We start from the raw sequence: 57,506 nt of genomic DNA, 5'->3' as shown, positions 1-57,506 counted from the left end.
ACCAACGACGCACAGAAGACGATGGGCGTCATCACCCTCGCGCTGATCTCCACCGGTTTCCTCCGGCACGGCTCGCAGCCGCCGTGGTGGGTGGTGCTCACCGCCGGGCTGGCCATCTCCCTGGGCACCTACGTCGGCGGCTGGCGGATCATCCGGACCATGGGCAAGGGCCTGACCGACATCCAGGCCCCGCAGGGCTTCGCCGCCGAGACGACGGCGACGGCGGTCATCCTGTCCTCCTCGCACCTCGGGTTCGCGCTGTCCACCACGCAGGTCTGCACCGGCGGCATCCTCGGTTCGGGGCTCGGCCGCAGGCTGGCCAGGGTGCGGTGGGGCATCGCCGGACGGATCGCGGTGTCCTGGGTGCTGACGCTGCCGGCCGCGGCGGCGGTCGGCGGGGTCTCGGCCTGGGTGGCCGACCAGGGCGACCTGGGGGTGGCCGTCGTGGCGGGCGTGACCGTGGCCGCGGCCACCGGCTTCTACGTGCTGTCCCGGCGCCGGCCGGTCAACCCGGACAACGTCAACGAGGTACCGCGGGAACGCGAACTCACCGGCTCGTCCGCCGTGTGATCAGCACCGTCCCCGTGGTTTTCGCGGTCGTGGAAGGAGCGCGCGATGGACATCAAGTGGGACAACCTCGCGGAGGTGTCCCTGGCCAGCTTCGGCGTCACGATCGCGGTGGTCGTGCTGTTCTCGCTCGCCATCGCGGCCTGGAACCGGGCCGGTGGCCTGCGCGCCGGCGCGGCGGGCGGCGGACCGGCGCGGGCCGCGGCGGGCGCCGCGGTGCTGTGCTTCGCCGCGTGCCTGGCGGTGGCCGCGTACGGCATCGACCTCATCGTGCCCGGGTGAGCAGGCCGCGGGCCGCGCCAAGCCGTCGCCGCGCCGATCCGCCCTCGGCGGGCGCCCCCGTGACCGCAGAAGTCCGCTGCGGTCAGACAGCGCCCCGAAGGGGCGCGGGGAACTGCGCGACCAGCCACATCGGCGCCGCAGACGACCGACGGCATATCGCGGCATGACCGGCGGCTACACCGCTCACTGCGCGGTGTAGCCGCCGTCGATGAACAGGTCCGGGCCGGTGATGTAGCTGGCCTCGTCGCTGGCGAGGAAGAGCACGCCGTAGCTGACCTCCTGCGGGCGGGCGCCGCGCCGCATGGGTGTCGCGGCGGCGAACGCCTCGTTCGACTCCTCGCCCTCCTCCTCGGCCATCGGCGTCATCACCAGCCCCGGTGACACGGCGTTGACCCGGATGCCGTCGGCGACGTACTCCAGTGCCGCGGCGCGCGTCATCATGCGCACCGCGCCCTTGGACGCCTGGTACGAGAAGGAGCCGGCCGCTCCGACGGAGCCGTTGATCGAACAGGTGTTGACGATCGACCCGCCGCCGGACCGGCGCATCGCCGGCACGACGTGCTTGATGCCCAGATAGACACCCTGCTGGTTGATCGCGGTGACCTTCGTCCAGGCGCCCAGGTCCTCCGTGTCGGCGGGCCTCATCGATCCGACGATGCCGGCGTTGTTCAGGAGGATGTCGACGCGGCCCCAGCGCCGTTCCGCCTCGGCGACCACGGCGAGCCAGTCGGCTTCGGAGGTGACGTCCATGTGCAGGAAGTGCACGTCATGTCCTGCGTCGCGCAGTTCACCGGCCACGGCCTCGCCGGCGTCGTCGAGGACGTCGGTCATGAGAACCGCCGCACCCTCGGCGGCGAACAGCCTGCTGTGTGCCTCGCCCTGGCCACGTGCCGCGCCGGTGATGATCGTCACCTTGCCCTGGACTCGCCCCATCGTTTCCTCGCATTTCCCGGCAGCCGCCTGAGCCGCGTCGTCGAAATCCCACCCAGGTTAGGTGGCCGCCGGCCCGGCGTCTGTCCCACTTCGGGACACCGCGCCGTGGCCCCTGTCGCTGTACCAGTTCAGGACAGTAGCCGGGGCCCCGGCCTGCATAGCTTGACGGCGGCAGGGTGAGCCGCCCGCGAACAACCGGTCCGCCGTGCGGCGGAACCGGTGTGGCGGCGCCACCGACGACCGCTTGCGCACGGTGCGCGACGAAGGATGCGTTCATGGCTATGCAGCAGAAGGCCGGTTCGCCGGCTCCGCCGAACGACGACCCACATGTGCGACGGGGACGCCGCGGGTTCCCGCTGCTCCCCGGCGGTTACGGACGCTCGGCCTACCACACCGGCTCCGCCCCCGCATACGCGCTGCGCGGCGAGGGGTACCGGCTGTGGGACGACCGCGGACGCGAACTCATCGACGCCAACAACAACTTCACCACGCTCGTGCACGGCAACGCCCACCCCGAACTCGTCGAGGCGGCCCGGCGTGCGATGAGCGACGGATCGTGCTGGGGCATCCCCAACGTGGACGAGTGGGAACTGGCCGATCTCCTCCTGGACCGGCTGCCGGGACTGGACCAGGTCCGGTTCACCAACTCGGGTACCGAGGCGGTGATGTCCGCGATCCGTGTCGCGCGGGTGGTGACCGGCCGGGACGGGATCGTGCTGACCCGGGGCGGCTACCACGGATCCAGCGATGTCGCGCTGTGTGCCGGTGCGGAGTCCGCACGCGGTGTGCCCCAGTCCGTCGCCCGTGATGTGTCGCTGGTGCCGCTGAACGACCTCGACGCCCTGCGGCAGGCCGTCGAGGAACGTCCGCGGGGCCTCGCGGCGATCGTCATCGACCTGCTGCCGAACCGCGCCGGGCTCATCCCGGTGAGCCGGCCGTTCCTGCGCGGCGCCCGCGAACTCGCCGACACGTACGGAATCCTGCTCGTCATCGACGAGGTGATCAGCCTCCGGCTCGGTGCGCACGGACTCAGCGGAGAGCACGGGATCGTCCCCGATCTGCTCACCGCGGGCAAACTCATCGGCGGCGGCTTCCCCGTCGGCGCGGTCGCCGGGCGCGAGGAGGTCATGCGGGTCCTGGACCCCAGGCGGCCGGGGAGCATCCCGCACTCGGGCACCTTCTCGGGCAACCCGGTGAGCATGGCCGCCGGAGCCCGGGCGCTGCGGCTGCTGACCCCGGCGGAGATCGCCCGGCTGAACCGGCTGGGGGACGACGCGCGACGCGCGGTCGCCGCTCGGGTCGCCCCGCTGGGCTGGGAGGTGCGCGGGCTCGGCTCGCTGCTGAGGGTGTTCCCCGAGGGCGCGGTCCGCGTGGACGAAGACACCCGGCACCGGATGTGGTGGGCCGCCTACGACCGTGGCCTGCTGCTGTCGTCGGCGAACCTCGCGGCGCTGTCGACACCGATGACGGCGCAGGTGGTCGCGGACCTCGCCGACCGCCTGGCCGATGCCGTCGTCTCCCTTGGCCCGGCTCCCCGCTGACGCGGTGGTCACGGTCGTGGACATGTCCCAGATCGGCACGATCCACGCCGTCCGTCACACAGGAACGTAGAGGACATGAAGACAAACACAACACCGCTCGTCGCGGCCGGCGACGTCACGGCACCGCTCGACCTGGTGCAGCAGGTCAAGCAGGCGCATCGGGCCTTCCCTTCGGGTGTGACGGTGGTGACCGCCCAGTTCGACGGGCGCCCCGTCGGGCTCGCGGTCAACGCCTTCAGCAGCGTGTCGATGAATCCGCCGACGGTCCTGGTCTGCGTCAACTCCTCGTCGCGGTCGCACGCCTCGCTCTGCGACTCACGGCACCTGGGCATCAGCATCCTCAGCAACGCCCAGTCGGCCGTCGCGGCGACCTTCGCCACCTCGGGCGGGGACAAGTTCAGCGATATCGCCTGGCACGAGGGAGCGCACGGGGCACCCCTGCTCGACGACGCGTCTGCGGCCTTCGAGGTCGAAGTGGTCTCGCGGGTGGAGGCCGCGACGCACTCGGTGTTCTTCGGACGCGTCGTCACCGTGGAGACGAGTGAACTGCCCCCGCTGGTGTACGCCGCGGGCGGCTTCTTCGACGGCGGGCGTCTCCTTGCCGTCTGACCCGCGCACCAACATCCGGTGCCCCAGCGGTGGTTGCCGGGCAGCCCTCGAAGGAGAGACGACATGAGGCTGGTTTCCTACCGATCGGACGACGCGTGGCGCGTGGGCGCGGTGCTGGGGGAGGCCGTGTACGACGTCGATGCCGCGCTCATCGGGAGCGGACGGCCCGGTCTGGGCCCGCAGGCGACGACACGTCGGCTGCTGCGCGCGTACGGGCACGCGCTCGACGACGTCGCGGCCGCCGTACGGCACGCGGCCGCCGAACTGCCCGCAGCCCGGGCGGGCACCGTGCGGGACCTGCCTCTGGGCCCACCGGTCACCGATCCCGAGAAGGTGCTCTGCATCGGCCTGAACTACCACGACCATGTGGCGGAGACCGGCCGCGCCCTGCCCGCCCATCCGGATGTCTTCGCGAAGTTCGCCAGCACGCTGATCGGCCCGCACGACGAGATCCGGTGCACCGAGGTCACCGACAACCTCGACTTCGAGGGGGAACTCGCGGTCGTCATCGGCCGCACGGGACGCGATGTCCCACCGCAGGCCGCGCTTGACCTGGTCGCCGGGGTGATGGTGCTCAACGACATCACCGCGAGGGACCTGCAGTACCACGGCACTCAATGGCTGGCGGGCAAGGCCGTCGACGGATCCACCCCCTGCGGGCCCGCGCTCGTGACCCTCGACGAGGTCGGCGATCCGCAGAACCTGGAACTGGCGACCCGGGTCAACGGCGTACGGGTGCAGGGATCCAACACGAAACACATGATCTTCTCGATCGCCGACCTCATCTCGTACGTCTCCCGCTTTCTGGCGCTGTCGCCCGGGGACATCATCTCCACCGGCACACCGGAGGGCATCGGCAGCAAGCGGAATCCGCCGGTGTGGCTCGGGCCGGGGGACACCGTCGAGGTGGAGATCGAGCGCGTCGGCACGCTGCGCAACGTAGTGCGCTGAGCCCGCGGACCGCCGCGGCCGCGCACCGTTTCGTGCGTCAAGTTGACACAGTCGCGCGTGTGTACCGCGCGTGACACTGCGAGCAGAGCGATCACGGCAGAGAACTGCCCGTCAGATGGAGGACACCTATGGACATCGGTCTTTTTCTCGTGCCGTTCCGCGACCCTGGGACCGGCCTTCACGAGGGCTTCGAATGGGACATGCAGGTCATCCGGTGGGCTGACGAGTTCGGCCTCTCGGAGGTGTGGGTCGCCGAACACAGCACGATGCGGTGGGAGCCCGTCTGCAGCCCCGAGCTGTACATAGCCGCGGCGCTGCAGCAGACCCGGCAGATCAGGTTCGGTACCGGGGCGAATGTGCCGGGCAACCACAACCCGATGGCGCTGGCGCATCGCCTGATGCAGCTCGACCACATGTCGAACGGCCGGCTGATGGTCGGCCTCGGCGCCGGCGCCTATCCCACGGACCACCTCATCCACGGCAACACCAACCCGGGCGAGAAGATGGCGGAAGCCGTCGAGATCATGCGGACGATCTGGGAGAAGAAGGGGCCGCTGCGCTATGAAGGGAAATTCTGGTCGTTCGAGATCCCCGCGTACGACGAGATCCAGCAGGGGCCGTTCCTCGAACCGCTGCAGAAGCCCCACCCGCCTCTGCTCATGGCAGGGCTCAGCCCCGCGTCCCGGACGATGACCCGGGCCGGCAAGCTGGGATACCTGCCGATGAGCTTCAACGTGGGACGCGAATACCTCGCCGGCCACTGGTACCGCTATATGCAGGGCGCGCACAGCTCGGGCTTCGCGGCGGACCGCAACGAATGGCGCGTCGCGCACAACATCCTCGTCGCCGACACGGACGAGGAGGCGATGGACCTCGCGGTGAACGGCGCCATGGGCAAGACATACCGGGAGTGGATGCTGCCCGGCTACGCCCGCGGGGGCATGCTGCCCGCCATGGTTCCCGAACTCGGCGTGACGGACCCCGACGACGTGCCGATCGAGTACCTGGCCGAGGAGAAGTGGCTGGTCGGTTCCCCCGACACCGTGATCAAGAAGATCCAGCGCGACCTGGACGCGTCGGGCGGATTCGGCAAGATCATCAGCTTCACCTTCGACTACCTGGATCAGCCGGAGCGCTACCGCCGCCACTTCGAGCTGCTGGGAACCGAGGTCATCCCGCGGATCAAGGAGATCACCCACCGCACGGAGCCGCTGGCCGAACTGGAGCGGCCCGCCGGCATCGAGGACTGACGGGCCGGAGAAGACGGATCGCGGAGCGCCACCCCCCGCGGGGTGGCGCTCTTTGCGGCTTTAGCGGCTTTCGCCTGTCTCAGGTTGGCACAGTCGGCATACGTCCCGATTCCTAGGCTCGAACGCAGCGGCGTCGCCGCCGTACCCGCTGAACCGCCAAAGAGGGAGCACCCATGACGGCTGTTGATCACCAAGCGTTCGCGACCGGACTTGCCTCGCGCCGAACCGGCGAGCCCGTCGTCGTACCGCATGTCGTCGGTGGCAAGGAGCGCTTCGACGGCGACCTGATCACGCGCGAGGACCCCAGCAAGCCGTCCGTGACGGTCAGCGGCTGCCATGACGCGCCCGCGGACCTCGTACGGCTCGCGGTCGACACTAGCCGGGCCGCTCAGCGCGAGTGGGCGCGGGTTCCCCTGGCCCAGCGCATCGAGCATGTGCGCCGGGCCGTCGACCATGTCGCGGCAGCGGTCGACGACTGGGCCCTGCGGGTCGCCCTGGAGATCGGCAAGCCGCACGGCGCGGCACGCGGCGAGGGGCTCGAAGTGCTCGACATCCTGCGCTGCGCCACGGAGTACGCGGCGCGGCCGGGCGCCTTCGAGGACGAGCGGACACCGGATCCCGCCGGGTTCGCCAACGATTCGGTGCTGCGGCCGTACGGCGTCTTCGGGGTCATCACCCCCTTCAACTACCCGGTCGTGCAGGCGGCGGGACCCACCATCGCCGCGCTTCTCGCGGGCAACGGTGTCGTCGTCAAGACCTCGCACCAGGGCCCCTGGTCGGGGCACGGCGTGTATGAGATGTGCGCGGCGATGGATCTGCCCGCCGGGCTGGTGAACGTCGTCCACGGCGCCGACGAGCCCGGGAGGGCGCTGGCCGCCTCCGATGTCGACGGCATCTCCTTCACCGGCTCGGTGGCGGTCGGCCGGAGCATCATGCGCACCTTCACCAACGGCCCGTACGCCCGCCCCGTGATCGCCGAGATGGGCGGCAAGAACCCCGTCATCGTGACCGACACGGCCGACCTGGAGGCGGCGGCCGACGGCATCGTCTTCTCGGCGTTCGACCTGGCGGGCCAGAAGTGCAGCGCGCTCTCGCGTGTCCTCGTCACTCCCGGCGCGCACGACCGGCTCGTGGACCTGGTCGTCGAACGGGCGCGGCGCGTGGTCGTCGCGGATCCCGCCGCGTCCGACGCCTTCGCGGGCCCCGTCGCGACGACCGAGGCGCTGGCCCGGTTCGACCGGATCGTCGCCGCCTCCCGGGCCGGCGGTTTCACCGTGCACGGCGGTGAGCGCCTGGACGGCGACGGCTACTTCGTCCGCCCCGCGATCGTCTCCTCGGTGCCGGCGGACCACGATCTGTCGACCACCGAGCACTTCCTGCCGTTCCTCACGATCAGCCGTGTGCCCTCGTTCGCCGATGCGCTGCGCGCGGCGAACGCGACCACGATGGGCCTGACCGCCGGCATCTACACCGGTGACCTGGAAGAAGCACGCACCTTCCTGTACGGCATCGAAGCCGGCTGCGTCGATGTGAACGTGCCGGGCCACGCGACCACCGGCTGGTGGCCAGGACCGCAGACCTTCGGCGGCTGGAAGGCGAGCGGTTCGACCGGCAAGCACACCCTGGGCAAGTGGTACGGGCAACAGTTCGCACGCCAGCAGGCACGTAAGCTTCCCGCAGAGCTGGAGCACCTGCTGTCGTACTGACCTGTGCGACAGCGCACCACCGCGGCCGATCGAGGAGGTCCCATGGTCGCAGTACCCGAAGGGCCGTCCCTCGTTCGGCCGCCGTGGGCGAGCGCGAGCGCGAACGCCGAGGTGCTGTCGCTGCGTGAACGTTTCATCACCGATCCGGCAGGCACCGATCTGAGCCCCCTGCGCCCGGTGATCGCCCGCTCCTGGCGGCGCAGCCTCGCCTGCAACGTCCGTCCCGGGGCCACCGCCCTTGAGGCGGTCACCGAGCCGCAGGTCGACGAGCAGCTGCTCATCTGCGCGGAGCCGGTGCTGACCGATCTGGAACGCCTGTGCGCCGACACCCAGGGCGCGGTGTGTCTGACCGACGCCCAGGGGACACTCGCGGTCTTCCGCGGCGACACATCGGCCGTGCGCCTGGCGGAACGCACCTTCCCGACCATTGGCGGGCGCATGGCCGAGGATCTGATCGGCACCAACTCGGACGGCACCGCCCTGGAAGAGGGCACCGCGGTGCAGGTGTGGGGCGGCGAACACTTCGCCGAGGCGCTGCAGGGCAGCTGCTGCACCTCCGTGCCGATCCGGGATCCGCTGCGCCGCTCGATACGCGGGGTGCTCAGCCTGATGCTGCCGCAGAGCGTCGCGCGCAGGGTCGATCCGCGTTCGGTCCTGCTGACCGTGCAGGGCGCCGCCGCCGAGGTGACGAGAGCGCTGGCCGCACGCCTGGCCGCCCGAGAGCAGGCGCTGCTGGCCGAGTACCTTCGCGAGGTGCGCAAGCGAGGCGCCGACGCGGTCGTCGCCATGGACGACCGCACGACGATCGCCAGCCGCGGCGCCCTGAACCTGCTGGAACAGAGCGACTACGCCGTCCTCGCGGCGTACGGCCGCGAGACGGAACGCCTCGACCAGGTGGTGGAGCGCGAGCTGACCATCGGCCCCGACCGGGTGATCAGGCTTCACGCGCGTCCCGTCGCGCTCGGCGACGACTGCGCGGGCGGCACGGTGATGCGGCTGCGGCGCGCCCGTCCCCGCGACGTCCGCTCACCGGGCGCGGGCGCCACGGTGCGCAGGAGCGCCTTCGCGCACATGGTCGGCGAGAGCCTTGCGCTGCGCCGTGCCCTGGAAGCGGCCGGCACGGCGTGCGCGCGCCGGAACCCCGCGTATGTCGTCGGCGAGCCGGGCACCGGGAAGACCCGCCTGGCCGAGGCGATCGCGTCCGCACTCGCCGACCGGACGGTCGTCCTCGACTGCCGGGCGGGCACCCCGTCGGGCATCGACCGGATCGACAGGGAACTCGCCGACGGCGCGGCGGTCGTGCTGCGCCGCGTGGACGCGTGCGACGACAGCCTCCGCGAGGAACTGACCGACCTGCTCCAGGTCCTTGAGCAGCCCGGTGTCGTCCTGACCATGCGCAAACTCAGCGACGAGCTGCTGCCCCTCATCGGTGCGCTGCGCGGGGTCGAGGTGTCCATGCCCGCCCTGCGCATGCGCCGCGAGGACATACCCTCCCTCGTGACGCACTTCCTCGCCCGGTCCGAGGGCAGGGCGACACGGGTGTCACCGCGGCTGCTGGATGCGCTGGTGTCGGCCGACTGGCCGGGAAACGTCCGGCAGCTCCAGGATGTGGTGGTCACCGCGGCGTCCCGGTCCGCCACATCCGAACTGCGCGTCGACGACCTGGCGGAAGCGCACCGCCGCAGGCTCGCCCGGAGCAGGCTGACCCGTCTGGAAGAGGCCGAGCTGCAGCAGATCCGTGAGGCGCTGATCGAGGCCGGCGGCAACCGGCTGCGCGCCGCGGCGATCCTCGGCATCGGCCGGTCCACCCTGTACCGCAAGATCGACATGTACACGGGGCGCGGATTCGAGCTGGAGCTGCACCCCGAGGACTGACCCGGCCGGTTGGCGCCGCGCCCTGACGGACACCCTCGTCGGACGCCGCCGCCCGGGACGGGGCTCGCACGCCACTGCCCCAGAGTGGGACAGTACCGCCCTGCCGGACTCAGCATGCTAGGTCGCCAACAGCAAAAGCGTCGGTCTCCCCCAGGGCCTCGTCACGCTGCCCGCCCGTCCCGGGCGGGGGCTCTGCTCGCTGACCGCTGGGCCGGCCCGGGTGCCTTGCCCAGACGACAAGGAAGACCTCACATGAAATCCACCCCACCCGTGCTTCAGTGTTCTTCCGAGCGCTCCGCCGTCGACCCGGACGCGTCCACGGCGTACACCCTCAAGGGCAACATGGGCACGTTCGGCCTTCTGTTCACCGTCCTCGCGTTCACCGCGCCCCTCGGCGTGGTCTTCGGGTTCATATCGGTCAACATCAGTTTCGGCATCGCCGTGCCGGTCGCCTTCGTCGGCGTCCTGCTGCTGATGACCCTCTTCGCCCTCGGCTTCACCAGCATGAGCCGGCACATCCCGCGCCCAGGCGCCTTCTACACCTACATCGGGGAGGGGCTTGGCCGCCCCCTCGGCCTTGGCGGGTCCTTCCTGGCCCTGACCACCTACGGATTCAACATCATCGCGGCGATCGTGTTCTCCGGCATCGCCGTCAAGAACCTCATCGTCAGCTTCGCCGGCGCGTCCTCGCTGCCCTGGTGGCTCTGGTCGCTCGTCATGCTGGGCACCGTGTGGGGCCTGAGCTACTTCAACGTGGAACTCTCGGCGAAGGTCCTGTCCACGGTTCTGGTGATCGAGGTCCTCGCCATCGCGATCTTCGACACCGTCGTCATCGTCAACGGCGGCCCCGAAGGCCATTCCTTCGAACCCTGGAACCCGGCGAATCTGCTCACGCCCTCCATCGGGGTCCTGCTGCTGTTCAGCGTCGGCGTCTTCAACGGATTCGAGGCCACGGCGATCTACCGCGACGAAGTCCGCGATCCGGCCCGGACCATCCCCCGCGCCACCTACCTCACCATCGTCTTCCTCGGCGTCTTCTACGCGATCTCGTCCTACGCGCTGATCCTGTCCTCCGGGGTCTCACGGGCGGTGCCGGACGCACGGGCCAATCCCGCCGCGATGATGCCGCACGCCCTGCTGACCTACTTCGGAGCGTTCGCGAACCAGGTGATCGCGGTGCTGCTGGTGTCGAGCATGCTGGCCTCCACCCTGTCGCTCCAGAACATCCTGTCCCGCTACACCCACTCGCTCAGCGTGGACGGAGTCCTCCCGCGTCGCCTCGCCGCCGTTCACACCAAGCACGGCTCGCCCCATGTCGCCGCCGTCACCGTCGGAGCCGTCCTGCTCGTGACCGTGACCGGACTGATCGTCTCAGGCGTGTCGGAGACCGACCTCTACGGCGCCGCTTCGGGAGTGGCCTTCTACGGGATGCTGCTGCTCCTGTTCCTCACCTCCGTCGCCGTGATCGTCTACTTCCGGCGCAACCGCACCGGCGCCTCCGCGTGGAAGACGATCGCCGCACCGGCCGTCGCCGCCCTGGGCATCGGCTTCGCCCTGCTGAAGGCGACGCTGAACATGGAACTCCTCATCGTCGCCCCATCCCCGGTGGTGGTGGTCCTGCTCGCCGTCGGTTACGCGGCGCTGGTCGCCGGCGTGGTCGTCGCACTGGTGCTCAAGCGACGCGGATCGCCCGTCTACGAGCGCATCGGCCGCCGCGCGCAGTAACCCCGCGGACGGGGCGGACGCGCGCCGGACGTGCCGCCCCGTGCCGCTCCGTGTCCCTCTTTGGCACATTCGCGCGAAGCGGCGGTCAATAGGCTCGCCGACGATCAAGTGCAGCTTAGCCGCACCCGAAGACGGCGAAGGAAACGTCCGATGACCAACAGCCCTGACGCAGGAAGCATTCTGGTCGCGCCCCATCAGTTCCCGCACCTCGACCGCGAGCGGGCACTGGCACAGGAATTCCGGCTCGAACTCGTCGCCGCCCGCGATCAGGAATCGTTCAGCGAGGCGATGACGACGGCCGAAGTCGTCATGGTCACGCCTTATGCGAAGGTCACAGCCGCCGATATCGCGACCATGCGCAGGTGCAAGGCCGTGGTGCGCTACGGCATGGGCTACGACAACATCGACGTCGTCGCCGCCGCGGCGGCCGGCATCCCCGTCTCGATCGTCCCGGACGCGTCCACGGAGGAGGTCGCCTTCCACGCCCTCGCCATGGGACTCGCCCTGAGCAGGCGTCTGCCCCAGGGGCAGACGGCCGTCCGGGACGGCCGATGGGCGGGGGAGGTCGCCTACGACGCGCCGAAGCCGACCGAACTCAGGGCGGGCATCGTCGGCATGGGACGCATCGGCCGGATCGTCGCCGCCTCGTGGGCCGCGCTCGGTGCCCAGGTCCACGCGTACGACCCCTTCGCGCGGTTCTCCCAGGTGCCCGCCGTACCGCTGGCACAGGTCCTCGAAGAGTCCGACGTCGTCTCCCTGCATCTGCCGCTCACCGAGCAGACGCGTCATCTGGTGTCCGCCGAGGTGCTTGGACGCATGCGCCGCGGAGCCGTCGTCGTCAACGTCTCGCGCGGCGGTCTCGTCGACGAGCAGGCGCTCGCCGAGGCGCTGCGCTCGGGACACATCGCGGGCGCCGCGCTCGACGTCTTCGCCGAGGAGCCGCTGCCCGCGGACCACGCCCTGCGGGACGCGCCCAACGCGATCCTCACGCCGCACATCGCCTGGCGGTCGACCCGGTCGCTCGGGGCCCTCCAGGACGGCGCCGTCGCCCGGGCGCGCCGGGCCCTCACGGGCGAACCGCTCATCGACCTCGTCTGACAGCGAGCCGCCCGCAGCCGCGGACCGTGCGGGATCACGTGGGGGTGGGCCTGTCCTCCACGGCCTGCCGGCCCGGGCGGTGGCCCTCGCGGTGAGCGGTGGCGTCACGGGCAGGTCTGGCGGAAGGCGATACCCGGCGCGTAGTCGTTCCACTGTTCGTGGGTCAGTCCGCCGCTCGCCACGTCACAGGCCGTCCGGATCGGGTCGGCGCTGATCGCGGGCAGGTCGCCGAGGTCCCAGACCAGCGCGGTACCGTCGCCGCTCACGGTGATCAGGCGGCGGCCGTCGGGGCTGAAGGTCAGGTCGCCGATGGCGTCGTGGTGCCCGGTGAGGACCACGGCGAGGTGCGGCCGGGTGCGGTCGCCGACGTCCCAGAGGACGGTGCGTCCTGCGTCGCCCCCGGCGGCGAGCAGATTCCCGCCGGGGTGGAACGCCAGCCGGCGGACGTCGCTCCGGCCGTCGTCGGCGGGCACCGTCCCGACCCGGCGGGGACGGGCGGCGTCGGAGACGTCCCACAACAGGACGGCCTCGTCGTAACCGTTGCCGGTGGCGAGGGTCTTTCCGTCCGGGGCGAACGCCGACGTGGAGTCCCCGTCCGGCAGTGCGACCGGCTTGGGGGGCCCGTGCCGGTCCCACAGCCCCGTCCGAATCCCGCCCGGCAGGGCCAGCAGCCGTCCGTCCGGACTGAAGTGGGCCTTGCCCAGCGTGCCCAGGCCCGAGAAGCCGCCGAGGTCGCGGGGACGGCCGGGCCGGGCGATGTCCCACAGCCGTGCCTGGGCCGGTGAGAACAGGGTGTCCGCGCCGGTGGCCACCAGCGTGGCACCGTCGGGGGAGAAACCCACGGAGAAGATCATTTTGCCGGGGCCGGCGAGATCCGCCACGCGGCGCGGGCTGGACCGGTCCGTGATGTCCCACACCAGGACCCGGCCGTCGTCGCCTCCGCCGGCCAGGTGTTTTCCGTCCCGGCTGATCGCAAGGGCGCTGACGGCCTTGGTGTGTCCGGTGAGCGTCGCCGTCCGCCGGCGGCGCGTGGGATCGGTGAGGTCCCACAGGTCGATGGTTTCCTGCGCGCCGCCCGTCGCCAGGGTGCGGCTGTCCGGGGTGACGGCGGTCGCGTCGAGCCCGCCGCCGGGTGCCAGTGTCGCGGTGACGGTCGGCCGGCCCCGGGGGGTGACATACCAGCGCAGCACCGACTTGTCGGTCGCCGACACCACCGCACGGCCGTCCGGGGTGAAGGCCAGCGCCCCCACCGAACCGGTGTTGCCGGAGAACGTCCGTATCCGCTGCGGGCGGCTGGGGCGGTCGAGGTTCCAGAGGTTCACATCGTCGTCGAGGCCGCCGGTGACCAGCCGCCGGCCGTCGGGACTGAACGCGAGCGCGGCGACCATGTCCGCGTGGGCGGCCCAGGAGGCCAGCAGCCTGGGCCGGGCCGGAACGGACAGATCCCACAGCAGGACGGTGCGGTCGCTCTGCGCGGCGAACAGCCTGCCGTCCGGGCTGAAGGCCATGGTTTCGTGCAGCAGGTCCTTGCGGGTCAGCCGCCGCGGCCGGGCCGGATCGGCGACATCCCAGAACGTCGCGCCGGAGCGGTGCACGATCGAGTCCTTGTCGACCGGCTCCTGACGGGCGGTGACCCGGCTCGTGGAGCTGACCAGGGTGCGGCCGTCCGGGCTGAACACCAGCGCGCTGTCGTCGTACACGCCGGCGCGGAGCGCGAGCCGCCGCGGACGGGCCGGATCGCGCAGGCTCCACAGCGCGAGCGATCCGCCGAGGGCCTTGTCGTTCCACCACCCCGCCGCCGCCAGGGTGCGGCCGTCCGGGCTGAAGGCCACGGTGCCCGGAGAGCCGGGCAGCGACGGCAGACGCAGCGTGGCGAGCCGGCGCGGGTGGTCCCGGTCGGCCAGGCTCCACAGGTTCACCGAGCCGTCCCGGCACGCCGCGGCGAGCAGCCGCGCGTCCCGGCTGAAGGCGAGCCCTTCGACGTAGTCGTGGCAGCGGGGAAGTGCCGTCCGTGCCGGGCGCGCGGTGTCCCGGACGTCCCACACGGTGATCCCGTGCTCATAGTCGGTGGTGGCCACCAGCCGGCCGTCCGGGCTGATCCCGGCCACCTCGTGCCGGCCTTCCTTCGCCCGCCAGTCGGGCAGCGGCGCGCTGCCGCCGAACGGCGTCTGCGCCAGCGTGTCGAACACCGCCTTGCGCGCCTCGGCCGTCGGACGGAGCCGGTAGGCGGCGAGCCCCAGCCGCAGCGCTGTCTGCGGGTCGGCCTGCCGCAGGTTGCCGGCCTCCGCGGTCAGTGCCCGGTACGTCGCGAGCCGCCGCTGGTCCTGCGCCGTACGCCGCTGCTGGAACGCCACTCCCGCGGCGATCAGCGCCAGGCACAGGGCCACCGCCACCCCGCCCAGGGCCTGTTTCAGCCGCCGGGTGCGGCGCGCGTCACGCTGCCGTTCCGCGCGTGCCGCCGTGCCGCTCGCCACCAGGAACACCAGGTCCCCACGGCGCAGCGGCTGCCGCCTCAGCCGCGCCCGGCGGTCCAGGTCCTGCGCGGCGTCGAGCCGGGTGCCGCGCAGCAGGAACGACGGGTCGCGGCCGGCCGTCTGCCAGGCGTCGGCGGCCTCCGCCAGTTGCTGGCGCAGCAGCAGGTCGGTCCGGTCCTCGTCGATCCAGCGGCGCAACTGGGGCCAGGCGCGCAGCAGCGCCTCGTGGGAGATCTGGGCCGTCGACCGGTCCATGGTGATCAGCCGGGCGTTCGCCAGCCGGTCGCAGACCTCGGTGACCAGCCGTCGCTGCCGCGGTGACCGGCCGTCCAGCAGCTCCGCGGGCCGCACCCGGCGGCGCACCACCGTGTCGGTGCCGTCGGCCGTGATGTGGATCATGCGCAGCAGCACGTCGCGCAGTACCCGGCGGCCGGGCTCGTCGAGGGACTGGTACAGCTCCACGGTGGTCTTGGTGACGGACTGCCAGATGCCGCCGGTGCGCTGGTAGCCGGCCAGGGTGAGGACCGCGCCGCTGCGGGTGCGCCAGGTCTCGCGCAGCGCGTGCGCGAGGAACGGCAGGGCGGCGGTGTCGTCCGGCCCGGCCACAGCGGAGGGCCCGAGGACGCCGCCGTGCCGCAGGTCGTGCAGCAGCCGGTCGGCCAGGCCGGGCTCCAAGGTCAGACCGGCCGCCTGCGCGGGCCCCTCGACGGCGGCGCGCAGGGCGTCCTCGTCCATCGGTGGCACGGTGAACTGCCCCTGGGCGAGGGCCCGGACCAGCGGCGGGTGGGCGAGGCAACTGCCGTAGTGGTCGGCGCGCAGGCCCAGTACGACGCGCGGGGCCCGGCCTTCGGCCGTGCCGGTGAGCAGGCCGATGAACCGGGCGCGCTGCTCGGTGTCCCGGCAGCGGGTGAAGATCTCCTCGAACTGGTCGACCACCAGCAGCCGGCAGGGTCCGCGGCCGGGCAGCGGCCCGGGGAAGCCGTCGCCGTCGGTGAAGGCGGTCAGTACCTCGTCCGTGTCCCGTCCGGTGGCCTGCGCCCACAGCTCGGCCAGCGACCGCAGCGGCCGCGGTCCTGGCGCGGGCAGCAGCAGCGCCGGCCAGGGCACGTCGTCGGGGCCGCCGCTGCCGGCCGTCTCGCGCAGCCGTTCAAGCCCGGCCAGCAGCCCGGCCCGCAGCAGCGAGGACTTGCCCACCCCGGACGCGCCGACCAGGATCACCGGGTGCCGGTCCGGCGGGCGGGTGACGCCGCCGCCGACGGCGTCCAGCAGCCGCGCGGTGATCTCCTTGCGCCCGAAGAAGTGCGGGCTGTCCTCCGCCCGGAACGGCTCAAGACCCGGGTAGGGGCACGGTACGTCGGCGGGCGGTACGGCCGCGGGCCCCGGTGCCGGGCGGTAGCCGCGGTTGCGGGCGACGCGCAGCTCGCCCAGCCGGCCCTCGCTCTGCCGGTGCGGACGCACGGGGGAGCCCTCGAACTCGCGCTCCAGCAGCGCGTGCATCCGATCGATGGTCAGCCACGGCGGCCCGGCCGGGTCGCCCTGCTCCAGCAGCCGCAGCAGCCGGCCGCTGAACAGGGTGTGGCGCTCGCCCTGTGGCGCGAAGGACAGCGCGAAGTGCGAGGCCGAGCTGAGCAGTACGCTTCCGCGGGGCCTGGCCGCGGCGAACGGCTCGCCGGGCCGCCCGCCCGCCGGCACGGCGGCCCGCCCGGAGAAACAGCAGTCGAGGACGACGACGCCGTCTCCGGGTGCGTCGCTCAGCAGGTCCCTGACGGTGCGGTACGGCACCGCGTGGGAGACCCGGTCCGCGGCCTCGGTGGCATGCGTGGCCAGGTACAACTCGTCGCCGGGGCCGAGCAGTCCGTGGCCGACGTAGTACAGCAGCAGTACACCGGGTGAGTCGGCGACCGCCCGTTCCACCGCCGCGACCACGGCCGGCGGGTCGGCGTCCGCCGGCACCCGATGGATCGCCTCGTCCGGCATGCCGCACACCTCGCGCAGCACACGGTGCAGGTCGTCCAGGGTGGTGTCGACCGACGGCAGGTCCGGCAGCCGCGACCCGGGAACGTGCCGGCCGGTGCCCACCAGGATCGCCCGCGCGCCAGGGGCGGCCAGTCCCGCCTCGGCGGCGGTGTCGCCGTTCACGGTCCGGGCGGTGCGGCGCCGTCCGGTGCGCGGCGGTGCTCGGGCCGTGGCGGGTCGCCGACCGCGGCGGCCAGCCGCTCGACCAGGTCGGCGGCCTGCGCCGCGTCCGCCCTGACCTGGGTGGACTCGATGCTGATCTGCGTGCCGTCGGGCTTGGTCACGGTGATGGTCTGGCTGCTGCGGCGGCTGGCCGCCCAGGCGACCACGGCCCCGGCGAACACCGTCGCCACCCCGCCGGGCTCCAGGATCGCGATGAGCGCGTCCATCGCCCCGCCGCCCATCGCCCCCGGCGGCGGAGGCTGCGTGTCCAGCCGGATCCGGCCCCGCAACTGCGGCTCCGCGGTCAGCCAACGGCGCAACTCCGCGCCGCCGTCGCGGCCGCCGTCGACGGTGATGACGATGCGCATGATCCCCCAACACCCCGATGCGCCATGGCTTCTCGCCTTTGACGGCAGGTAGCGTACCCGTCACCGCATGCCGTCAGGTAGACCGGACGCCGACGACCGAAGACCGCCACGAAGGAACGGTCCGAGGGCCCCGGCCGCCCCGACCGACGGCACCGCACCACGTCTTCGTACGGCACGGCTTCGGCCAGGGCGCACGCCTCCCGGGTGACTCCGCCGGGCCCCGCCGCGTACACCGAGCACCCGCCGTCCCGCCGCGTACAACGTGCACCGGGGCGCCCCGCCGAGTACACCGCGCATCACGTCACCCCGCCTCGCACACCGAGCACCATGTCGGCCCGTTCCCTACCAGGGCGGGCGTGCCAGTGGCGGGCGTGCCCGTGGCGGTCGTGAGCGGGGCGGCAACGGTCGGGCGGCGGTGGCTCGGACGGGTTGCCGCGAGAGCTGTTTACATCGATGTAAGAGCTGTGGTGCCATAGGTCCGCCATCTCGAAATCGCCCGGTACTCCGGGCACTTGGTGAGGAGCCGCTGATGCCGCGTCGGTCCACGAGTGCACGGTTGGCCGTTCTGCTGGCCCTGCTCATCGGCCTGGTCTGCGTGCCGCAGGCCCACGCCGGGCAGCCCGCGCCCGCGGTCAAGGCCGCGGGCACCTTCCGGAATCCGCTGAACACCGGACCGGACCCCTTCCTGACCTATGCGAACGGGGCCTACCGCCTCACCACCACGCAGGGCAACAGCATCAGGATGTGGAGTTCGCCGTCGCTCGGCACGCTGCTCGACGCGGACCCGGTGACCGTGTGGACCGACACCAACCCCGAGCGCAACCAGCACATCTGGGCGGCCGAGTTCTACCGCTTCGGCAACCGCTGGTACATGTACTACACGGCCGACGACGGCGTGGACGACCATCACCGGCTGTACGTCCTGGAGTCGGAGGGCGGCGATCCGACCGGGCCCTACCACTTCAAGGCGAAGCTGGCCCCGCCCAACCACGCGAACGACTTCGCCATCGACCCCGGCGTCTTCCAGCACAACGGCAAGCTGTATCTGGCGTATGCGGGCATCAACGCCTACCAGCACAACGGTCTGAACATCGCCCCCATGGCGAACCCCTACACGGTCTCCGGGGACGCGGTGGCCCTCGATGCCGCCGGGGGCTGCCCGGAGGTGCGCGAGGGCCCCGAGTTCCTGAACCGCAACGGCCGTACGTGGCTGACGTACTCGACGTGCGACACCGGCAAGCCCGACTACCAGCTGTGGATGCTGTCCCTGCCGGACAACGCCGATCCGCTGAAGCCCGGCAACTGGCGCCAGCACTCCGGCCCGGTGTTCGCACGCGATGACGCCAAGGGGGTCTACGGCCCCGGCCACCACGCCTTCTTCCGGTCGCCCGACGGCACTCAGGACTGGATCGTCTACCACGCCAAGACGACCGCGAGCTACACCTACGGCAACCGTACGACCCGCGCCCAGAAGATCGGCTGGCACGCGGACGGCAGCCCTGACCTCGGTAGCCCGCTCGCCCTCGGCGCGACACAGGACCTGCCGTCCGGCGACCCCGGCAACGGCAACTACTGGATCAACGACGACGGCCGCTCCAGCGGCGCAGGTCAGGTCGCCTACCAGGGCGCGTGGAACTCGGGCACGGGCTGCGCGGCGCAGTGCTTCTGGAGCGACGACCACTGGAGCGACCAGGCGGGCAACACCGCGACCTTCACCTTCACGGGCACTCGGATCGCGCTGCTGTCCGTGCGGGACACCGGCAACGGCATCGCGGCCATCAGTGTCGACGGCGGCGCCGAACAGCGCGTCGACTTCTACGGGTCCCCGCGGACCGGGGAGACGCTCCAGTACCTCAGCCCGCGTCTGCCCGCCGGCAAGCACACCCTGCGCATCCGGGTGACCGGGGAACACAACGCGTCGTCCGGCGCGTCCTTCGTGAGCGTGGACAGGGCAGAGGTCTACACCGACTGAGCCCGGTCACGGGCCGGGGCCCGTCCGCCGTGTGGCGGGCCCCGGTTGACCACCCCTCACTCGGCTCTCTTGCTCAATCTTGGCGTGTCCACAACCATGTCAGGGTCGGTCGGCACAGCCAGCCCGGGAGGACACATGCGCCCCAGTCTCAGCAGGCGAACCATCCTGACCGCGACAGCGGCGAGCAGCGCCGTGGCCCTGGGCACGACGGGAACGGCCGAGGCCGCGGGGCCGCGGGGCGAAGCCCGCCGTCCGCCCGCGACGGCCCAGCCTCCGAGCCGTGAACTGCGCGCGCTGCTCCGGGAGATCGATCCGGCCCGCATCGAGGCGACGGTGCGCACACTCGTCTCCTTCGGCACCCGGCACACCCTGTCCGCCCAGGACGACCCGGCACGCGGCATCGGCGCCGCACGCGACTGGCTGCTCGCCGAGTTCCGCTCGTACGCCGCCGCCTCCGGGGGCCGGATGACCGCGCGACTCCAGTCGTACGTCCAGGAACCGGCGTCCCGCATCCCGACCGCCACCCGCATCACGAACGTGATCGCCACCCTGCGCGGCTCGGTGACCCCGGAGCGCGTGTACGTCGTCTCCGGCCACTACGACTCCCGCGCCACCGACGTCATGGACGCCACCTCCGACGCGCCGGGCGCGGACGACGACGCGTCCGGCGTGGCCGTGGTCCTGGAACTGGCCCGGGTGATGGCCGCGCGGCGGCCGGCCTCGACCATCGTGTTCGCGGCGGTGGCCGGCGAGGAGCAGGGGCTGTACGGGGCGGCGCACATGGCCCAGCAGTTCAAGACGGCGGGCGCCGATCTGCAGGGCATGTTCACCAACGACATCGTCGGCAGCTCCACCGCGGACGACGGCACACAGGACCCGTACACCATCCGGCTCTTCGCGGAGGGCGTGCCGTCCTCCGAGACGCCCGAACAGGCCGCGACCCGGCGCTCGGTGGGCGGCGAGAACGACTCCGCGACCCGCCAACTGGCCCGTTTCGTACGCGATGTGGCCGACAACGCCGCCACCGGCATGCACGTCCGCGTGATCTACCGCAGGGACCGCTACCGCCGGGGCGGTGACCACATCCCGTTCCTCGAACGGGGCTACCCGGCCGCGCGTTTCACGGAACCGGCCGAGGACTTCGCCCACCAGCACCAGGACGTACGCGTCGACGAGAGCGGCCGGCAGTACGGGGACCTGCCCGAGTTCTGCGACTTCCGGTACATCGCCCGGGTGGCCCGGGTGAACGCGGCGGCCCTGTGGTCCCTGGCCCAGGCCCCCGGCACACCGCGCGACGCGAGGATCGTCACCTCGACGCTGACCAACTCCACGGAACTGGTGTGGACCCGGGGCGGCGAAGGGGACCTCGCCGGCTACGAGATCGTCTGGCGCGAGACGACGGACCCCGAGTGGACCCATGTCATCCCGGTCGGGGACGTGACGCGACGGGAAGTGGACCTGTCCAAGGACAATGTGTTCTTCGGGATACGCGCCGTGAACAAGGCGGGGCTCAGGAGCCCGGTCGCCTTCCCGGAACCGGCCTGACCCTCTCACTCGTCACCGCTTCCGGGGCCTCACCGGGTGAGAGCGCCGTCCGTCGACCGCTGCCGGCGGTGACGGACGCCGGTCCGCCGGAACACGCTTTCGGCGAGGGAAATACAGTGCCCCCTGGAACACGCGAACGGGACGCGGTGAGATGGAGGAACGGGTGTCAGGGGCGGCAGAGGCGGGGGAGACGGAGGAGTTCGCGACGCTGCTGCGGGGGCTCAAGGAGCGTTCGGGACTGAGTTACGGGGCGCTGGCCAAGCGGCTGCACATGAGCACGTCGACGCTGCACCGCTACTGCAACGGCACCGCGGTCCCGAACGAGTACGCGCCTGTCGAACGCCTCGCACGGGTGTGCCGGGCGACGCCTCGGGAACTCGTCGAACTGCACCGGCACTGGATCCTGGCGGACGCGGCACGGAGGCGCAGGGCGGAGCAGGCCGGGGCGGCGCGGGCCGGGTCGGGCGGCGCCACCGGCGCGGCCCCGGCGAAGAGTTCGCCCCAGGAGGCCGGTTCGCCCCAAGACGCCGGTTCGGCCGAGCCGGCTGCCGCGGCGGGCGTGCCGGGCGTGCCGGGTACGGGGGACACCGGTTCGGCGGCGGATCCCGCGGCGCGTGCCGGCGCTGCACTCCCGGCCCAGCCGGGCTCACCACCGCCCGGCCCCGCCGCACCCCCGTCCTCCGGAACGGCTCCGGCCTCCGGGGCGGCTCTGGCTCCTGGGGAGGCTCCTGCTTCCGGGGCGGTTCCGGGCCCCGGGTCGGGCTCGGCTCCCGGGACGGCTCTGGCCCCTGGGGCGGTTGCGGCCTCCGGGGCGGCTGCGGCTTCCGGGGCGGGTCCGGCCTCCAGGACAAACTCGGCTCCCGGGGCGGGCTCGGGCCGCGCCGCGGTCCCGCAGGGAGGGGATCAGGACGCCGGGCCCGGTGAGCCCGGGGAGCCGGTCGTCGTCGGCGTGGCGGGGGAGCCCGCGCGGCCACGGCGCCGGCGCACCGCGCTGATCGCCTGTGCCGCGGTGGCCGCCGTACTGGGAGCCGTGGCGATCGTCGTGCAGCCGCTGTCGGGTAAAGACGGGGACGACCCGCGCGACGAGCACGTCGCCGGTGCCACCGCGGTCAGCGGCACGGCCGACGCCGAGTCACCGACCCCCGCCCCGTCCCCGAGCGGGCGGAGCCGCACACCGTCCGCATCGGCCTCCGCCACCGCCACCGGGTCCGGTGCCCCCTCGGTCGGCGGCAAGCAGGGCGCGGCGGCCGGACCCAGCGGCGGCACCGGCACCGGCGCCGTCCCGCTGACCGTCGGCACCCGCCCCTACGTCTACGAAGACCCGTGCAGCCAGCACTTCCTCGTCGACAGCGAACCCGAGCAGGTCGGCCCGCCCGCCAACGAGCAGAACGCCCCGCGCTGGGCCGCCGCCTACGGTGCCGTCTCCTCGGGCGAACAGCGGGTCGCCCTCACCGTCCAGGGCACCGGCGCGGACACTGTGGTCCTGGAGGCGCTGCACGTGCGCGTCATCGCCAAGGGCGCACCGCTCGCCTGGAACGACTACTCGATGGGCGTCGGCTGCGGCGGCGGCGTCGGCACCAAGTCGTTCGACATCGACCTGGACAACGGCAGCCCCACGGTCACCGTCAAGAACGGCCAGCGCGACTTCCCCTACAAGGTCAGCGAGTCCGACCCGGAGGTCTTCTACGTCACCGCCCGCACCGAGGCGCACGACGTCCGCTGGGACCTCACCCTGGACTGGTCCAGCGGCAGCCGCCGCGGGACCCTCCACATCGACAACGCCGGCATTCCGTTCCGGACCAGCGCCGACGTCGGCCGTCCCGGCTACGACTACCCGCTGGGCAGCAACGACTGGATCGAACGGGTCGGCTGACAGGCCCCCGGCCGTGGAGCCACGGCGCCGCCGCACGCCCGGTCGGTCAGGGACGCTCTCAGTGGTGCGAGCCCGGTACGATCCGGACGGTCTTCGAGGCCGTGACCGGCGCGAGCGAACCGTCGGTGCTGGACCAAGGCCGTCGGCAACCACGGGAGATGATGTCGGCGTAGGCCCGGGCACCGGCCGACGCGAGCATCCATCACGAGCCGGACCCGGGGCACCTCCACCGGCACGTCACCGAGGAAGGGCATGCAAGGAGTTCTCACCGGCTTCATGGTGATCGCCGTCGTGGTCGGCGTCGGCTATGTGATCGGGCGCCGCAGATATCTGGGCGACGACGGCCGCCACGTCCTGACCAGGCTCGCCTTCCATGTCGCCACGCCCTGCCTGCTCTTCACCACGCTCGCGGGCGCCGATCTGTCCGTCCTCCTGTCCGAGCGGCTGCTCATCACCGCGATCAGCACGGCCGCGGCCGCCGCCCTCTTCCTCGCCGTCGGCTTCCTGAAGGGCTGGAGCACGGGCCAGTTGACCATCGGCGCCCTGTGCTCCAGTTACGTCAACGCCGGCAACCTCGGCATCCCCATCGCCGTCTACGTCCTCGGCGACGCCTCACTCGTCGCTCCCGTCCTGCTCTTCCAGCAGATCATCGTCACCCCGCTCGCCCTGACGGTCCTCGACCTGAGCCGTCCCGGTGAACCGGAACCCCTGCTGCGACGCCTGACCACGCCGTTGCGCAACCCGATGGCCATAGGCTCGCTGACGGGTGTCACCGTTGCCGCCACCGGCTGGGCCGTCCCCGGGCCCGCCCTCGAACCCCTCACCCTCATAGGCAACATGTCCGTCCCGGCCGTACTGCTGGCCTTCGGTATCTCCCTGCGTGGCAGCGGGCTGCCCGCCCGCGGGGACAACCGGCCCGCCATAGTGCTGTCCGCCGCCCTCAAGACCATGGCCCAGCCCCTCATGGCCTGGAGCCTCGGCACGATGGTCTTCGACCTGCACGGCGCCGCCCTGCTCGACGTCGTGGTGATCGCGGCGCTGCCCGCCGCCCAGAACCTCTACACCTACGCCTCCCAGTACCGGGTCGCCGAACAACTCGCCCGTGAGTCCATCCTGTTGTCCACCCTCTTCTCCGTCCCCGGTCTCATCGCCGTCGCCGCGCTCCTCGGCCCGGCATCCGTGTCGGGGTGAGCGCGGCCGGGTCCGACGGTGCCCGCGGCATGCCGTGGGTACGGGCGGACCGGGCTTTGCCTTGTCAGCCGGCCGCGGAAGCGGGGGCCGTTGCCCGCGCCCGGTCCAGCTTCTCCAGGACACGGTCGCGCAGGAGTTCGTACTCCTCGCGGAGCCTGCGCCACTCGGTGACCGGAGGGCGCGGTATGACGGTGCCCGCGGTGACGATCTCCTCCGGGCCGAACTGCTCCGGGGTGAGGTCGATCTCGACGCCCATGCCGAGGCGGTTCCACCAGTGGTAGTCGACGCGTTCGCCGTTCACGAGGACTTCCCCGCGGAGCAGTTCCCCGCCCAGGAGGTCGTTGAGCACCATGGCCGTCACACCGCACTGGTCCCGGGCCGGGTTGTCCGCGCTCCAACGCGACCGGAACTCAGGCGTGCACGTGTCGGCACTCCAACTGCTGCGAACAGCTCGCTCGATGTCAGCGAGAAGCAAAGGTGTCATACCGCTGATCCTCTCAGCCGCCACTGACAACGACGGCGCTCCGCGCATCCCGCCGGCCGCGGCCCGGGCACCGGGAATCGTGTCCTCGGTGGCCCGCAAGGACCGACGTACGAGCACGCAGACCGGCCTTGTGAAGAGGTGCGGCGAGACGCCGACCGTCGACGGAGTACCGGTCGGCACGGTCTACGGCGTCCCCGGCCTGTGCCGGTCAGCGCCCGCCGGCACCCACGGCCGACGGGGCCCGTCGTACCGGGGCGCCTCCAGCACCCTGCCCATCGACCAGCTGACCGCCTCCCCGGCGGCTGTAGGACCGCTCAAGGCGCCCGTCGCCGCAGGCTCCCGCTCAGGAACCGGGGTCGGCGACGAGTTCGACTTCGAAGCGGTCGCGGTTTTCGAGATAGGCGGCGTAGGTGTGCGGACCGCCCGCGTGCGGGTGACGGTCGGGGAACAGGAGCCGCCAGGTGCCGGTGGTGGTGGCCTTCTCGACGAGGCTGTCGACGGTGTCCCGGCCACCGGCGTGGAAGGCGAGGTGGTTGAGACCGGGGGCGCAGCGGTCGTGCCGGTGGTCGGTGAGGGCGGGGGACTGTTCGAAGACGAGGTACGTAGGGCCCTTGCGCCAGCTTTTTCCCGTGGGCCAGTCCTGGTGGAGGGTGTAGCCGAGCGCCATGAGCAGCCAGCCCCAGTCCTGTGCCGCACGGGCGAGGTCGGGGACCCAGATTTCGATGTGGTGCAGTGTGCCTGGTTCCGGTGCGGTCGGGCTGTGGGGCATCGGCTAGTCCTGGGTGGTGGGGTTGGTGGGGTTCAGGTCGGTGTGGGGGGTGATGAGCCAGTGGTTGGTTCGCAGGACCCGGTCCGCGAAGGTGACGTCCTGCTCTCCGGCGAAGCGGAAGCCGAGGGATCGGCAGATGCCGTTCGAGGCGCCGTTGCCCGTCGCCGGGAACGCGTGCACGTCGCCCCAACGGCCGTCGTCCCGGGCCTGTTCGAGAAGGGCCCTGGCCGCACGCTTGGCCAGGCCACGGCCCTGGAACGGGGGCAGGACCATCCAGCCGATCTCCGAAAGGGGCCCGTCGTCGGTGTCATGGGACCAGATGGTCACCGATCCGGCCACCACACCGGGAGCAGCCGGGTCAGGGATGATCATTTTGATCCAGGCGATATCGGCCGCCGCGTCCCTGGCGTCCCGTCGCACCTTGTCGGGCATGCGTTCACGCGGCAGCGGCCCCCCGAGCTCCGTCATCATGACGGGGTCGCACCGCATCCGGACGTAGGCGTCGACGTCGTCGGGTGTGACGTTGCGCAGCTGCACGGAATCCTCCTCGCCTCACGGGGCAGTTGTGCTTCCCGTTATCGTCCTCCCGTGGGGGAGGCGCCGTGGAATGGACGGGGTGGGGAAACTCGTGGATGTGACCACGCTCGCCGTCGCGCTCATCAGCGTCGGTGGGACGCTCGGCGGAACTCTGGGCGGGGCCGTGCTCAGCCGGCGTGCCAACCGGGAGGAGAACGAGCGTGCCGACCGGCTCCGCGCGCAGGAGCGCCAGGACCGGGTGCAGGAAGCCCGGCGTGATCTCTACGCCCGTCTGAACACCACGGCCCGCGCCTACCGGATCGCGGCCCGGGACGCGGTGCGCGCCGCCGAGCGCGGTGAGACCGTCGACCCGGCGGTCCTGGACGCCGCCAAGGAAGCCTGGGCGGAGCAGTACTCCCAGGCACAGATGGCTCTGGCGAAGGACGTCCTGGAGGTGGCCTCGGTCCTCAACAGGGCGCTCGGGGTCGGATACTCGGTCGTGAAGCAGTTGCCGAGCGGTCCCGGCCCTGCCGGTTCGTACGACCGGGCGAAGGACTGGTTCAGCGGTCCGCTGTCCGACGGCGTGTACTTGCTGAGGGTTTCGCTGCGGCATGACCTGGGCGTCGAGATCGAGCCCGACTTCGAGCGCACACGTACCCGGATGCTCGCCGCGCTCGAAAGCGCGTGGAGAGCCCATGAGCGCGAACTCGCCGGGGAACAGGCGCGGACTCCCGAGCCCACGTGAGCGCCGGAAGCACACGCCCGTCCCATCTGGCTTCCCGTCCCTGCACCCCGCCGAACAGGCCGACGCGGCGCGGCGACGCGGCGCGCATCAGTTCGCGGCATTCGCCTTCCGTGGTCGCGGCCGACACCGCGGAGGGTCAGCCGGTCCAGCCCGTGGCGGTCAGCACCTCGTGGGCGATGTCCGGGACGGTCCGGCCGTCCGTCGCTATCCGTACCGTCCCCGCAGCGGCCCGCTCGTCCAGAATGCGCGCCTTACGGGCGCTGCGCTCCAGTTCCCGGTGCAGCTCGGAGCCCTGCTCCCGGCGTACCAGCCGCTCGCGGGCGGTGGCGTCGGAGGCGGTCAGGAGTACCCGGACGAACCGCGCCCCGGGACCCAGGGCCCGCTCGAACATGCCCGCCGCATCGGGCAGCACGCTCAGCGTGTTGGTGTAGAGGAGCCGACGGTAGCCGCACCGGGCGAAGTTCGCCCACACCGCCGTCAGGTTGGCTTCGGTGATCTCCGCGCGGCGGGGGTCTCCCCGCGGGGCCGGATGCACCTGCCCCATGAAGTCGCCGTCGACGACCGCGTGCGCCACCGCGGCGGTCCGCAGCAGCGCCGACACCTCCCACGCCACCGTCGTCTTGCCGACTCCCGCCCGCCCTCCGATGAGCAGTGCCTCCGCGTGCGCCATGGCGGCAGCGTGCCACCCCGGCCGCGGCGGACGCGAGTGGATTTGCGCCCTGGCCGGGTCAGCGGGCGTGACCGCGTGCCGACGCCCGCACCCCGCTTCGGAGACGCGTCGAACCGGGACGGGAGCCGTACGTTCGCGCGTCTGTCGTATACCCACCGTCCCGGCCTGCTGGTGATGTCCCGGCGCGACGCGTACCAGGGTGAGGGCGGTGGGCCTTGCCCGGCGGGCGTCCGGCGTGGTCTCGTGGAGCCCTCGCGTGATCGGAGGGATGACGGGTGGAGTCGTCGGCCGGGAGGACGGGCGGGTTGCTGGCCATCAGCGACCTGCATGTGGGATATCCGGAGAACCGGGCCCTCGTGGCCGGTCTGCGCCCGGACTCGGACGCGGACTGGCTGATCGTCGCGGGCGACATCGCGGAGACGGTGGCCGACATCCGCTGGGTCCTGACGACGTTGGCGGACCGGTTCAGCCGGGTGCTGTGGGTCCCGGGCAACCACGAGCTGTGGACGCACCCCAAGGACGAGGTCACCCTGCGCGGAGTGGCGCGCTACGACCATCTGGTCGCGCTGTGCCGGGAGTTGGGCGTGACCTGCCCGGAGGACCCCTATCCGGTGTGGGAGGGTCCGGGCGGCCCGGTGGCCGTGGCACCGCTGTTCCTGCTGTACGACTACTCGTTCCTCCCCGTCGGATGCGCCACGAAGGAGGAAGGGCTCGCCTACGCGCACAAGACCGGCATCGTGTGCAACGACGAATATCTGCTCCACCCGGACCCCTACCCGAGCCGCGAGGCGTGGTGCCGGGCACGGGTGGCCGAGACGGAGCGCCGGCTCGCCGAACTGCCGGACGGGCTGCCGACGGTGCTCGTCAACCACTACCCGCTGGACCGGCATCCGACGGAGGTGCTGTGGTACCCGGAGTTCGCCATGTGGTGCGGCACCCGGCTGACCGCCGACTGGCACCGCAGGTTCCGGGTGCAGACCATGGTCTACGGCCATCTGCACATCCCGCGGACCACCTGGCTGGAGGACACCCGCTTCGAAGAGGTGTCCGTGGGCTATCCCCGTGAGTGGCGCAAGCGTCCGGACCCGCCCGGCCGACTGCGCCGAATTCTGCCGATGGAGGTCGGATCCGGTGATCGAGGAGCTGCTCCCGGACTCGGTCGTGGCCGTGGACATGCACGGTGACGACGGGATCGAGGAAGGCCCGCTCTACCCTGAGGAAGAGGCCCTTGTGGCCCGCGCCGTGGCCAAGCGGCGCCGCGAGTTCTCCGCCGTGCGCGCCTGCGCCCGGCGGGCCATGGACAAGCTGGGTGTGCCCGCGCAGCCGATCGTGAGCGGCGAGCGCGGCGCCCCGCGGTGGCCGGCCGGCCTGGTCGGCAGCATGACCCACTGCGAGGGTTACTGCGGCGCCGCCCTGGCCCGCGCGAGCGACGTGGCCTCCCTCGGTATCGACGCCGAGCCGCACGCCCCGCTTCCCGACGGCGTCCTGGACTCGGTGTCCCTCCCACAGGAGCGAGGGCGGCTCGGCGAACTGGCCGCGGCCCGGCCCCAGGTGCACTGGGACCGGCTCCTGTTCAGCGCCAAGGAGTCCGTGTACAAGGCGTGGTTCCCGCTCACCGGGCAGTGGCTCGACTTCGGCGAGGCCGACATCGAGATCGTCCCCGAGCCCGGCGGCGACCCGGGCGGCGGCTTCCGCGCGACGCTCCTCGTCCCCGGGCCGGTCGTGAACGGCCGCCGGGTCGGCGTCTTCGACGGGCGCTGGGCGGTACGGCGCGGCCTGGTGACCACGTCGGTGACGGTCCCACACGCCCCCTGAGCCCTCGGCCGCCGCGCCGCGACCGACCACACGGCCTGCGCCTCGTCCGTCCCGGGCGGGCCTCCGCCACGACAGCCCCGACCGCTCGCGGCCCCGCATATGCCGTGTCCCGGCGGTCGGGCGCGGTCGCCCTCAGGGGTGGTCGGCCGTTGCGAGTCACTGCCGTGTTTCGGCCGTCGCGCATGGGCGGTCCTCAGAGGTCGGTCGTCGGGCCTTGGCCGTCCTCATGCGGCTGTCGGCCGGCCGGCTGTGGCCCTCCGTACCCGCGCTCCGGTCGGGGCTCGGTCGCTTTCCGTGGGGCTCGGTCGTCTGAGGCAAGTCGCCCTGCGAGGTCGGCCGTTGGGCGTCAGCCGTTCCCACGGTTCGGTCGTCGGCGGTCAGCCGGGTAGTTCGCCGAGGGCCGGGTGTTTGCGGCGCGTCGTGACCAGCATCGCCCAGAGCGAGAAGGCCAGCGGTATGGCGCCGGAGACGATCACCTGGCCGCGGCTGGAGACCAGGCTGTTGGGGGTGCCCAGCAGATAGCCGAGGCCGATGCAGGACCGGGACAGCGCCTGGTAGCAGGCCCAGGCGCTGCCGTGTACCTCGGCGGGCACATGCGAGTGCACCGCGTTGCGCAGCCCGACGTTGCACGCGCCGTTGCCGAAGCCGCCGAGCAGGAACAGCGGGAAGATGATCGCGGCCACGGGGACGATCCCGGCGAACAGCAGCCCCAGCGAGATGGCGAGCACCCCGCCCAGGATCAGCGCGGTGTGCCGGTCGGCCCAGCCCGCGCGGCCCGCGAGCAGCGCCCCGGGGATGCTGCCCAGCGCCCAGGTCGCCAGGAACAGGCCGAAGACGGCGTCGTTGCCGTCGGCGACGTCGCGCAGGTAGTAGACCCCGGCGACCACCTCGATGCTGGTGGCCAGCATCGCGGCGGCCAGGGTGGGCAGCAGCGCACCCACGACCGGCGCGTGCCGCAACGCCTGGTACCCGTCGGAGAGTTTCGCCGAGGGCCGCCGCCCGAGCGTCACGTCGGCGGACCGGGGCACGGCCAGCGCGGTGCACCAGGCCAGGACGAGGAACGAGACGGCGTCGGCGCCGAGCAGCACGGAGGTGCCCCATACGGAGTGCAGGAAGCCCGCCAGCGCGGGACCGAGCAGCCCCGCGGCCGAAAGACCCGCCGTGAGCAGGCTGTTGGCGCGGCCCGTGGACTCCGTGCCGGCCACCACAGGCAGGATCTTGAAGCCGGCGGCCACCGACGCCACACCGGCCAGCCCGGCCACGGCGATCAGCGCCACCCGCAGATGGAAGGCGTCGACGGCGGTGGCCGCACCGAGCGCCAGCGCCTGGGCGACCAGCGCCCACAGACACACGGCCCGGGCGCTGAGCCGGTCCACCAGGGAGCCGATGAGGGGCGCGGCGACGACCGTGGGCACGAGGTCGGCGAGGAACACCTCCGTCACGCCCCCGGGGACGTCGTTGTGCGCCGCGTCCAGCACCATGCCGAGGGAGGCGAGGGAGTCTCCGACACGGGAGAAGAGCGTCCCGGCGATGAGGATGAGTGCGGGGCCCGGGACGAACATCGTGCGACGCAGCACGGCGAACGACGTCTTCCGCGTCTTCTGCGTGTCCAATCGATTCCAATCCGTCCGCTTCCGCGTCACCCAGAGGCTGCCTGCCGAACAGATTAGGCCGGTTCGCACGGCGGGAGGGCATCCACCGGCCATACGGACACACCACTGTCCGTGGCCTTCGGGTGGGCGGCTTCCGTGCGCGAGTACCAGTTTCTCGGCCATGAGCGGCACTTCACCGGAAGTCCGCATTCCTGCTCCGGGAATCCGCGGAACGCCGGGCAATGCGTGCGCGGCGCCGTGCCGCGCCCGGCCGACCCGGGCGGGTCACAACTCGCCTATTGCGCCCAGGCGTTGACCGCGCTTTTCGGCCAGATGCCGCGGCTGTGCCGGTTTCCCCCGGTCAGCGCCACTGGCCTGGTGTACCGGCCGGGAATGGGTACGCCGGTCACCGCGGGTTTGTCGATTCCCGTCGGATGAATGTCCGGAAAATGTCGGGCCGCACCTCGGGTGACCCGCCCCGAGCCGTCCAACGGGCCCGGCAACCGTGAATTCCCGGAAGGCCAGGGCCGGTTCGAGAGCATCGCAGATGATCATGGAAGGTGACGAAGAATGAAGGAGAAGAGCGCTCGAAACGGTACCGGGAGGCAAGTCCCGGTAATTCTCGCCGAATACGGCGCCACGGCACTCCCTTCGCGAAGCGGCCGTTCGTGAATCGATTACACCCGCTTCGCCGTTCCCCACTCGCGCCACGACGCCGTGGCCGGGGCACCGCCGCCAGGCGCGGCGGCACGGCGGTGCTCATCGCCGTGCCGCCGGCCGAACCGTCAGACCAGGCCATCCGGTTGCGCAGCCGCTGCCCCGGGCCGGGGCACCCTCACCGGCCGGTCCGGCGGCTGCGCGTCGGCCCCGTCAGGGGTACGACACCACCGTGGACGGCGTGGTGGAGGTGCCCGAGGTGGGCGCCCCGGTCTCGTTGATCACGTGCTCGTACTGGCCGTTGCCGCCGAGCGAGACCACCAGCAGGTTGTGGAACCGGACGCCCGGGACGTTCGGGGCGGCGAAGCCGTGGTGCTGCACGATCGTCGGGTCGACGTTGTAGTAGCAGTAGCTGCCCAGGCCCCAGCCCTCGTGCGCGGTGACGTTGTCGCCGACCCGGTAGGCGGCGAAGCCCTTCACCGAGCCGTTCTGGACCGCCGCCTGGTTCGGGGCGTCGTACGCCTTCTCGTTCTGGAAGAAGACGGTGCGGCCCCGCTGGCCGAACCACTGCACGTCGTACTTGTTGAAGTGCTCCACGAACAGGCCGGTGGCGAGCACGTCGTCGCCGTTGACGACGACGCCGTAGTCGGCCCGGTTGGTGTCCCAGCCGACACCGGTGCCGTGGTCGGCGCGCCACACCCAGGTGTGGTCGACGACGGTGTGCCGGCTGTTGATCACCATGCTGGTGGTGGCCCGGCCCGCGCCGGCGCCGCCGATCCGGATGAACACGTCCTGCACGGTGGTCGGGTTGGCCGAGTGGTCCCGGGACGCCCCGGTGGGCCCGACCTCCAGCAGGGTGGGGGAGTTGACCGGTCCTGCGTCGATCAGGAAGCCCGCGAGGCGCACCCCGTCCACGTCCGCCACCTTCACCGCGGTGACGCCGTTGTCGGGCACGATCGTGGCGTAACCGAGGCCGAGCACGACGGTGTTGGCGTTGTCGACCTGGATCGGCCGGTCGACGTGGTAGATCCCCGGGGTGAGCAGCAGGTGCAGGCCCTGGGCGAGCGCCTGGTTGAGGGTGGCCGCGCTGTCGCCCGGCTTGGCGACGTAGAACCGGGACAGCGCCAGGGACGTGCCGCGCGGGGTGCCGTTGCCCCAGGTGACCCCGCGGGCGCCGGTCCGCTTCTCCGGCAGGAAGACGCGGTACTCGCCGCCGCTGAGGTACAGGAACGGCTTCTCCCGGGAGACGGGCGTGGTGTCCAGCGTGGTGTACGGCGGATTCGGGAAGGTCTGCGCGGGGGCGCCCTCGACTCCGGAGAACACCATGTTCCACACGCCGTTGAGCCAGCCGCCGATCGCGCTGTCGCGGGTGTACCACTGCTGCTGCGAGTACGGCCCGACCTGGCCGTCGATCCGGCTGTCCGCGATGTAGCCGCCGCTCGCCCAACCGTAGCCGGAGGGAGCCAGGTTGAGCCCGCCGCGGACATGCATGCGGCGGAACGGCGCGGCCTGGGCGACCGCCCAGCGGTTGGTGCCGTTGACCGGCACCAGGGCCAGGTTCTCCGCCGAACGCCAGAAGTTCTGCGTGGCGTTGCCGTTGAACCAGCCCGCGTCGACCGTGACGTCACCGTTGATGGTCGTGTCGTCGGGGGACAGGCCGAGGCCCGCGATGGAGGTGTAGAAGCCGAGCTGCGCGTTGAGGCCGTGGTAGGTGCCGGGTTTGAACAGCAGGGCGTAGCGGCCGGTGCCGAACTGCGCCGACTCCTGCTGCCGGAACACCTCGTCAAGCCGGGCCTGGATGTTCGGTGTGGACGGGTCGAACACGATGACGTTGGGGCCGAGGTCACCGCCGCCGGGCAGCGCCGACGGGCGCCCGCGGGACGGAACGGCCGACGCCGGAGCGGCGGACGTCGGAGCGGCCGACGCGGCGGTCGGCAGGCCCGCGACCGCGGTGGCCGCCGCTGCCGCGGCGCCGAGGACGGCTCTGCGGCCCACGGGAGGGGAAGTTGGGGGCATGCGCGGCTCTCCTGGTTCAGGAAGTGAACGAAGTGGGGGTGGGGAGCGCTCTCTCGCGGTTGGATGCTTCATTGATGTGAACGATGCGTCAAGAGCCGCGACCGAGTTCGCCGAGTCGGCCCCGGCCCGGCGGGAGGTGGTGACGTATCTCCGGCAGGGCCGGGCCGACGGGGCGCTCGTGGTCTCCACGCACGCCGACGAGTCGCTGCTCGCCGACGCCGGACTGCCCGCGGTCCCGTTCGCCCGCCCCTCGCGGCCGGCGCCGCTCGGCCCTGTGGACCTCGCCCACCGCGCCGGGGCCGCCTCGCCCTGCCTGCTCGACGAACACGTGCGAGGTATCCGTACCGAAGCGACGTCGCTCGTGTTCGACCCCACCCTGGTGGTACGGCAGTCCACCTGGCCCCCGGTCGGGTGACGGCAGTCGCTTCAGCGGCACCTGTCTGCGCCGGTGCTCTGGTCATGCGCTTGCGAGGGCGGCGTCACGGGTGTGCTCGGTGGTTCCGTCGACGCCCTGGCGGTGCGGCGCCAAAGGCTCCCTGGTGCAGGCGTGTTCGGCGTGCGCCGGGGGTTGGGGGGTGGTGAAGTGCAGGATCGGTTGGGGGAGTTGATCCGTCGGGCCTGGCGGTCCTCCGGCGGTGCCGCGGTCGGGCCGGGGGCGCGTCGGCGTCGTACCGGTGTGGTGGCAACCGCCCCTCGGTGCGGGTGAGTTCGGCGGGGCCGGCCGTCGAGATACAACCGTTGCAGAGTGGCCGTCCGCTCTCCCCTTGCAGCTCACCCGCCGTACGGCCGCCCTGCGCCCCCGGCCGTGCGGTCGCCCGGTCAGATACCTGTGCCGGATCCCTTGACGGCCGTTTCCGCCGGAGTTTAACTCACGTCCTAAATTAAGCCATGAGGGGGTTCGGGAAGCGAACGGGGTGTCGCCTCCCGCGGACCGTCCTTTCGGCCCTCGACTCCCGGAAAGGGACACCAGGAGCCATGCGCAGCATCCGAGCCGCGGCCGTAGGCGCCGTCACCATGTCTCTCGCCCTTGCCGCCACGGCCTGCGGAGGCGGTTCGTCCAGCGGCGGGTCCGACGACTCGCCGAAGACCCTCACCTATTGGGCCTCCAACCAGGGCGCCAGCATCGCGGTCGACAAGAAGGTCCTCAAGGCCGAACTCGACAAGTTCGAGCAGCAGACCGGGATCAAGGTGAAGCTGGAGGTCGTGCCCTGGTCGGACCTGCTCAACCGGATCCTCACCGCGACCACGTCGGGGCAGGGCCCCGACGTGCTGAACATCGGCAACACCTGGAGCGCGTCGCTGCAGGCCACCGGCGCCCTGCTGCCCTGGGACGGGAAGAACCTCGACAAGATCGGCGGCAAGGACCGCTTCGTCGACTCGGCGCTCGGCTCCACCGGGGCGGACGGCCAGGACCCGGCCGCGGTCCCGCTGTACTCGATGGCCTACGCGCTCTACTACAACAAGGAGATCTTCGCCGCGGCCGGCATCGACCAGCCCCCGGCCACCTGGGACGAACTGGTCGCCGACGGCGAGAAGATCAAGGCGAAGGGCAAGTCGGTCCTCGGCGCCGAGGGCGCGAACGTCTCCGAGAACATCCACCACGTCTTCGTCTTCGCCAAGCAGCACGGCGCCGACTTCTTCACCGCCGACGGCAAACCCGACTTCACCGCCGACAACGTGGTCGCCGCGGTCAAGCAGTACGTCGACCTGATGGCCAAGGACAAGGTCATCCCGACCGGCGACGCCGAATACGCGCAGAACCAGTCGGTCAGCGACTTCGCCAAGGGCAGGCAGGCGATGCTGCTGTGGCAGTCGGCGGCCGCCAACCTCAAGTCCCAGGGCATGAGCGAGGACAGCTACGGCATCGCCCCGGTGCCCGTGCGGTCCGGCACCCCCGGCACCGGCACCCAGATCAACTCGATGGTCGCCGGCATCAACATCGCCGTGTTCAAGAACACCCACAACCTCGACGGCGCCACCGAGTTCGTGAAGTTCATGACCAGCGACGAGGAACAGAAGATCCTCAACACGGCCTACTCCTCCATCCCGCCGGTCAAGAACGCGCAGGCGGACCCCGCCTTCAACGCCCCGGCGAACGCCGTGCTGAAGGACACCCTCGCCAAGAGCGCCGCCGCGCTGCCCCAGGTCGCCTCCGAGTCGCAGTTCGAGACGGCGGTCGGCACGGCCGTCAAGGAGCTGTTCGCCGACGCCGCCGCGGGCCGTGCGGTGACCACCGGCTCGGTGAGGGCCAAGCTCGAAAAGGCCCAGCAGCAGATGCCGGCGAAGTGAGCACGATGACCGCCACCGTCCCGACGCAGACCGGCGCCCGGACCGTGCGCGCGGGCTCCCCCGGTGCGGCGCGCGGCCCGCGCCGCACCGGGCGGATCCGCCGCACCGCACTGCCGTACCTGCTGCTTCTGCCCGCCCTGCTGCTCGAACTCCTCGTCCATCTGGTGCCGATGGTCATCGGCATCGTGATGAGCTTCAAGGAGCTGACCCAGTTCTTCATCCGCGACTGGGGCGCCGCCCCCTGGTCCGGACTCGACAACTACCGGATGTCGGTGGACTTCGACGCCCCGGTCGGCGAGGCCCTGCTGCACTCCTTCGCCGTCACCGTCGGTTTCACCCTGCTGTCGGTCGGCCTGTGCTGGCTGATCGGCACGGCCGCCGCGGTCTGTATGCAGGACACCTTCCGCGGCCGGGGCCTGCTGCGGGCCCTGTTCCTCGTGCCGTACGCGCTGCCCGTGTACGCCGCCGTCATCACCTGGGTTTTCATGTTCCAGCACGACAACGGGCTGGTGAACCACGTCCTGCACGACCAGTTGCACCTCACCGACAAGCCGTCCTTCTGGCTGATCGGCGACAACAGCTTCTGGGCCCTGCTGACGGTGTCCGTGTGGAAGGGCTGGCCGTTCGCCTTCCTCATCGTCATGGCCGGACTGCAGAACATCCCCAGGGAGTTGTACGAGGCCGCCGCGCTGGACGGCGCCGGGATGCGGCAGCAGATCCGGCGCATCACCCTGCCGTCGCTGCGCCCGGTCAACCAGGTGCTGGTCCTGGTGCTGTTCCTGTGGACGTTCAACGACTTCAACACGCCCTATGTGCTGTTCGGCAAGGCCGCGCCCGAGGCCGCGGACCTCATCTCCGTGCACATCTACCAGGCGTCGTTCGTCACCTGGAACTTCGGCACCGGCTCGGCGATGTCGGTCCTGCTGCTCCTGTTCCTGCTCGTCGTGACGGGCGGGTATCTGCTGCTCACCTCGCGCGGACGGAGGGCCGCCGATGTCTGACCCCAGATCGCCGATGGCCCCGCCGCGTTCCTTCCTGTGGTCCCGGCGGATCTTCCTCACCCTGCTGACCGGCTTCGTCCTGGTGCCGGTGTACGTCATGCTCTCCAGTTCGCTGAAGCCGCTCGCCGACGTCACCGGCACGTTCCGCTGGCTGCCCAGCGGGCTGACGATCCGCCCGTACATCGACATCTGGTCGACGGTGCCGCTCGCGAAGTACTTCGTGAACTCGCTGATCGTGGCGGGCGCGGCCACCGTCTGCTCGGTGGTGGTCGCGGTGTTCGCCGCGTACGCCGCCAGCCGCTACTCCTTCCGCGGCAAGCGGGTGTTCACGGTGACCGTGCTGTCGACGCAGATGTTCCCCGGCATCCTGTTCCTGCTGCCGCTGTTCCTCCTCTACGTCAACATCGGCAACGCCACCGGCATCGCCCTGTTCGGCTCGCGCGGCGGGCTGATCCTGACCTACCTCACCTTCTCGCTGCCGTTCTCCATCTGGATGCTCATCGGGTACTTCGACTCGGTGCCGCGCGATCTCGACGAGGCCGCGCTGGTGGACGGCTGCGGACCGCTCGGCGCGTTGTTCCGGGTCGTGGTGCCGGCCGCGATCCCCGGCATCGTCGCGGTCGCCGTCTACGCGTTCATGACCGCCTGGGGCGAGGTGCTGTTCGCCTCGGTGATGACCAACGAGACCACCCGCACCCTCGCCGTCGGCCTGCAGGGCTACTCCACGCTCAACGACGTCTACTGGAACCAGATCATGGCCGCCTCGCTCGTCGTCAGCGTGCCCGTCGTGGCCGGCTTCCTCCTGCTGCAGCGCTACCTCGTCGCAGGGCTGACCGCGGGAGCCGTCAAATGACGCACCGTCAGGCCGGCGTTCCGGCCCATCGTGAAGGGACTTTCGTGTCCGACCGCATCGACCTCGCCGCGCTCCCGCACGACTTCCTGTGGGGCACGGCCACCTCGGCGTACCAGATCGAGGGAGCCGTCGCCGAGGACGGCCGCTCCCCGTCGATCTGGGACACCTTCGCGCACACCCCCGGCAGGACCCACGGCGGCGACCACGGCGACGTCGCCTGCGACCACTACCACCGCTGGCGCGAGGACATCGACCTGATGCGCCGGCTCGGCACCAACGCCTACCGGCTGTCCGTCGCCTGGCCGCGCGTGCTGCCCGGCGGCGACGGCCCGGTCAACCCGCGGGGCCTCGACTTCTACGACCACCTGGTCGACGCCCTGCTGGCGGCCGGCATCACCCCCTCCGTCACCCTCTACCACTGGGACCTGCCACAGGTACTCCAGGACCGCGGCGGCTGGCCCGAACGGGACACCGCCGAGCACTTCGCGGCGTACGCCGAGGCCGTGGCCGCCCGGCTCGGCGACCGCGTGCGGCACTGGGCCACCCTCAACGAGCCCTCCTGCTCGGCCTGGATCGGCCATCTGGAGGGCACGATGGCCCCCGGCCTGACCGACCTGACCGCAGCGGTCCGCGCCTCCTACCACCTGCTCCTCGGTCACGGGCTCGCCGCGCAGGCACTGAGGGCCGCCGCGCCCGACGCCGAGGTCGGCATCGTCAACAACCTCTCCACGGTGCACCCGGCCAGTGACCGCCCCGAGGACGAGGCCGCCGCCCGGCGGCACGACGGGCACGTCAACCGCTGGTGGCTGGACCCGGTCCACGGCCGCGGCTTCCCGGCCGACATGCGCGAGGTGTACCGCGTGGAACTGCCCGAGCGCCCGGGAGACCCGGAGACGATCGCCGCGCCGCTGGACTGGCTCGGTCTCAACTACTACTTCCCGGCGCACGTGGCCGACAACCCGGCCGGTCCCGCGCCCCGCGCCCGCGAGGTGCGCCGCCTCGGCGTCCCGCGCACCGGCATGGACTGGGAGATCGACGCGAGCGGCATCGAGACGCTACTGCTGCGGCTCACCCACGAGTACGGGGCCCGCAGGATCTACGTCACCGAGAACGGCTGCGCCTACCCGGACGCGGTACGCGCCGACGGCACCGTCGACGACCCCGAGCGCCAGGACTACCTGCTCGGACACCTCGCGGCCTGTGCCGCGGCGGCCCGCAGGGGCGCCCCGCTGGCCGGCTACTTCGCCTGGTCGCTGCTCGACAACTTCGAGTGGGCCTACGGCTACGACAAGCGTTTCGGCCTGGTCCACGTGGACTACCGCACCCAGGCGCGCACCATCAAGGGCACCGGACACCGCTACGCGGACATCATCCGCCGCCACCAGAGCCGAACCCCCCACGCCGCCTGAGCCGGGCGCGGGGGACAGGGGCGAGGTGATCACCGTCGCGACTTAATGCATATGATGTGCAAGTGCGTGAGATCATCATCAGGAGTGCGGGGCCCGAGGACATCGGCGGTGTGCGCGGTGTCATGCTCGACACCGTCTACCGGGACTTCGGGACGGGGTACGTGCCCCGGTGGCACGAGGACATCGTCGATCCGCTGAGCGCCTACGTCCTGCCCGAGCGGCACACGCTGCTCGTCGCCGTGGACACGGCCCGCGGGGAGGTCGTGGCGACCGCCGCGCTCGACTCCCGCGGGCCCGCGCATCCGCCCAACCCGCCGCGGCTGGCCCAGCGTTACCCCTCCGGGCGGACCGCCCAGCTGCGCCGGGTGTATGTGCGGCCCGAGTACCGCAGGCGCGGCCTCGCCCGACGGCTGGTGGCCGAGCTGCTGGCGTTCGCCGCGGCGGACGGCGGCTACCGGTCCGTGTATCTGCACACCGACCCGGCCGTGCCCGGCGCCGAGGCGTTCTGGCGGTCCCTCGGCACGGTCGTGCACGACGAGCGCGCCGACCCCGGCGCAGGACAGGGCATCGTGCACTTCGAGATATCGATGGGGCGGTGAACCGTGCGGCCCCGTCTGCCCCGCCGCCCGCGCCGTACCCGGACGGTCTGCGCCCTGCTCCTCGCCCCGCTGCTGGCCGGCTGCTTCGCCTCCGACGGTGACACGCCGGGCGGCGACGCCCAGGACGGCCGGCGGCTCCGGGTCGCCCTCGCCTTCCCGCCCGCCGAACGGCTCTCCCCGTACGGCGCCGACGCCACCATCCTCAGCCGGCTCGGCGTCACCGAGGGGCTGACCGCGCTGGACGGCAACGGCGCCGCGGCGCCCGCGCTCGCCCGGTCCTGGCGGCGCGACGGCGACCGCGCCTGGGTGTTCACCCTGCGCGAGGCCGTCTTCCACGACGGCGGCGACGTCACCCCGGCCGCCGTGGTCACCGCCCTCGGACACGCCGCCGGGGCCAGGCCCGCGCCCGCCGCCCTGTCCGGCGTCACGCTCACCGCGACGGCCGAGGGCGACCGGAACGTGCGCATCACCACCGGCCGGCCCGACCCGATCCTGCCGCTGCGGCTGTCCAGCCCGAGCCTCGCCGTCCTGTCCCAGCGGGCGTACGGACCGAGCGGCGAGGCCGACCCCGTCGGCACCGGCACCGGCCCCTTCGCGCTCACCGAGGTCACCGGCGCCACCGCCGCCACCCTCGGCCGGTTCGACGACTACTGGGGCGGCCGGGCCCAGGCGGCCGGCGTCGACGTCCGGTTCATCGCCGACGGCACCGCCCGGGCCAACGCCCTGCGCACCGGCGAGGTCGACGTCGCCGAGGCGATCCCCGTCGCCCAGGCCGCCACCCTCGATGCGGGGACCCGGCGCGAGACCGCCACGACGCGGACCACCAGCCTGCTCCTCAACAGCTCGTCCGGCCCGTTCGAGGACCCCGCGCTGCGTGCCGCCGCCCGCGCGGCCGTCGACACCCCGAAGCTGGCCGAAGACGTCTACGAGTCCCACGCCGACCCCGGCGCCGGCCTGTACGGGCCCGCCGTGACCTGGGCCGACGGCAGACACCTCGAACCCGTCGGCCGCTCCCGCCCGAACCCGCCGCACGGCGCCCCAGTGACCCTCGCCACCTACGACAACCGGCCCGAACTCCCCGAGGTCGCCCAGGTGCTGGGGCAACAACTGGAGCGGGCCGGATTCCGGGTCCGCCTGGTGGTGCGGGAGTACGCGCGGCTGGAGGGCGACGCGCTCGCCGGGAAGTTCGACGCGCTCGTCCTCGCCCGCAACAGCCTTCTCGACACCGGCGACCCCGTCGCCGTCCTCGCCGGCGACTACAGCTGCGACGGCGGCTACAACCTGGCGCGGCTGTGCGACAAAAACGTCGACCGGGCGGTCGCCGCGGCCGAGGCCACGGCCGACACCGCGCAACGGCAGACCGCCGCCCTCACCGCCGAGGCCCGCATCCTCGGCACCGACGCCGTCGTACCCCTCGTGCACCAGCGCGTCATCACCGGCGTCGGCACCTCGGTGAAGGGCGTGCTCCTCGACCCGTACGAGCGCACCCTCATCGGCACCGGCACCCGGCGCTGACCCATGAGGAGCATGCTGTGGCGGGCCGGTCTCGCCCTCGCCCTGGTGTGCGGGATCGGCCTGCTGCCCTGGCTGTCGCACACCGACCCGGCACGCACCGTCCTCAAGGCCCGCGCCCAGGACCGGGAACCGACACCCGAGGTACTGGCCGACATCCGGGCCGGACTCGGCCTTGACGACGGGCCGCTGCCGCTGCTCGGACGGTGGCTGGCCGGTCTTGCCCGCGGCGACGCCGGGCGGTCCTGGATCTCCGGCGCCGACGTCGCCCCGGACGTCCTGCGGGCGCTCGGCGCCTCCCTGCTGCTGATGGCGGTCGCCGGCCTGGTCGCCGTCTGCACCGCCGCCGCGGTGTGCGCCCGCACGCTGTGGACGGCGGCCCGTGGCCGGTGGCACCGGCCCGGCGGCACCGGCTCCGCCGTGCTCGCCGCGCTCCCCGAATTCCTCACCGCCTCCGTGCTCGCCACCGTCGTCGGCGTCCACCTCGGCTGGCTGCCCGCCCTCGGCTGGTACGGGCCCCGCTGGACGGTGCTGCCCGCGCTCGCCCTGGGACTGCCCGCCGGGGCCGTGCTCGGCCGGCTCCTGGACGACCTGCTGCCCGGCGCCTTCGGTGAACCCTGGGCGCGAGCCGCCGCCGCCCGCGGACTGCCCGGCCGGCGCATCGCCCGTCACGCGCTGCGCCGCTGCGTGCCCCAACTGCTGCCGAACGCCGCGCTGTTCGTCGTCGGGCTGACCGGCGGCGCCGTCGCCGTCGAGCAGGTCTTCGACATACCCGGCCTCGGCCGCACCACCCTCCAGGCGGCCCTCGCCCAGGACCTGCCGGTCCTCCAGGCCGGCGCCCTCGCCCTGCTGCTGCTCGGCGCCGCCGCCTCGGGCGGCGCCCGCCTCGCGGCCCGGCTGCTGACCGGCCCCGCCCTGCGCGACGGCGCCCTGCTCAGCCTGCACCGGCCCGCCCCGCCCACCCACCGGACCCTGCCCCTCGTGCTCGGCGCGGCGCTCCTCGGCACCGTCGCCCTCGGCCTGCCCCGCGACCCGTTCGCCGTCGACACCGGCGCACGGCTCGAACCCCCGTCCGCACGGCACCCGTTCGGCACCGACGCGCTCGGCCGCGACCTGCTCGCACGGGTCGCCCACGGCGCCCTCGACACCCTGCTGCCCGCCCTCGCCGTCAGCGCCGCCGCGCTCCTCGCCGGGGTGCTGCTCGGACTGCTGCCGCGGCTGTCTGCGCCGCTCGTCGACACCGTCAACGCCGTACCGGCCGTCCTCGCCGCACTCCTGGTCACCGCGGCGGCGGGCGGCGGCCCCGGCACACCCGCACTCGCCGTGACGGCGGTCGCCTGGGCCCCGCTCGCCGCGCACACCGCCGCGCTGCTGCGGCAGGAACGCGCCACCCTGCACATCACGGCCACCCGCGCCCTCGGCGCGGGTGGCGGCCACCTGCTGCGCCACGAACTGCTGCCCGCGGTGCTCCCGCCCGTCGTCCGGCACGCCCTGCTCCGACTGCCCGGCGTCGCCCTCGCCCTGGCCTCCCTCGGCTTCCTCGGCCTCGGCGCCCAGCCGCCCTCCCCGGAATGGGGGCGACTCCTCGCCGAGAACCAGCCGTACGCGGAACGCGCGCCCTGGGCCGTCCTCGCACCCGCCGCGCTCCTCGCCCTGCTCGGCGCGCTGGCGGTGACCGCCGCGGGCGGGCTGCGCCGGCCACGCCCGAGGTCCCGCATCGCACAACCGCCCCTGCCCGCGGCCGAGGCGACCGCCCGATGACCGCACACGCCGCCGGCCCGCGGACCGGGGGCGCGCCCCTCAGCCCGCTGCTGCGCCTGCTGATCCTCACCCAACTCGCCTTCAACATAGGCTTCTTCGCCGTCCTGCCGTTCCTCGCCGAACACCTCGGGCAGGCGATGGGCATGGCCGGCTGGCTGGTCGGTCTCGTCCTCGGCCTGCGCACCTTCAGCCAGCAGGGGCTGTTCGTGGTGGGCGGGGCGCTCGCCGACCGGTACGGCATCCGGCCCGTCGTGCTCGCCGGCTGCGCCCTGCGGATCGCCGGATTCGTCTGGCTCGGCCACGCCGAACGGACCTGGGCGGTGATCTGCGCCGTGCTGCTCATCGGGTTCGCCGCGGCCCTGTTCTCACCCGCCGTGGAGTCCGAGGTGGCCCGGCAGGCGGTGGTGCGGGAGGAGTCGGGCGGCGGCCCGCGCACCCGCGTCCTCGCCCTGTTCACGGTCGCCGGGCAGGCGGGGGCGTTCCTCGGGCCGCTGCTCGGCGCGCTGCTGCTGACCGCCGACTTCCGCACGGTGTGCCTGGCCGGCGCCGGAATCTTCGTCCTCGTCCTCGCCGGGCACGCCCGGCTGCTGCCGCAGCACATCCCCGGCCGGGACCGTCGGCCGGTGGACAGCGGCGCGCGGAACCTGCTGCGCAACCGCCGCTTCCTCGCGCTGTGCTGCGCCTACGGCGCCTATCTGCTCGCCTACAACCAGCTCTATCTCGCGCTGCCCGCCGAGGTGGCCCGCGCCACCGGCTCGCAGGCCCCGCTGGCCTGGCTGTTCGCGCTGTCCTCGCTGCTGGTCGTGGCCGCTCAACTGCCCGTCACCCGCTGGGCGGGCCGGCGGCTCACCCACCGCCGGTCCATGGCGGCCGGGCTGCTGCTGGTCGCCGCCGGGTTCGCGGTCGTCGCGGCGGCCCGCCCCGCGGCCCCGACCGGCACCGCGGGACTGCTGCCCGCCGCGGTGTTCGTCGTGCTGCTCACCCTCGGCCAGATGCTCATCGCGCCCGTCGCCCGCGCCTGGGTGCCCGACCTCGCCGAGGACGGCAGGCTCGGCCTCTACACCGGGGCGCTGTCCTCGCTGTCCGGGCTGATCGTGCTGGCCGGCAGCGCGGCCACCGGCACCCTCCTCGACAGTCCGCTCCCGCAGGCCGTGCCCTGGCTGGTGCTGGCCGCCGTACCGGCCATGGCCGTCGCCCTGCTGCCCCGCCCACCACGCGCCCCCCGGCGACCCGAACACCCCGACGCCCCCGCCACCGCGAGGGCCCACCGCCCGCACAAGAACCCCTCCCCGTGAGGGCGCCCCCGGCAGGCGTTCCCGGACAGGCACGGGGTGGCCGCGTCGGGAGTAGAGCCGCCGCACGACCCGGCCGTGCTCGCAAAGCCCCGGCCGCCTCGCCCCCACGTCTCCAGCCCCCACACGCCACCCATCCACCCACCGTCACCCCCCGGCTCCCGCCGCATGGCCAGCGCCCGCCGGTACGTCGGACGGTCACTGCCCGGCCGGTTCCAGGGTCTTTGTGGTTGGGGCGTTCGGGGCAGTGGCGGTGAGTCGGGTGGTTCGGCGTAGCCACAGGACGTCCCGGGCGAACGACCACACCAGCGAGCCCAGCGCCAGCAGCACCACCGCGAAGTCGGCCGCGAGCGGCAGCAGTTGGGAACCCGCCAGCAGCAGACAGACACCCTGCAACGCGGCGACCGTCTTACGGGCGATCGACGGCGGCAGCGGCGCGTTCAGCCACGGCGCGACGCGGGCCGCCGCGACGAACGCGTAGCGCATCCCGCCGATCAGCAGCACCCACGGGCCCAGCCGCATCGACACGAACACGCTCAGCACCAGGATCAGGAAAGCGTCCACCTCCATGTCGAAGCGGGCGCCCAGCGCCGTCGACGTACCGGTGCGGCGGGCCACCTGGCCGTCGACGCCGTCCAGGAGCAGCGCGACCGCCGTCAGAGCGACCAGCAGGGTGAGCGGCGGCGCGCTGTCGAAGGAGTCCGCGACCAGCGCCGTCACCCCGCCGACCAGGGTGGCCCGGCCGAGGGTGACCCGGTTGGCCGGGCCGAAGGAACGCAGCCGGGAGCGGTGCAGCGCCCGGGAGAGCACCGCCCAGGTCGCGAACGCGAACGCCAGCCCCGTCAGCCAGCCCGCCGGCCCCATGCCGAACGCCGAACCCAGCAGGACCAGCAGCAGGATCTGCACGCCCGCACCCACGGCCGTCTCCTGCTGGACCAGCCTCGCGTCGTCAATGTTGTTCAGGGCCACGGCTCACCCTCCGGCCGAGTGACAGAGTCGATCAGTGCCGCGTACTGTGCGCGGCCTGTGCACATCTCGGTACGTGAACAACTTGCCGATCGTTCAGGAGGATGCCGATGAACCGGTCCGCGCGTGCGTTCTGGCTCAGCTCGCCGGGCCACGGCGAGTTGCGTGAGGTCACCGTCCCCGAACCCGCCGCGGGTGAGGTCCTGGTGCGCACGCTCTACTCCGGAGTCAGCCGCGGCACGGAGACGCTGGTCTTCCGCGGCGGCGTCCCGGAGAGCCAACGCGCCGTGATGCGGGCGCCGTTCCAGGACGGCGATTTCCCCGGCCCGGTCAAGTACGGCTACCTCAACGTGGGCGTCGTGGAACAGGGCCCGCACACCCTGACCGGACGCACCGTCTTCTGCCTGTATCCGCACCAGAGCCACTACGTCATCCCGGCGGACGCCGTCGTCCCCGTGCCGGACCGGGTGCCCGCCGGGCGGGCCGTCCTCGCCGGCACCGTGGAGACCGCCGTCAACGCCCTGTGGGACGCCGCGCCGCTCATCGGCGACCGGATCGCGGTGGTCGGCGGCGGCATGGTGGGCTGCTCGGTCGCCGCCCTGCTGGCCCGCTTCCCGGGCGTACGGCTCCAACTCGTCGACACCGACCCGGCGCGCGCCGCGACCGCCGAGGCCCTGGGTGTCGACTTCGCCGCACCCGAGGACGCCCTCGGCGACTGCGACCTGGTCGTCCACGCCAGCGCCGACGAGCGGGGCCTGACCCGTGCCCTCGGCCTGCTCGCCGCCGAGGGCACGGTCCTCGAACTGAGCTGGTACGGCGACCGGTTGGTCACCCTGCCGCTCGGCGAGGCGTTCCACTCCCGGCGGCTCACCGTGCGCGCCAGCCAGGTCGGCACCCTCTCCCCGGCCCGCCGCGCGGGCCGCGGCCACGCCGACCGGCTGGCCCTCGCCCTCGATCTGCTCGCCGATCCGTCGCTGGACGCGCTCATCACGGGAGAAAGCGCGTTCGAGGAGCTGCCCGAGGTGATGCCGAGGCTCGCCACGGGGGAGATCCCAGCACTGTGTCACCGGGTCCGGTACGCCTGACCTGAGAAGAAGCGTGTGTCCGCACTGAACGCGGGCAGGCCGAGAGCCGTACTACACGGCATCCCCCGGCCGCAGCCGGCGGGGGAACCTGACGCGCCGCACCTGGAGGGTCGTCCGTTGTTCAGCATCACCGTCCGCGATCACATCATGATCGCCCACAGTTTCCGCGGCGAGGTGTTCGGGCCCGCGCAACGCCTGCACGGCGCCACGTTCCTCGTGGACGCGACGTTCCGCCGCGAGCAGCTGGACGACGACAACATCGTCGTCGACATCGGCCTGGCCACGCAGGAACTCGGCGCGGTCGTCAGCGAGCTGAACTACAGAAACCTCGACAACGAGCCCGACTTCGCCGGCGTCAACACCTCGACGGAGTTCCTGGCCAAGGTGATCGCCGACCGGCTCGTCGAACGCATCCACAAGGGCGCGCTCGGCGAGGGCGCCAAGGGCCTTGCGGGCGTCACGGTCACCCTGCACGAGTCGCACGTCGCCTGGGCGAGTTACGAGCGTGGCCTGTGACCGACACGACCATCGGCCGGGCCCCGGCCCTGACCTACGTGCCCGCGCAGCGCGCGGCCCTGAAGAACGTCGGGATCATCCCCATGTCCCTGCGCACCCTGCACTTCATCATGCCGGGCGGTGTCGACGACACGACCGCGCCCAGCGGCGGCAACGCCTACGACCGGCGCCTGTGCCTGGACCTGCCCGGATTCGGCTGGCAGGTCACCCGGCACACCGTGGACGGCGCCTGGCCCCGCCCCGGCGCCACCGGCCGCGACCGGCTCGCCCGCACCCTGCGGGAGCTGCCCGACGGCTCGGTGGTGCTGCTCGACGGCCTCGTCGCCTGCGGGGTCCCCGAGATCGTGGTCCCCGAGGCGGAGCGGCTGCGGCTCGCGGTCCTCGTCCATCTGCCGCTCGGCGACGAGACGGGCCTCGACCCGTCCGTGGCCGCGGACCTGGACGCCCGGGAACGCGCGGTGCTCCGGGCGGTACCCGCGGTGATCGCCACCAGCGACTGGGCGGTCCGCCGCCTCGTCGCCCACCACGGCCTCGCCCCGCAGCGGGTGCACGTCGCCGCGCCCGGCGCCGACATCGCACCCCTCGCCGCCGGCACCGACGGCGTCTCGCGTCTGCTGTGCGTGGCCGCGGTGACCCCCCGCAAGGGGCAGCACCGGCTGGTGGAGGCGCTGGCCGCGGTGCGGGACCTGCCGTGGAGCTGTGTGTGCGTCGGCGGCCTCGGCCACGACCCCGAATACGTCGCCCGGCTGCGGGCCCTGATCGAGCGGCACGGACTGACCGGCCGGCTGCACCTGGCGGGCCCACGGTCCGGCGCCGACCTCGACGCCAGCTACGCCGCCGCCGACCTGATGGTCCTCACCTCCTACGCCGAGACGTACGGCATGGCCGTGACCGAGGCGCTGGCCCGGGGCATCCCGGTCCTCGCGACGGACGTCGGCGGACTGCCCGAGGCCCTGGGCCGCGCGCCGGACGGCGGAATGCCCGGCATCCTCGTGCCGCCGGAGGACCCCGCCGCGCTCGCCGCCGAACTGCGCGGCTGGTTCGGCGAGGCCGACGTGCGCCGGCGCCTCAAGGCCGCCGCGCGGGGCCGCCGGGCGGCGCTCGACGGCTGGGCGACCACCGCCCGCAGCCTGGCCGGGGTCCTGCAACGGCTCCCGGACACACCGCGGAGGGCGGCATGAGCGGAACCACCCCACAGGCCGGGCGGACACCGGCACGGACCGGGACGCGGGCCGTACCGGGTGCGGAAGCGACGAAGGGGGCAGCGGCCATGACGGAACCCGGCGCACCGCGCCGCGCCGCACACGAAGGGGCCGGGCCGGTCGTGGCCCCCGGTACCGGGCCGCGGCCGGGGGAGCGGCCCACCGTGCGGCTGCGCGAGGCCGGGGCACAGGAGCCACCGCGGTACGCGCCCGAATGGCTCGAACTGCGCGAGCCGGCCGACGCCGCGGCCCGCTCACACGACCTGCTCGACCCGCTGCGGATCCGGCTCGCCAATCTGCCCGGCCGGGCCGACGGCCTCGTGGTGCACGACCTGGGCTGCGGCACCGGCTCGATGGGCCGCTGGCTCGCGCCCCGCCTGGACGGCGCCCAGCACTGGATCCTGCACGACCGCGACCCCTACCTGCTGCACTTCGCCGCCGTGGGCTCCGCGCTGGCCGCCGCCGACGGCAGCCGGGTCACCGTGGAGACGCGGCGCGGCGACGTGGCCCGGCTGACCCCGGACGCCCTGAGCGGCGCCGCACTGGTGACGGCGTCCGCGCTGCTCGACGTCCTCACCCGCGAGGAGGTCGGCACGCTCGCCGCGGCCTGCGTCGGGGCCGGCAGCCCGGCGCTGCTGACCCTCTCGGTCGCCGGACGCGTCCACCTCACCCCGGCCGACCCGCTGGACGCGGAGCTCACCGAGGCGTTCAACGCGCACCAGCGGCGCGCGGGCCTGCTCGGTCCCGACGCCGTCACCGTGACCAGCGAGGCGTTCACCGACCGCGGGGCGACGGTGCGGCTGCATCCGAGCCCCTGGCGCCTGGGACCCGGGGACGCCGCGCTGACGGCCCAGTGGCTGCGCGGCTGGGTGGCCGCGGCGGTCGAGCAGCGCCCCGACCTGGCGCGGCGCGCCGACCGCTACCTCCAGGACCGCCTGGCGGCCTGCGCGGCGGGCGAGTTGAGCGTCGTCGTCGACCACACCGACCTGCTCGCCCTGGTCCGCCCGACGGGGCACACCTCATGACCCCGTCCACGGCGCGCCCCGGGACCAGGCCGCACACCCCGCCCGTGGAGCCCCGTCCGGCAGGCCGCGACCGTGCGGCTTCCCGGGGCGGGCAGGGGCGGTTGCCGGTGGTGGGCCGGGCCGTGCGCGGGCGGCTGGGTGCCCTGGCCGGGGCCGGGATCCTCGGGGTGCTGCTGTGGCGCCTTGGGACCGGTGTGTTCCTGGACGGGCTGCGCCGGATCGACCTGGGGACACTGCTGATCGCCGTGGGCATTGGCGTCGTCACCACCGTGTTCAGCGCCTGGCGTTGGCACCTGGTGGCCCGCGGCCTGCGGATCCGGCTGCCGCTGGGCTCCGCCGTCGCCGACTACTACCGGGCGCTGTTCCTGAACGCGGCCCTGCCCGGCGGGGTGCTCGGCGATGTGCACCGGGCCGTCCGGCACGGACGGGAGGCCGGGGACGTCGGGCGCGGCGTCCGCTCCGTCGTGCTGGAGCGGGCCGCAGGACAGGTCGCGCTGGCCGTGGCCGGCGCCGCGCTGCTGCTCACGCTGCCGTCCCCGCTCCGCGACGAGGCCCGGGACTTCGCCCCGCTGGCCGCCCTCGGCGCGGCCGGCGCCTGCGCCGTCGTCCTCGCGGTCCGGATGAACCGCGCCCCCTCCAGCAGTCCCGGCACCCTGCGCACCGCACTCGCCGAGGCCCGCGAAGGGCTGCTCTCCCGCGCCAACTGGCCCGGCGTCGCCCTGTCCTCGGCGGTCGTACTGGCCGGCCACCTCGCGATGTTCGTGGTGGCGGCCCGGGCCGCAGGCTCGACGGCCGCCGTACCGGCACTGCTGCCCCTCGCGGTCCTCGCCCTGGTCGCCATGGGTCTGCCGCTGAACATCGGCGGCTTCGGCCCCCGGGAGGGCGTCACCGCCTGGGCGTTCGGCGCCGCCGGCCTGGGCGCGGACAGCGGACTGGCCACGGCCGTCGTGTACGGGGTGCTGGGCTTCGCGGCCAGCCTGCCCGGCCTCGCCGTCCTGATCGCCCGCTGGTGCACGGCACTTCACCCGCGTACGTCCGAACTCCCCTCGCCCGGCGCCGGGTTCCCGGCTCCACCGGCCGTATCCGCCCCGGACGTGAGCAGGGTGAAATATGCCGCGAAGGATTCGCCGAGGCTCGTCAGCAGTTTCCTCCCCTTCTCCGCCGACCCCAGGGAAGGACGGCCGATGACCCCCGATTCGGTATAGGCGGACATTCCCGCGGTGAGCAGATGACGACGGTCGTCCGCGGTGAAATCGGCGGACTGGTAACCAGGGCGGACCAATTCGGGATGGGCGTGCAGCAGAATGGACGTCTCGATCTCCCCGGCATGCATGTCGGTCAGCAGCGAGGTACGCACCCGGGCCCGCTCCCGGGCCGTCTCCCAGTCCTCGGCGGCCGGGAACAGCGCCATCCGCTCCCCACGCGCGGAGGACTCCTGAACCACGTTGCCCAGGACGTAGTTGCCGCCGTGGCCGTTGACCACGGCGAGCGCGCCGACGCCGGACCGGCGCAGCGACGCCGCGATGTCCCGCACCACCGCGTGCAGGGTCACGGCGGAGATGCTGACGGTTCCGGGCCAGGCCGCGTGCTCGTGCGAGCAGGACACCGTCAGCGGAGGAAGGAGGTGCACCGGGTACGCCGCGGCGATCTCCCGTGCGACGGCGCAGGCGATGAGCGTGTCGGTCGCCAGGGGAAGGAACGGACCGTGCTGCTCGAAGCTCCCCACGGGAAGGACGGCGACCTGTGACGACACGCCCGCCCCGCGCGTCCGTACGTCCTCTGTGGTGTCCGCGGGCAGCACACCGTGTGCCGCTGCGGGCACGCCCGAACCACTCATCTTTCCATGGCCTTTCGTCTCCGTTGAGGAATCAGATCATGACAGAAAACATCGGCGTACTCGGCACGAAGTCCGCACGGCGTTCGGGCGTCGAACGCGTCGTGACCGCACCCCTGCCCACCGTGTACGGGACCTTCCAGGCCATCGGCTATCTGGACCACGACGGCGGTGACGAGCAGGTCGCGCTCGTGCACGGCGACCTCGGCACCGAGGACGTGCTGACCCGGCTGCACTCGGAGTGCCTGACCGGCGACGCGTTCGGCTCCCAGCACTGCGAGTGCGGCGACCAGCTCGCCTCGGCGCTGCGCGCGGTGGTCGCCGCGGGCAGCGGTGTCGTCGTCTATCTCCGCGGGCACGAGGGCCGCGGCATCGGGCTGCTCGCGAAGCTGCGCGCGATGGCCCTGCAGGCGGAGGGACTCGACACCGTCGAGGCGAACCTCGCCCAGGGACTGCCGGTCGACGCCCGCGACTACGGTGTGGCCGCCGCCATCCTGCGCGACCTCGGCGTCGCCTCGGTGCGGCTGATGTCCAACAACCCGCGCAAACGTGAGTCGTTGCTGCGGCACGGCATCCAGGTCGCCGAGGAGGTGCCGCTGTTGATCCCGCCGTGCGAGAGCAACATCACCTATCTGCGGACCAAACGGGAACGCCTCGACCACCACCTGCCCCATCTGGACGCGGTGGCGCACTGGTCCTGAGGCCCCGCGGCGGTGGCCTAGGCCCGGCTCAGTCCACCACCGCCTCGTGCACCAGCCGCTTCAGCTCCGGGAACACCTTCAGCGTCCTGGGCCGCACCTGGGTCATGAACTGCACGGTGAGATCACGGCCCGGGTCCACCCAGAAGGTGGTGGTCGCCACCCCGCTCCAGCCGTAGGTGCCGGGCCCGGCCGGGGCCGCCGTGCGGTCCGGGTCGATCACCACGGAGACGCCGAGGCCGAAGCCGACGCCGTCGTTGCCCGGCTCCTGGTGCGGGGGTGCGCCGAAGGAGCGCAGGTCGGCGCCGCCGGGCAGCTGGTTGCGGGTCATCAGGGCCACCGTCTCGGGCCGCAGCAGCCGTACGCCGTCCAGTTCGCCGCCCCGGCGCAGCATCTCCGTGAACCGGTGGTAGTCGTAGGCCGTGGCCACCATGCCGCCGCTGCCGGACAGGAACCGGGGACGGCCGCGCAGCGGCAGGCCCGGGATCGGCTCGATGCCGCCGCCCTCGGTCTCCCCGTACAACTCGGAGAGCCGGTCCGCCTGTTCGGGCACGATGTGGAAACCGGCGTCCGGCATCCCCAGCGGACGGAAGATCCGCTCCGCGAAGAACACGTCGAGCGGCTGCCCGGAGACCACCTCGATCACCCGGCCCAGCACATTGGAGGCCACCGAGTAGTTCCACTGCGTGCCCGGCTCGAACTGCAGCGGCAGCCCGGCGTACACGTCGATCGTCTCGGCGAGGTTCGCGCCGGGCGGCACGGACGACTCGAGGCCGGCGGCCCGGTAGAGGGCGTCGACCGGGTGGGAGTGGTAGAAGGCGAACGTCAGGCCCGCGGTGTGGGTGAGCAGATGCCGGATCAGGACGGGGCCCTTGGCGGGGCGGGTGGTGACCTCGGTGCCGGCGCCGGCCTCGTACACCCGCGGGTCGGCGAAGGCCGGCAGGTGCCGGTCGAGCGGGTCGTCCAGGGACAGCCGTCCCTCCTCCACCAGGAGCAGTACCGCGACCGCGGTGACCGGCTTGGTCATCGAGTAGATCCGCCACAGCGTGTCCGGCCGGACCGGCAGCCCGGCCGCGCGGTCACGGTGGCCGTGCGTGCTGAGGTGGGCGACGCGGCCGGCGCGGGCCAGCGAGATCAGGTAGCCGGGCAGTCGGCCCTCGTCCACGTAGTGGGCGAAGTGCTGGTCGAGGCGGTCCAGCGCCTTCGGGTCAAGTCCCGCCTCGTCCGGGTCGACTTGCTGTCGCAGCTGTGCCATCGCGTTCCTCCGCCTGTGCCGTCCGGCGGTTGATCCTTGCATGACTCGGCCGTTGGGTGTTGGCGGGTTGCGCAGTTCCCCGCGCCCCCATCGTGGGTCGTCCGTCGTTGGTCGGGTGCGGGTTCGTTGTGGTTGGTTGCGCAGTTCCCCGCGCCCCCATCGGGGGTCGTCCGTTGTTGGTCGGGTGCGGGTTTGTGGGGGCTTGGCGCGCAGTTCCTCGCGCCCCTATGGGGCTTGGCGCGCGGTTCCTTGCGGCCCTTACGGGGTTGTTTTGGTGCGGGTTTCGATTGCTTGTGGCTGCCCGGTCGCCGCGGCCCTGACGGACCTGGGGGTGCCCGCCGAGCGGGCCGCCTCCCTGGCCACCGTGATGATCAGCGCCCTGGAGGGGGCGATCCTGCTGGCCCGCGCCGAGCGGGACGTGGCCCCGCTGAAGACCGTGACCCAGGAACTGGGCCCCCTCCTCGACGCAGCGGTCCGTCGTCCCCCGTCCTGAGCGAAGGACACGACCGGTCCGGCGCGCGGCGCGGCACACCGGGCGGCGGTCGGGCGGGCCGTCGGTTCGGTGTGGAGGGGGTGAGAGGGGGGTGAGATCTCCCTCTGTTTCCGGGTCCGTATGGGTTCCGCGGCCGATACTCACGAAAGTCCGGAATGCGTCCCGCATGCCGGATCGGAGTCAACCCGGCTGCCCTGGAAGGCCGTTCATGCCGAGCACCGTCAGCGAACCGCGCACGGGGGTCCGCGCGGGCCCGCCACCGCCCCCGGCCCCGCCGCGCACCCGTGCCGACCGCTACGAGCGTCCGGCGCTCGTGTGCATCGCGGCACTCGCCGCCCTGCTCTTCTGCTGGGGCATCGACCACAGCGCCTACCACGCCTTCTACGCGAGCGCGGTGCGCAGCATGACCGACGGCCCCCTCGCCTTCCTGTACGGCTCCTTCGACCCCGCCGGTTCGATCACCCTCGACAAGCTGCCCGGCTTCCTGTGGCCCCAGGCCCTGTCGGCGCTGGTCTTCGGCTTCCACCCGTGGGCGCTGGTGCTTCCGCAGGCCGTCGAGGGCGTGGCCTGCGTCCTCCTGCTCCATCTGGTGGTGCGCCGCTGGGCCGGGGTGCCCGCCGGTCTCGCGGCGGCCGGTTTCCTCACGCTCACCCCGGTGACCGTGGGCGTGGGCCGGTCGGTGGTCGAGGACGCGCCGTTCGTGCTGCTGCTGCTCCTGGCCGCCGAGGCCACCTGGCGCGCGACCGAACGGGCCCGGCCGCGCACCCTGCTGCTCGCGGCCTTCTGGGTGGGCCTGGCGTTCCAGTGCAAGATGCTGGAGTCCTGGGCGGTACTGCCCGCGCTGGCCGTGACCTATATGGTCGCCGCGCCCGCCCCGGCGCGCCGCCGGGCCGGTCATCTCGCCCTGGCCGGGGCGGTGACGGCGGCGGTGTCGCTGTCGTGGATGCTGGTGGCCACCCTCACCCCGGCCGCCTCCCGCCCCTACCTCGACGGCACCACCGACAACTCGGCGTTCGGCATGGTCGTCGGCTACAACTTCCTGACCCGTTTCCACACGGTCGGCATCGACGGCGCCGGCACCGGCAGCATCGTCACCGGCCGGCCCGCGCACCCGGGCGGTGCCCACGCGCTCGGCATGGGCGACAGCGTGTGGAAGATGTTCAGCCCCGGCATCGCCACCCAGACGGGTTGGCTGTACCCGCTCGCGGCCCTCGGGCTCGTCGGCGGTCTGGTGGCGCTGCGGCGGCGGCGCGTGCCGCGCACCGACCGTCTGCTCGCCGGACATCTGCTGTGGGGAGTGTGGCTGGCCACCTTCTTCGTGGTGTTCAGCTTCGGCAGCGTGACCGGCCACACCTACTACATGGGTGTTGTCGCGGTGGCCCTGTCGGCGCTGGCCGGCGCCGGGCTGGTCCAGGGGTGGCGGGCGCTTCGGGCCGGCGGGCGTACGGCCTGGCTGCTGCCGGCGGTGCTCGCCGTCAACGTCGCCTGGTGCGCGGCCCTGACGCTGTGCTACCCGCGGTTCTTCGGCTGGTCGGCGCCCGCCGCCGGCGCCCTGGGTCTGGCCGGGCTCGCCCTGACCGGTGTGCGGCGCGGGCGTGCCGTCACGGCCGGAACGGCCGTCGCCGTTGCCGCGGTCCTGCTGGTCCCCGCCGTGTGGTCGGCCTCGGCGCTGTCCCCGCGCTACAACCAGCCCGGCGGCTTCGGCCGGGTCGGCCCGAACAGCATCCGCACCGGTACCGCGCTGTCGGCCCTGACCCCCGCACGGCACCGCCTGCTGGCCTACCTCACCGCGCACCGCGACGGCGCCCGCTACCTGGCGGCGGTGCCCAGCTGGACCTCAGCGGCGCCGTACGTGATCGCCGCCGACGCGCCCGTGCTGCCCGTCGGCGGGTTCACCGGACGCGTCCCGTTCCCCAGCCCGCGGCAACTGGGCCGGCTGGTCGACTCCGGCCGGCTGCGTTTCGTGCTGCTGCGCCCCTCCGACGTCGTGGCGCACCCCCGCGCCGGACGGACCCCGGCCGGTGCCGTGGCCCGCTGGACCGTCGACCACTGCACCCGGGTGCCGCCGGCCGCGTACGGCGAGCACGGCCGCCGGCACCTGCTGTACCGCTGCGGCCCGGAGCACACCGGGTGATCCGGGCCGGGCGTCACACGGTCCTGTTCCACTCCGCGATCACGGGTCTTTCGTGTTCCGTGGACAGCCGGCTGACCGTGCCGGTCGCCAGCTGGAACAGGCGGCCCTCGGCGGGCGGCAGCCCCAGCCGGCGGGCGGTGAGCACCCGCAGGAAGTGGGCGTGGGCGACGAGCACCACGTCACCGGTGTCCCGGGCGAGGGCGGCGTCGACCCGGGACAGCACCCGGTCGGCCCGCCGTCCCGCCTGTGCGGGTGACTCGCCGGGATGCCCCTCGGGGCCGGGCGGTACGCCGTCCGTCCACAGGTACCAGTCGGGGCGGGTGCGGTGGATCTCGCGGGTCGTGATGCCCTCGTAGCCGCCGTAGTCCCACTCGTGCAGCTCCGGATCGACCACCGCCCCGCTCAGGCCCGCGAGTTCGGCGGTGCGGATCGCGCGGGTGAGCGGGCTGGTGAGCACGAGGGCGTAGGTCCGGCCCGACAGGAGCGGGGCGAGGGACTTGGCCTGTTCCTCGCCGTTCCGGGTCAGCGGCAGATCCGTCCAGCTGGTGTGCCGGCCCGACACGCTCCACTCCGTCTCGCCGTGACGGACCAGGATGAGGTCCCCCACGGCCGGCTACTCCTTCGCCGACTCGACGGCGTGGCCGCCGAACTGGTTGCGCAGCGCCGCGATCATCTTCATCTGCGGGGAGTCGTCCTGGCGGGAGGCGAAGCGCGCGAACAGGGAGGCGGTGATCGCCGGCAGCGGGACCGCGTGGTCGATGGCGGCCTCGACGGTCCAGCGGCCCTCACCGGAGTCCTGCGCGAAGCCCCGCAGCTTCTCCAGGTGTTCGTCCTCGTCCAGGGCGTCGACCGCGAGGTCGAGCAGCCAGGAACGGATGACGGTGCCCTGCTGCCAGGAGCGGAACACCTCGCGTACGTTGTCCACCGAGTTGACCTTCTCCAGCAGCTCCCAGCCCTCGGCGTACGCCTGCATCATCGCGTACTCGATGCCGTTGTGGACCATCTTGGAGAAGTGCCCGGCGCCGACCCGGCCCGCGTGGACATAGCCGTACGGGCCCTCGGGTTTGAGCGCTTCGAAGATCGGCTGGAGCCGTTCGACGTGTTCCTTGTCGCCGCCGACCATCAGCGCATAGCCGTTCTCCAGGCCCCACACACCGCCGGAGACGCCGGCGTCGACGAAGCCGATGCCCTTGATGCCGAGTTCCGCGGCGTGCTTCTCGTCGTCGGTCCAGCGGGAGTTGCCGCCGTCGACGACGGTGTCGCCCGGCGACAGCAGGTCGCCGAGTTCGTCGATGACCGACTGGGTGGGGTGGCCGGCCGGGACCATGACCCACACCACGCGCGGGGCGTCGAGCCGTTCGACCAGGTCGGCGAGGCTCTTCGCGTCGGACAGGTCGGGGTTGCGGTCGTAGCCGATGACGGTGTGGCCCGCGCGGCGGATCCGCTCGCGCATGTTGCCGCCCATCTTGCCGAGGCCGATGAGTCCGAGCTGCATGTCAGTTCACTCTTCTCTCTTACGCGTTCTTGAGCGTGCGGTAGGCGGCGACGAGGGCGGTGGTGGAGGGGTCGAGGCCGGGGACGTCGGTGCCGTCGGTGAGTGCGGGTTCGACGCGTTTGGCGAGGACCTTGCCCAGCTCGACGCCCCACTGGTCGAAGGAGTCGATGTCCCAGATCGCGCCCTGCACGAACACCTTGTGCTCGTACAACGCGATCAGCTGCCCCAGCACCGACGGGGTCAGCTCCCGCGCCAGGATCGTGGTCGTCGGATGATCGCCCCTGAACGTCCGGTGCGCCACCAGCTCCTCGGCGACCCCCTCCGCCCGCACCTCCCCGGGCGTCTTGCCGAACGCGAGCGCCTGGGTCTGCGCGAAGAAGTTCGCCATCAACAGATCATGCTGCGCCCGCAGTTCGCCCCCCAGCTCCGCCACCGGCTCAGCGAACCCGATGAAGTCCGCCGGGATCACCTTCGTACCCTGATGGATCAACTGGTAGTAGGCATGCTGCCCGTTCGTGCCCGGCGTCCCCCACACCACCGGCCCCGTCTGCCACCCCACCGGATTCCCCGCACGGTCCACCGACTTGCCATTGGACTCCATGTCCAGCTGCTGCAGATACGCCGTGAACCGCGACAGATAATGACTGTAGGGCAGCACCGCATGCGACTGCGCGTCGAAGAACCC

Annotated in this window: 47 protein-coding genes and 3 pseudogenes (1 of these 50 running past the window's edge); 35 read left to right on the top strand and 15 right to left on the bottom strand. The window is 72.6% G+C overall.

Annotation, left to right across the window (positions count from 1 at the left end; genetic code table 11):
- Positions 1-570, top strand: the 3' portion of a protein-coding gene (locus ACIRFL_RS14125) for an anion permease (protein WP_404027770.1). 567 nt of this gene lie to the left of the window's left edge; the window shows 570 of its 1,137 coding nt (coding positions 568-1,137); its start codon lies beyond the left edge, outside the window; the stop codon is at positions 568-570.
- A 45-nt stretch (positions 571-615) separates the two neighbouring features.
- Complete coding sequence (locus ACIRFL_RS14120) at positions 616-849, top strand: hypothetical protein (protein WP_404027768.1); 234 nt, start codon at positions 616-618, stop codon at positions 847-849.
- A 183-nt stretch (positions 850-1,032) separates the two neighbouring features.
- On the opposite strand, the gene ACIRFL_RS14115 is transcribed toward ACIRFL_RS14120, so the two are convergent.
- A complete protein-coding gene (locus tag ACIRFL_RS14115; protein WP_404027765.1) occupies positions 1,033-1,782 on the bottom strand; it encodes an SDR family NAD(P)-dependent oxidoreductase in 750 nt (249 codons plus the stop codon).
- Between the two features lie 275 nt (positions 1,783-2,057).
- Between ACIRFL_RS14115 and ACIRFL_RS14110 the strand changes: the two genes are divergently transcribed.
- The 8 genes from ACIRFL_RS14110 (at position 2,058) to ACIRFL_RS14075 (ending at position 12,537) form a co-directional block, all read left to right on the top strand.
- Positions 2,058-3,323 (top strand): aspartate aminotransferase family protein, encoded by a 1,266-nt coding sequence (locus ACIRFL_RS14110; RefSeq protein WP_404027763.1) that lies wholly within the window; start codon positions 2,058-2,060, stop codon positions 3,321-3,323.
- Positions 3,324-3,398: 75 nt separating this feature from the next.
- Positions 3,399-3,932, top strand: a complete 534-nt coding sequence (locus ACIRFL_RS14105) for a flavin reductase family protein (protein WP_404027760.1) — start codon at positions 3,399-3,401, stop codon at positions 3,930-3,932.
- A gap of 63 nt (positions 3,933-3,995) precedes the next feature.
- On the top strand, positions 3,996-4,883 hold the full coding sequence (locus tag ACIRFL_RS14100) for a fumarylacetoacetate hydrolase family protein (RefSeq protein WP_404027758.1): 888 nt from the start codon (positions 3,996-3,998) through the stop codon (positions 4,881-4,883).
- A gap of 128 nt (positions 4,884-5,011) precedes the next feature.
- Positions 5,012-6,133: an LLM class flavin-dependent oxidoreductase gene (locus tag ACIRFL_RS14095; protein WP_404027755.1), complete on the top strand. Its 1,122-nt coding sequence runs from the start codon at positions 5,012-5,014 to the stop codon at positions 6,131-6,133.
- Between the two features lie 173 nt (positions 6,134-6,306).
- A complete protein-coding gene (locus ACIRFL_RS14090; RefSeq protein WP_404027752.1) occupies positions 6,307-7,839 on the top strand; it encodes an aldehyde dehydrogenase family protein in 1,533 nt (510 codons plus the stop codon).
- 42 nt (positions 7,840-7,881) lie between these two features.
- Positions 7,882-9,714, top strand: coding sequence for a sigma-54-dependent Fis family transcriptional regulator (locus ACIRFL_RS14085; protein ID WP_404027749.1), 1,833 nt, complete (start codon positions 7,882-7,884; stop codon positions 9,712-9,714).
- 252 nt (positions 9,715-9,966) lie between these two features.
- The gene (locus ACIRFL_RS14080) at positions 9,967-11,439 is read left to right on the top strand and encodes an APC family permease (RefSeq protein ID WP_404027746.1); all 1,473 of its coding nucleotides are present in this window, start codon (positions 9,967-9,969) and stop codon (positions 11,437-11,439) included.
- 150 nt (positions 11,440-11,589) lie between these two features.
- Positions 11,590-12,537: a C-terminal binding protein gene (locus ACIRFL_RS14075; protein WP_404027744.1), complete on the top strand. Its 948-nt coding sequence runs from the start codon at positions 11,590-11,592 to the stop codon at positions 12,535-12,537.
- Positions 12,538-12,641: 104 nt separating this feature from the next.
- Here ACIRFL_RS14075 and ACIRFL_RS14070 read toward each other — a convergent pair whose 3' ends face one another.
- Complete coding sequence (locus tag ACIRFL_RS14070) at positions 12,642-17,150, bottom strand: caspase family protein (protein ID WP_404027741.1); 4,509 nt, start codon at positions 17,148-17,150, stop codon at positions 12,642-12,644.
- Positions 17,147-17,557: a hypothetical protein gene (locus ACIRFL_RS14065; protein WP_404027738.1), complete on the bottom strand. Its 411-nt coding sequence runs from the start codon at positions 17,555-17,557 to the stop codon at positions 17,147-17,149. The genes ACIRFL_RS14070 and ACIRFL_RS14065 overlap by 4 nt, the downstream gene beginning before the upstream one ends.
- Before the next feature lie 529 nt (positions 17,558-18,086).
- Between ACIRFL_RS14065 and ACIRFL_RS14060 the strand changes: the two genes are divergently transcribed.
- The 4 genes from ACIRFL_RS14060 to ACIRFL_RS14045 all read left to right on the top strand — a co-directional run bounded on the left by ACIRFL_RS14060 (position 18,087) and on the right by ACIRFL_RS14045 (position 24,138).
- Positions 18,087-19,529 carry a family 43 glycosylhydrolase gene (locus tag ACIRFL_RS14060; protein ID WP_404027735.1) on the top strand — a complete coding sequence of 481 codons (1,443 nt, stop codon included), beginning with the start codon at positions 18,087-18,089 and terminating at the stop codon, positions 19,527-19,529.
- A gap of 135 nt (positions 19,530-19,664) precedes the next feature.
- Complete coding sequence (locus tag ACIRFL_RS14055) at positions 19,665-21,074, top strand: M28 family metallopeptidase (protein WP_404027732.1); 1,410 nt, start codon at positions 19,665-19,667, stop codon at positions 21,072-21,074.
- 163 nt (positions 21,075-21,237) lie between these two features.
- On the top strand, positions 21,238-22,947 hold the full coding sequence (locus tag ACIRFL_RS14050; protein WP_404027730.1) for a helix-turn-helix domain-containing protein: 1,710 nt from the start codon (positions 21,238-21,240) through the stop codon (positions 22,945-22,947).
- A 252-nt stretch (positions 22,948-23,199) separates the two neighbouring features.
- Complete coding sequence (locus ACIRFL_RS14045; RefSeq protein WP_404027727.1) at positions 23,200-24,138, top strand: AEC family transporter; 939 nt, start codon at positions 23,200-23,202, stop codon at positions 24,136-24,138.
- Between the two features lie 64 nt (positions 24,139-24,202).
- On the opposite strand, the gene ACIRFL_RS14040 is transcribed toward ACIRFL_RS14045, so the two are convergent.
- From ACIRFL_RS14040 to ACIRFL_RS14030, 3 genes are all read right to left on the bottom strand, one after another.
- The gene (locus tag ACIRFL_RS14040) at positions 24,203-24,622 is read right to left on the bottom strand and encodes a hypothetical protein (protein WP_404027725.1); all 420 of its coding nucleotides are present in this window, start codon (positions 24,620-24,622) and stop codon (positions 24,203-24,205) included.
- A 343-nt stretch (positions 24,623-24,965) separates the two neighbouring features.
- Positions 24,966-25,391 (bottom strand): VOC family protein, encoded by a 426-nt coding sequence (locus tag ACIRFL_RS14035; RefSeq protein ID WP_404027723.1) that lies wholly within the window; start codon positions 25,389-25,391, stop codon positions 24,966-24,968.
- Between the two features lie 3 nt (positions 25,392-25,394).
- Entirely contained in the window at positions 25,395-25,928 is a 534-nt protein-coding gene (locus ACIRFL_RS14030; RefSeq protein ID WP_404027720.1) for a GNAT family N-acetyltransferase, read from the bottom strand.
- 70 nt (positions 25,929-25,998) lie between these two features.
- Here ACIRFL_RS14030 and ACIRFL_RS14025 point away from each other — a divergent pair, with 70 nt between their 5' ends.
- A complete protein-coding gene (locus ACIRFL_RS14025; protein ID WP_404027718.1) occupies positions 25,999-26,652 on the top strand; it encodes a hypothetical protein in 654 nt (217 codons plus the stop codon).
- Between the two features lie 136 nt (positions 26,653-26,788).
- Here the strand turns inward: ACIRFL_RS14025 and ACIRFL_RS14020 are convergent, their stop codons facing one another.
- Positions 26,789-27,322: a hypothetical protein gene (locus ACIRFL_RS14020; protein WP_404027716.1), complete on the bottom strand. Its 534-nt coding sequence runs from the start codon at positions 27,320-27,322 to the stop codon at positions 26,789-26,791.
- Between the two features lie 275 nt (positions 27,323-27,597).
- Between ACIRFL_RS14020 and ACIRFL_RS14015 the strand changes: the two genes are divergently transcribed.
- Complete coding sequence (locus ACIRFL_RS14015; RefSeq protein ID WP_404027714.1) at positions 27,598-28,506, top strand: metallophosphoesterase family protein; 909 nt, start codon at positions 27,598-27,600, stop codon at positions 28,504-28,506.
- Positions 28,454-29,137, top strand: coding sequence for a 4'-phosphopantetheinyl transferase (locus ACIRFL_RS14010; protein ID WP_404027711.1), 684 nt, complete (start codon positions 28,454-28,456; stop codon positions 29,135-29,137). Before ACIRFL_RS14015 ends, ACIRFL_RS14010 begins: the two co-directional genes overlap by 53 nt.
- A gap of 377 nt (positions 29,138-29,514) precedes the next feature.
- Here the strand turns inward: ACIRFL_RS14010 and ACIRFL_RS14005 are convergent, their stop codons facing one another.
- Positions 29,515-30,750 (bottom strand): MFS transporter, encoded by a 1,236-nt coding sequence (locus tag ACIRFL_RS14005; protein WP_404027709.1) that lies wholly within the window; start codon positions 30,748-30,750, stop codon positions 29,515-29,517.
- 135 nt (positions 30,751-30,885) lie between these two features.
- Here ACIRFL_RS14005 and ACIRFL_RS14000 point away from each other — a divergent pair, with 135 nt between their 5' ends.
- Positions 30,886-31,167 carry a hypothetical protein gene (locus tag ACIRFL_RS14000; protein WP_404027706.1) on the top strand — a complete coding sequence of 94 codons (282 nt, stop codon included), beginning with the start codon at positions 30,886-30,888 and terminating at the stop codon, positions 31,165-31,167.
- Positions 31,168-31,599: 432 nt separating this feature from the next.
- Here the strand turns inward: ACIRFL_RS14000 and ACIRFL_RS13995 are convergent, their stop codons facing one another.
- Positions 31,600-33,402 carry a coagulation factor 5/8 type domain-containing protein gene (locus ACIRFL_RS13995; RefSeq protein WP_404027704.1) on the bottom strand — a complete coding sequence of 601 codons (1,803 nt, stop codon included), beginning with the start codon at positions 33,400-33,402 and terminating at the stop codon, positions 31,600-31,602.
- Positions 33,403-33,478: 76 nt separating this feature from the next.
- Between ACIRFL_RS13995 and ACIRFL_RS13990 the strand changes: the two genes are divergently transcribed.
- From ACIRFL_RS13990 to ACIRFL_RS13950, 9 genes are all read left to right on the top strand, one after another.
- A complete protein-coding gene (locus ACIRFL_RS13990) occupies positions 33,479-33,817 on the top strand; it encodes a hypothetical protein (protein WP_404027701.1) in 339 nt (112 codons plus the stop codon).
- 560 nt (positions 33,818-34,377) lie between these two features.
- Complete coding sequence (locus ACIRFL_RS13985) at positions 34,378-35,691, top strand: ABC transporter substrate-binding protein (protein WP_404027699.1); 1,314 nt, start codon at positions 34,378-34,380, stop codon at positions 35,689-35,691.
- A 5-nt stretch (positions 35,692-35,696) separates the two neighbouring features.
- Complete coding sequence (locus ACIRFL_RS13980) at positions 35,697-36,692, top strand: carbohydrate ABC transporter permease (protein WP_404027697.1); 996 nt, start codon at positions 35,697-35,699, stop codon at positions 36,690-36,692.
- Positions 36,685-37,545, top strand: coding sequence for a carbohydrate ABC transporter permease (locus ACIRFL_RS13975; protein ID WP_404027695.1), 861 nt, complete (start codon positions 36,685-36,687; stop codon positions 37,543-37,545). The genes ACIRFL_RS13980 and ACIRFL_RS13975 overlap by 8 nt, the downstream gene beginning before the upstream one ends.
- The gene (locus tag ACIRFL_RS13970) at positions 37,542-38,954 is read left to right on the top strand and encodes a GH1 family beta-glucosidase (protein ID WP_404027692.1); all 1,413 of its coding nucleotides are present in this window, start codon (positions 37,542-37,544) and stop codon (positions 38,952-38,954) included. The genes ACIRFL_RS13975 and ACIRFL_RS13970 overlap by 4 nt, the downstream gene beginning before the upstream one ends.
- Positions 38,955-39,016: 62 nt before the next feature.
- Positions 39,017-39,553, top strand: a complete 537-nt coding sequence (locus ACIRFL_RS13965; RefSeq protein WP_404027689.1) for a GNAT family N-acetyltransferase — start codon at positions 39,017-39,019, stop codon at positions 39,551-39,553.
- Positions 39,554-39,556: 3 nt separating this feature from the next.
- Positions 39,557-41,068, top strand: coding sequence for an ABC transporter substrate-binding protein (locus ACIRFL_RS13960; RefSeq protein WP_404027688.1), 1,512 nt, complete (start codon positions 39,557-39,559; stop codon positions 41,066-41,068).
- A 3-nt stretch (positions 41,069-41,071) separates the two neighbouring features.
- Complete coding sequence (locus ACIRFL_RS13955) at positions 41,072-42,826, top strand: ABC transporter permease subunit (protein ID WP_404027686.1); 1,755 nt, start codon at positions 41,072-41,074, stop codon at positions 42,824-42,826.
- On the top strand, positions 42,823-44,121 hold the full coding sequence (locus ACIRFL_RS13950; RefSeq protein ID WP_404027683.1) for an MDR family MFS transporter: 1,299 nt from the start codon (positions 42,823-42,825) through the stop codon (positions 44,119-44,121). Before ACIRFL_RS13955 ends, ACIRFL_RS13950 begins: the two co-directional genes overlap by 4 nt.
- A gap of 195 nt (positions 44,122-44,316) precedes the next feature.
- Here ACIRFL_RS13950 and ACIRFL_RS13945 read toward each other — a convergent pair whose 3' ends face one another.
- Positions 44,317-45,087 (bottom strand): CDP-alcohol phosphatidyltransferase family protein, encoded by a 771-nt coding sequence (locus ACIRFL_RS13945; RefSeq protein ID WP_404027681.1) that lies wholly within the window; start codon positions 45,085-45,087, stop codon positions 44,317-44,319.
- Positions 45,088-45,194: 107 nt separating this feature from the next.
- On the opposite strand from ACIRFL_RS13945, the gene ACIRFL_RS13940 reads away from it, so the two are divergent.
- The 5 genes and pseudogenes from ACIRFL_RS13940 to ACIRFL_RS13920 all read left to right on the top strand — a co-directional run.
- Positions 45,195-46,169: a dehydrogenase gene (locus ACIRFL_RS13940; protein WP_404027679.1), complete on the top strand. Its 975-nt coding sequence runs from the start codon at positions 45,195-45,197 to the stop codon at positions 46,167-46,169.
- 117 nt (positions 46,170-46,286) lie between these two features.
- On the top strand, positions 46,287-46,685 hold the full coding sequence (locus tag ACIRFL_RS13935; RefSeq protein ID WP_404027677.1) for a 6-pyruvoyl trahydropterin synthase family protein: 399 nt from the start codon (positions 46,287-46,289) through the stop codon (positions 46,683-46,685).
- Entirely contained in the window at positions 46,682-47,866 is a 1,185-nt protein-coding gene (locus ACIRFL_RS13930) for a glycosyltransferase family 4 protein (RefSeq protein ID WP_404027674.1), read from the top strand. Before ACIRFL_RS13935 ends, ACIRFL_RS13930 begins: the two co-directional genes overlap by 4 nt.
- Before the next feature lie 89 nt (positions 47,867-47,955).
- Positions 47,956-48,912 carry an SAM-dependent methyltransferase gene (locus ACIRFL_RS13925; protein WP_404027671.1) on the top strand — a complete coding sequence of 319 codons (957 nt, stop codon included), beginning with the start codon at positions 47,956-47,958 and terminating at the stop codon, positions 48,910-48,912.
- A pseudogene (locus ACIRFL_RS13920) lies at positions 48,909-49,829 on the top strand (lysylphosphatidylglycerol synthase transmembrane domain-containing protein); the annotation flags it as partial. The gene ACIRFL_RS13925 and the pseudogene ACIRFL_RS13920, both read left to right, overlap by 4 nt.
- A gap of 104 nt (positions 49,830-49,933) precedes the next feature.
- Here the strand turns inward: ACIRFL_RS13920 and ACIRFL_RS13915 are convergent.
- A complete protein-coding gene (locus tag ACIRFL_RS13915) occupies positions 49,934-50,749 on the bottom strand; it encodes a creatininase family protein (RefSeq protein WP_404027668.1) in 816 nt (271 codons plus the stop codon).
- A 38-nt stretch (positions 50,750-50,787) separates the two neighbouring features.
- Here ACIRFL_RS13915 and ribA point away from each other — a divergent pair, with 38 nt between their 5' ends.
- Positions 50,788-51,447 (top strand): GTP cyclohydrolase II, encoded by a 660-nt coding sequence (gene ribA, locus ACIRFL_RS13910; RefSeq protein WP_404027665.1) that lies wholly within the window; start codon positions 50,788-50,790, stop codon positions 51,445-51,447.
- Positions 51,448-51,475: 28 nt separating this feature from the next.
- Here the strand turns inward: ribA and ACIRFL_RS13905 are convergent, their stop codons facing one another.
- The gene (locus ACIRFL_RS13905) at positions 51,476-52,699 is read right to left on the bottom strand and encodes a serine hydrolase domain-containing protein (RefSeq protein WP_404027663.1); all 1,224 of its coding nucleotides are present in this window, start codon (positions 52,697-52,699) and stop codon (positions 51,476-51,478) included.
- A gap of 301 nt (positions 52,700-53,000) precedes the next feature.
- On the opposite strand from ACIRFL_RS13905, the pseudogene ACIRFL_RS13900 reads away from it, so the two are divergent.
- Both ACIRFL_RS13900 and ACIRFL_RS13895 read left to right on the top strand, forming a co-directional pair.
- Positions 53,001-53,192, top strand: a pseudogene (locus tag ACIRFL_RS13900) (TetR/AcrR family transcriptional regulator); the annotation flags it as partial.
- A 208-nt stretch (positions 53,193-53,400) separates the two neighbouring features.
- On the top strand, positions 53,401-55,326 hold the full coding sequence (locus tag ACIRFL_RS13895; protein WP_404027661.1) for an ArnT family glycosyltransferase: 1,926 nt from the start codon (positions 53,401-53,403) through the stop codon (positions 55,324-55,326).
- Positions 55,327-55,339: 13 nt separating this feature from the next.
- Here the strand turns inward: ACIRFL_RS13895 and ACIRFL_RS13890 are convergent, their stop codons facing one another.
- The 3 genes and pseudogenes from ACIRFL_RS13890 to ACIRFL_RS13880 form a co-directional block, all read right to left on the bottom strand.
- A complete protein-coding gene (locus ACIRFL_RS13890) occupies positions 55,340-55,933 on the bottom strand; it encodes a histidine phosphatase family protein (RefSeq protein ID WP_404027659.1) in 594 nt (197 codons plus the stop codon).
- A 6-nt stretch (positions 55,934-55,939) separates the two neighbouring features.
- Positions 55,940-56,821, bottom strand: a complete 882-nt coding sequence (gene gnd, locus ACIRFL_RS13885; protein WP_404027657.1) for a phosphogluconate dehydrogenase (NAD(+)-dependent, decarboxylating) — start codon at positions 56,819-56,821, stop codon at positions 55,940-55,942.
- A gap of 19 nt (positions 56,822-56,840) precedes the next feature.
- Positions 56,841-57,506, bottom strand: a pseudogene (locus ACIRFL_RS13880) (glucose-6-phosphate isomerase); the annotation flags it as partial.

It is taken from the genome of Streptomyces sp. NPDC102462, assembly GCF_044765425.1.
Lineage (GTDB): Bacteria > Actinomycetota > Actinomycetes > Streptomycetales > Streptomycetaceae > Streptomyces.
The sequence above is the reverse complement of the archived record's forward strand: the minus strand, read 5'-3'. Positions and strand labels throughout refer to the sequence as shown.

Bases quoted from the DNA above. Each gene is read 5' to 3' on its own strand.
- ACIRFL_RS14120 (WP_404027768.1), top strand. From the start codon at position 616: ATGGACATCAAGTGGGACAACCTCGCGGAGGTGTCCCTGGCCAGCTTC.
- ACIRFL_RS14115 (WP_404027765.1), bottom strand. From the start codon at position 1,782: ATGGGGCGAGTCCAGGGCAAGGTGACGATCATCACCGGCGCGGCACGT.
- ACIRFL_RS14110 (WP_404027763.1), top strand. From the start codon at position 2,058: ATGGCTATGCAGCAGAAGGCCGGTTCGCCGGCTCCGCCGAACGACGAC.
- ACIRFL_RS14105 (WP_404027760.1), top strand. From the start codon at position 3,399: ATGAAGACAAACACAACACCGCTCGTCGCGGCCGGCGACGTCACGGCA.
- ACIRFL_RS14100 (WP_404027758.1), top strand. From the start codon at position 3,996: ATGAGGCTGGTTTCCTACCGATCGGACGACGCGTGGCGCGTGGGCGCG.
- ACIRFL_RS14095 (WP_404027755.1), top strand. From the start codon at position 5,012: ATGGACATCGGTCTTTTTCTCGTGCCGTTCCGCGACCCTGGGACCGGC.
- ACIRFL_RS14090 (WP_404027752.1), top strand. From the start codon at position 6,307: ATGACGGCTGTTGATCACCAAGCGTTCGCGACCGGACTTGCCTCGCGC.
- ACIRFL_RS14085 (WP_404027749.1), top strand. From the start codon at position 7,882: ATGGTCGCAGTACCCGAAGGGCCGTCCCTCGTTCGGCCGCCGTGGGCG.
- ACIRFL_RS14080 (WP_404027746.1), top strand. From the start codon at position 9,967: ATGAAATCCACCCCACCCGTGCTTCAGTGTTCTTCCGAGCGCTCCGCC.
- ACIRFL_RS14075 (WP_404027744.1), top strand. From the start codon at position 11,590: ATGACCAACAGCCCTGACGCAGGAAGCATTCTGGTCGCGCCCCATCAG.
- ACIRFL_RS14065 (WP_404027738.1), bottom strand. From the start codon at position 17,557: ATGCGCATCGTCATCACCGTCGACGGCGGCCGCGACGGCGGCGCGGAG.
- ACIRFL_RS14060 (WP_404027735.1), top strand. From the start codon at position 18,087: ATGCCGCGTCGGTCCACGAGTGCACGGTTGGCCGTTCTGCTGGCCCTG.
- ACIRFL_RS14055 (WP_404027732.1), top strand. From the start codon at position 19,665: ATGCGCCCCAGTCTCAGCAGGCGAACCATCCTGACCGCGACAGCGGCG.
- ACIRFL_RS14045 (WP_404027727.1), top strand. From the start codon at position 23,200: ATGCAAGGAGTTCTCACCGGCTTCATGGTGATCGCCGTCGTGGTCGGC.
- ACIRFL_RS14040 (WP_404027725.1), bottom strand. From the start codon at position 24,622: ATGACACCTTTGCTTCTCGCTGACATCGAGCGAGCTGTTCGCAGCAGT.
- ACIRFL_RS14035 (WP_404027723.1), bottom strand. From the start codon at position 25,391: ATGCCCCACAGCCCGACCGCACCGGAACCAGGCACACTGCACCACATC.
- ACIRFL_RS14025 (WP_404027718.1), top strand. From the start codon at position 25,999: ATGGACGGGGTGGGGAAACTCGTGGATGTGACCACGCTCGCCGTCGCG.
- ACIRFL_RS14020 (WP_404027716.1), bottom strand. From the start codon at position 27,322: ATGGCGCACGCGGAGGCACTGCTCATCGGAGGGCGGGCGGGAGTCGGC.
- ACIRFL_RS13995 (WP_404027704.1), bottom strand. From the start codon at position 33,402: ATGCCCCCAACTTCCCCTCCCGTGGGCCGCAGAGCCGTCCTCGGCGCC.
- ACIRFL_RS13985 (WP_404027699.1), top strand. From the start codon at position 34,378: ATGCGCAGCATCCGAGCCGCGGCCGTAGGCGCCGTCACCATGTCTCTC.
- ACIRFL_RS13980 (WP_404027697.1), top strand. From the start codon at position 35,697: ATGACCGCCACCGTCCCGACGCAGACCGGCGCCCGGACCGTGCGCGCG.
- ACIRFL_RS13975 (WP_404027695.1), top strand. From the start codon at position 36,685: ATGTCTGACCCCAGATCGCCGATGGCCCCGCCGCGTTCCTTCCTGTGG.
- ACIRFL_RS13970 (WP_404027692.1), top strand. From the start codon at position 37,542: ATGACGCACCGTCAGGCCGGCGTTCCGGCCCATCGTGAAGGGACTTTC.
- ACIRFL_RS13955 (WP_404027686.1), top strand. From the start codon at position 41,072: ATGAGGAGCATGCTGTGGCGGGCCGGTCTCGCCCTCGCCCTGGTGTGC.
- ACIRFL_RS13950 (WP_404027683.1), top strand. From the start codon at position 42,823: ATGACCGCACACGCCGCCGGCCCGCGGACCGGGGGCGCGCCCCTCAGC.
- ACIRFL_RS13940 (WP_404027679.1), top strand. From the start codon at position 45,195: ATGAACCGGTCCGCGCGTGCGTTCTGGCTCAGCTCGCCGGGCCACGGC.
- ACIRFL_RS13925 (WP_404027671.1), top strand. From the start codon at position 47,956: ATGACGGAACCCGGCGCACCGCGCCGCGCCGCACACGAAGGGGCCGGG.
- ACIRFL_RS13915 (WP_404027668.1), bottom strand. From the start codon at position 50,749: ATGAGTGGTTCGGGCGTGCCCGCAGCGGCACACGGTGTGCTGCCCGCG.
- ribA (WP_404027665.1), top strand. From the start codon at position 50,788: ATGACAGAAAACATCGGCGTACTCGGCACGAAGTCCGCACGGCGTTCG.
- ACIRFL_RS13905 (WP_404027663.1), bottom strand. From the start codon at position 52,699: ATGGCACAGCTGCGACAGCAAGTCGACCCGGACGAGGCGGGACTTGAC.
- ACIRFL_RS13895 (WP_404027661.1), top strand. From the start codon at position 53,401: ATGCCGAGCACCGTCAGCGAACCGCGCACGGGGGTCCGCGCGGGCCCG.
- gnd (WP_404027657.1), bottom strand. From the start codon at position 56,821: ATGCAGCTCGGACTCATCGGCCTCGGCAAGATGGGCGGCAACATGCGC.